Raw genomic sequence first — 57671 nt, 5'->3', positions numbered from 1 at the left:
CTCCTGACACTGTTTGCCGCTGCCTTCATGGCGGCTCATCCGGTCATGGCGTGTCCATTGATGGTCGGGACCTCCGAAACCGCGCCGACTGAAATGAGCAGCAATCACCCCTGTAATGACATGGCGATGGAAGCCATGGCCGACACCGGGCATACAGATCAGGCATCATCGTCTGATTGCCCCGCGGGATACGACTGTGCACCCATGCTTATCCAGGCGCACAGTGACGCCAATCCAGTTGCACCTGTTGCGAATGTAGACGCAGAATTTGCTGCGGTTCTCGCTAACCCACCAAAGGCATTCCTGCCAGAGCGCGAAACGCTAAAGACCGGGCCTCCACCTCGGCTGGATATCGTCCAGCACACGCCAATATCGCTAAAGCAGCGCTTCCTGAATTGAGAGCGATGACCTGCGGCCGCCACAGCAGCCCGTCGTCATCGCTTCTCACAATTCAGAAGAGCCCGTTTTATCATGCCCCACATTTCAAGAATGCTGCTGGTCGCAGCGTTTGCCGCTGTGCCCCTGGCGGCGGTTGCCAACGCTCAGAGCTTTGCCGAGCTTGAAGCCCGTCTCGAGGCCCATCCAAGCCTCTCCGCTCTCGGTTACGATGCCGAGGCCGACCGGGAGCGTGCTGTCGCCTCAACCGCACTCCCGGACCCCGTCGTATCCCTCGGGATCAACAACTTTCCGATTTTCGATCCCTCGTTCGACAGTTACTTGCCGACCAATAAAGCCGTTGGTATCCGGCAACAATTTCCGAGCTTCGCGGGCCGTGAAGCCCGCGCCGGTGAAGCCCGGGCGATGTCAGCACAGACCGAGGCGGTTCGCGATGCCCGTTATGCGGCCTTGCGCGCCGAACTCATCGCTCTTCTCGCTGACAAGACTAGACTGACCAGGCAGAGATCCCTCGCCGAAGCGCGAAACGCCAAATACGACGAGCTTGTCGACATTGTCGAGGCCGAGATCGATGCGGGCCGCCCGGCCGTCTATCGCCTTGCCGAAATTGAAAGCGAACGGGCAGAAGTTTCCCGGACGCTTGTTGATCTTGACCGGCAGGAAGCCGAGACCGATGCGCGCCTGATCGAACTCGTCGGACTGGTCCCTTCGACCGGCCTCCCTCCCCTGACTGAAAGAGACTGGTCCGGCGCAGCGCTTGAGTTCCACACCGTACGCATTGCCGACGCGGCCGTCCGCGTTACCGATTACGGTATCGACGAGGCCCGCGCGGCCTGGAAGCCAGAATGGGGGGCCCAGCTCACCTATCAACAGCGCGATGAAGGCGCGATGTTCGCGGGGGATGACTGGGTCTCCGGTATGGTGACTTTTACGGTTCCGCTCTGGGCCGAAAGGAAGCAGGTACCGAACTTGCGCGCCGCAAAGGCTGAGCGGGCCGGCGCCGAGCAACGCTACCAGGCTGCCGCGCGGAATGCGGCGGCCCAGTATGCGTCCCGGGACGCCATTATACGCGCGGCCGATGCCAGTATCGACGTGCTGCAGGTCAAGATTGCTGCCGTCGAAGACGAAGTCGAGGCCCAGCTGATTGCTTATGAATCCGGTGTTGGCGGTTATGCGCCGATCATCGACGGCGAGATCGCCATTCTCAAACTCCGGGCGGAAATCGAAGCTGAAACGGCCCGCAAGGCCGCTGCGATCGCACGCCTGAATGCCCTCCTGGTGACACAATGAAAAAGACATTCCTGATAATGGGCACCGCATCTGCCGCCCTCTTGCTCGCCGCATGCGGCGCACCGGGCGGATCACCGGGCGGCCAGGGTGAAAAACCGAACGCCTCGAGCGAGACGCAACGATACACCTGCCCCATGCACCCGCACTATATTTCGACCGATCCGGACGGCACCTGCCCGATCTGTGGCATGGACCTGGTGCCTGCCGACAAGACCCAGGAACCGACGAGCTCAACAGGGGAAATCCTGTACTACAAGCATCCCATGGGTAAGCCGGACACCTCGCCTGTTCCGAAAAAGGATTCCATGGGCATGGATTACATCCCGGTTTATGCCGATGACACCGGATCGGGCGTGGCCGTCTCGCCGGAAATGATCCAGACCATGGGGATCCGGACATCACCTGCCGAGACCAGGGATTTCAGCCGTGTACTGAGAGCCTTCGGCACGGTCGAGACCAATGAACGGCTCGAAAATGTTACCGTCTCGCGGCTAGAAGGCTGGATTGAGAATCTGGCGGTCAATGCCGAGGGCGACACCGTCCGCCCCGGCAGTCTCCTCTACCGGATCTACAGTCCGGACCTGATCGCCGCGCAGAAAGATTATCTGAACTCGTTCAGGATCGGTAACGAAGCGCGCATCGCGTCGGTTCGCCAGCGCCTGCGCTCCCTTGGCATGCAGAATGCGGCCATCGACCGGCTGACCGAAACCCGCCAGGTCATTGAACGTGTTCCGGTTTACGCAGAAGCCGGCGGCACGGTTGCCGAGCTCCAGGTCCGCAATGGCGACTATGTCAAACCCGGCACGCCTATATTACGCCTGCAATCCTATGCCGATGTCTGGGTCATTGCCTCGGTGCCGGAGAGCGATTTGCCTCTGGTGGAAACAGGCATGCAGGCCGAACTCGATTTTCCGAGCGCGCCCGATGCCCCCGGCAAAGGCGAGGTCGACTATATCTATCCGACAATCGACCCGAAAACCCGTACAGCCGACGTCCGGATCGAAGTGGACAATGCGTCGGGCTATCTTCGCCCGGGCGCCTATGCGGACATAAGGCTGAATATCGGCGGCCGACCGCGTCTTTCGGTTCCAAGTGAAGCCATTTTGCTCGGTAGCGAGGGCGCCCGTGTCGTCATCGCCGAAGGCAATGGCCGCTTCTCCGGACGCGCCGTGCAAACCGGGATTTCGGCCAATGGCCGGACCGAAATCCTGTCGGGTCTGGAAAGCGGCGACATGGTCGTCGCCAGCGGGCAGTTCCTGCTCGATAGCGAAGCCAACCTGAAAGAAGGCCTTGCCAAGCTGGAAGCTCCGGATGCGAGCGCGGCCAGTCCGGAAACACCGCTCTCCGATATTCCGGTGGATAGTAAAGCCCTCGCCGAAATCGATCACTTCACTGACATGGCGCTCTACTTCCACGAGGCCCTGACAGACGGGTATGACATCGATCCGCTATTCGTGGACCCGGCGCTCGCCCTGGTGCCAGTGCTGCGGGACCGTTACGCGAACACGAAACTGGCACCGGTCATGGATGCTACGCAAACCGCTCTCGCCGTCGCGCAGGACGCCACGGACCGCGAAGACCTTGCCACACAACTCTCAGACCTGGTCGAGGCCTTGAAACCCTGGCTGCTGGAAGGCGCACCTCAGCATTACAGCGAGGCTGGTCTGGTGCTCTACCGGGACACCGCAACGGGCCGGTACTGGCTGCAGGAAGAAGCGAAACCAGCCAATCCGTACAGCGCAGATGGAGCCGAACGGATTGACTGGCCCAACCCGATGGCCGGCATGTCGATGACGACCAATGACAGCGAGACTGGCGCTGACCAGGCCCCTGGGCATTCGGGGGACAGTCATGACTAAACGAAACGACAGAGACCTCGCGGGGCAAGACCCCTCCAAATCATGGGTGGCAATGCTGATCTCCTGGTCGGTTTCCAACCAGCTCATCGTCCTCATGCTCGCCGCTGCACTGGCTGTGACCGGGTGGATGGCGATCCAGCGCACGCCGCTCGATGCAGTGCCGGACCTGACAGATACCCAGGTCATCATTCGCACCGATTTTCCTGGCCAGAGCCCGCAGATTGTCGAGGACCTCGTCACCTATCCACTATCGACGAACCTTCTCGGTCTGCCGAAGACCAAGGACGTGCGCGGCTCCTCAATGTTCGGCACCAGTTTTGTGTATGTCATATTTGACGATGATGTTGACCTCTACTGGGCCCGCTCGCGCGTTCTCGAAGCCTTGTCCCGGCTGGGGTCCGAACTCCCGGAAGGCGCCGTACCCCAGATCGGACCGGATGCGACCGGCGTTGGCTGGGTCTATCAGTATGCCTTGGTCGACAAGACCGGCAAGACCGATCTCGCCGAGCTGCGTTCACTCCAGGACTGGTTCCTGAAACTTGAACTCGCCGGAGTGGAAGGGGTCTCTGAAGTCGCTTCGGTCGGCGGTTTTGTCCGGGAATACCAGGTGCTACTCGATCCCAATCGCCTGAGAAGTTACGACCTGTCGATCACCCGTATCCGTGACGCGGTCCGCGCAGCCTCAAGCGAAGTCGGTGGCCGCGTGCTCGAACAGGGCGAAACGGAATATGTCATCCGCTCATCAGGCTATGTCGATGAGAAGCTTGATCTCGAACAGGTCGTGGTCAAGGCAGAGGATGGCACCCCCGTCCAGCTGAGCCATGTCGCCCGGATTGTCGAAGGCCCGGCCCTCCGGCGCAGCATTGTCGAACTCAATGGCGAAGGCGAAACGGTGTCCGGCATCGTGGTGATGCGCGATGGCGAGAATGCGCTGTCGGTGATCGAACGTGTGAAGGAGAAACTTGATAGTCTCCAGCGCGGCCTGCCGGAAGGCGTCGAGATTGTCACTGTGTATGACCGCGCGCCACTCATCGAGGGTTCGGTCGATTATCTGAAAGACAAGCTGATCGAGGAAGGCATCGCGGTTGCGCTCGTCATCCTGATCTTCCTCCTCCATGTAAGGTCGTCTCTGGTTGCCATCATCACCTTGCCGCTCGGAGTGCTCGGCGCGTTCCTGATCATGTCCTGGCAAGGTGTCACAGCGAACATCATGTCACTTGGCGGGATCGCCATCGCGATCGGCGCCATGGTCGACGCCTCGATTGTGCTTGTCGAGAATGCCAGCCGGAAACTGGCGGATCTGGGACCGAAACCCGATCCGAGCGTGCGCCGCCAGGCGCTGGTCGAGTCGGCTCAGGAAGTCGGCCCCGGCATATTCTTTTCACTCCTCATCATCACGGTCTCCTTCCTGCCCGTCTTTGCCCTGACCGGTCAGAGCTTCAGGCTCTTCAGTCCTCTTGCCTATACCAAGACCTATGCGATGGCCTTCGCGGCCATTCTGTCGGTGACACTTGTCCCGGTTCTGATGCTGTACCTGATGCGGGGTCGGTTCCGGCGCGAGGAAGCCAATCCCCTGAACGCCTTCTTCGTCTGGGCCTACAAACCGCTGCTCCATCTAGCCCTGAGGTTCAAATGGATCACGGTCGCCCTTGCGCTCGCGCTGACGGCCACCGTCATCGTGCCGGTCCAGAGGATCGGCTCGGAATTCATGCCGGCCCTTTATGAAGGCGAGCTCCTCTACATGCCGACCACCCTGCCCGGCGTGTCATCCACCAAGATGCGGGAGATTCTTGGCCAGACAAACCGCGTCATCAAGACCGTGCCAGAAGTCGATCGTGTCTTCGGCAAGGCCGGGCGCGCCGATACCGCAACCGATCCAGCGCCACTCACCATGATCGAGACCTGGATCAAGCTGAAACCGAAGGAGGATTGGCGGCCAGGTGTGACGGTCGAGGACATCACCGATGAGCTCGATGCCAAGCTGCAAATGCCCGGCCTCGTGAATTCATGGGGCTATCCGATCAAGATTCGCATGGACATGGTTTCAACAGGTGTGCGCACGCCCATTGGCATCAAGGTTACGGGCGATGATCTGACAGAGATTGAGACCATTGCCCGGGACATAGAAGCGGCCATTTCGGACGTACCCGGAACGCGCTCGGCCTTCGCCGACAGGGTCATGGGCGGAAAATATCTCGAGATCACGCCGGATAGGGGCGAACTCGCCCGGCGGAATATCGACATGGCAGCCTTCCAGTCCGTGATCCAAACCGCCCTGGGCGGCATGACACTCTCCCAGTCTGTCGAGGGCCGGGAACGCTATGACATCATCCTGCGCTATGATCGGCCATTTCGTGAGAGTGCCACAGACCTGGAAGAGATACTCGTGCCCGCCCCGTCCGGCGCCCATATCCCTCTCAGCGAACTGGCGGACATTTCCTATGCGGAAGGCCCGCCAATGATCCGATCGGAAAATGCCAGGCTGACTGGCTGGGTTTTCGTCGATATCGCGGACCGGGACATGGGCAGCTATGTTGCAGACGCCGGACAGGTGATTGCCAACGCCGTCGACCTGCCTGCGGGATATGCGGTGGAGTTCTCCGGACAGTATGAACAGATGCAGGAAGCGAATGCGCGGCTGAAGATCGCCATTCCAGCTGCGATTGCACTGATCTTCCTGCTGCTGATGCTACATTTCGGTCGGCTCGACCGGACCCTGATCATCATGGCCAGCCTGCCATTCGGCCTGGTCGGCGGAATGTGGGCCGTCTGGTTGGCAGGCTACAATCTGTCAGTAGCCGTCGCGGTCGGTTTCATCGCCCTGGGCGGCATCGCGGTCGAGACAGCCGTCGTGATGCTGCTCTATATCGACGCGGAAGTCCGCAAGGCGAACCCGTCTGACAGGAGCCAGCTTTTCGCAGCTGTCAGCAAGGGCGCGGCCATGCGCGTCAGGCCGAAGTTGATGACGGTCACGACCATTTTTGCAGGTCTTGCCCCGATCTTCCTGACCGACGGCCTCGGATCGGACGTCATGCGCCGGATTGCCCTGCCCATGCTTGGCGGCATGGCCTCAACCCTCATCCTCTCCCTGATCGTGATCCCGGCCATCTACTACATCCGGGTCGGGCTGCAGATTCCATCAGATTTCCCCCGGGCCGAACCGGATAACCGGGCTGGCTCATTCACCCCCGAAGGAGAAAAACCATGACGAGACACCTGTTGAAAATTCCGCTTTTGTTTCCACTGCTTCTGAGTAGCGCCATGCTGCCGGCGGCCGCGCAGGATCGCTCATCAGGCAGAATGATGATCGACGGCGGCATGATGGGTGGCGGCCTGTTCGGCACGGTGTTCATGCTGCTTGCTGTGCTCCTCCTCCTGCTCGGGATCGCTGCCCTCATCAAATATCTGAGGTCGAAATAATAGTCCCGTGTCCATCCACCCTATTCCCCCGTCCCGGCGCGCATCGGGGGCCTCTGTTGAAAGCCGCGCCTGACAATCAAAAAGGAAGAAAACGATGAAAACCCTCGTCAGAAAGACAGCAGTCACAGGCGCAATCCTCGGACTGGCCCTGATTGGTCCGGCGCTCGCCCAGGAGGCCGGCATGAAAATGGACAGCATGAAAGACATGGACATGTCCGGCATGAGCTGCTGCGGCGACATGGCGCCCGGCTTTGGCGTCATTAACGGCGTCGATCTGGATGCCCGAACCGTCAATATTTCACACGATCCGATCAAGAAGATCGGCTGGGGTGAAATGACAATGGACTTCGAGGTCGGCGGAATGGTTGCGCTCGACAAATTCGAGAATGGCGACAACGTCCATTTCATGCTCAAGCAGGACGACAGCGACAATTATGATATCGCCATGATGATGCCGATCGGCGGCGATCCGGATGCTTTCAAGCAATCCATGATGTCGATGATGAAAGGCGACGGCATGATGGACTGCAACATGGGCGGACACGGATCCATGTCCGGCATGTCAGGCAAGGATCATGACGACACCGATCACTAGCCGGTCCTCTGTTTCAAGCCAAAAAGATCGTAAATCAGGTTCCGGCCGCGTTCCGCGGCCGGAATGCCTGCGTCTCCCGATAAGTTCACCAGGAAATCCCAATGACTCAAAGAATTCTGATTGCTGCCTTCTTGTTAGGTTCCGTTTCCCTGACAGCCTGCAGTGACCCCGAAAGCCGAACGCCGCCAGCATCCGGCCCTGCGGACCAGACCAGGCCTGAACCGTTCGAACAGGCAGATGAAGCTATGCCCGGCGATACTGGACGGGCCACGGGCAGGATCACATCCCTTGATCGCGACGACGGCCGGGTCACCATCGACCATGGCCCTTTCGAAGGCATCGCCATGGGCGCGATGACCATGAGTTTCGCTTTAATGGGCGATCTTGAGCTGACTGACCTCTCTGAAGGCGATGACGTGATCTTCCAGGTCAAACGGGGCCGGGACGGTTCTCATCGCATCATGGAAATTTGCAGCATTCCCGCGAATGGCCGCGACTGCCCGGACCAAGAAACAGTCTATCCGCACAACCCTCCAGATCAGTAAGGCGGCATACTCCGGCACTGTCCCCGATCGAGCTAAAGGGAAGACGATAAAGACCCGTTTCGCCATAGCGTCAAACTGGCATGCGCGGACCAAAAAGAATAACCGCAGCCCCGATCAGACAGGTTACAACCCCTATCAGATCCCAGCGGTCGGGACGAACCCCCTCAATGGTCCATAGCCAGATGAGCGAGGAAGTTATGTAAACCCCACCATAGGCGGCATAGGCGCGCCCGGCTGCAGACGCTTCCACCAGTGTCAGCAGCCAAGCGAATACAACAAGGGATATCATCCCCGGAACCAGCCAGAAAGCGGACTTTCCAAGCCGCAGCCAGGCCCAGAATGCAAAACAACCGGCGATTTCGGCGGCTGCCGCGCCAGCATAGATCAACAACGTCGCGCGAATATCCATGGCTGGGACGTTACCTGATCTGGCTGGACTGGCGAGGCCCCGTTGCGGTTAAAATTGGTTTCAGCCTGCGCAGCATGAAAGCTTCGCCACGTCCTTGTCGAACGTCTGTGCCGCCAATTTTAACCCTTCAACAGTTGTCAGGTATGGAAAAATTGTCTCGCCAAGCGCCTTGCTCGTCATGCCGAACTTCAACGCCATAGCCAGCGTCTGAATCGCATCAGACCCTTCGGGCGCCGCGATCTGTCCGCCCAGGAGGCGGTCGGTCTTCGCATCCGCGACCAGCTTGATGACGCCGCGGGTATCGCGGGCGGCGGCGGCGCGTGCCACGTGGTCCAGCGTCAGCACGCTGGTCTTGACGTCATGACCGGCTGCCTTCGCCTGCACCTCGGAAAGGCCGACGCCGGCGACCTGCGGATCGGTGAACACGACCCAGGGCATGGCCGCATTGTCATAGCGCAAATCCAGAAGCCCGAGCGCATTGTTGGCCGCCACCTTGGCCCCATAAGCGGCCATGTAGACGAACTGGTCGCGATCGGTGACATCACCCGCTGCCCAGACGCCAGGCCGCGTTGTGGCCATGTCGGCTCCGACCTTGATCGATCCACGCGCATCGGTCTCGATGCCGAACTCGCGCAAGCCGAGGTCTTCGGAATTGGCCACCCGGCCTGTGGTGGCCACAAGCCGCTGCGCGGAGAGGGTCACAGGCTTTCCACTCCGTTCGATTGTCAGCGTGACGCCGCCGTCACTCCGTCTCACCGATCGGTAGGACAGGCCGGTCTCGACCGCGACACCCTCAGCCTTCAACGCGTCGGTCAACGCCTTGGCCACTTCCGGTTCCACGCCGGGCAGAAGGCGCGAACGCGTGACCAGTGTAACCTTGACGCCCAGCCGCGACGCCATCTGCGCCAGTTCACAGCCAATATAGCCGCCGCCCAGGACCAGGATGCTTTCGGGCTGATCGGGCAGGCTGAGAAGGTCCCAGGAATCGAGCGCCTCCACGGTCTCGATCCCGTCAATTTCCGGCAAGAAAGGGCGCGAGCCGGTGGCGATCAGAACCTTCGGTGCAGCGATGATCCGCCCGCCGACCTCAATCCCGCCTTCGATCAGGCGTGCGGCACCTTCCTCGATATAGGTGACATTCTCATAGGAAGGCAGCAGGTCGATGTATTTTTTCTGGCGCATCTCGTCGACCAGATCGGCCGTGCCCTTGACGACCGCCGACCAGTCCACGCTCTGCGCACAGGGCTCAATGCCCGGAAACCGTGCCGCCGCTGTACCAGCATGCACCGCTTCACCGGCCCGTATCATCGCCTTGGACGGCACGCAGCCGACATTGACGCAGGTGCCGCCGATGGTGCCATGCCCAACCATGGCCACGCGCCTGCCGGCCTCGGCCGCGCTAATCGAAGCCGAAAACCCGGCCGAGCCAGCACCTATGACGATGAGGTCATAGCTGTCGTCGCCGTTTTTATTGACGGAGCAGCAATCGCCTGTCTTTACGGTTTGATTCATTATTTCTTCCTTGGCTTGTGACCAGGCATGGCGACGCGGCCTCGATCAAGTATTCAAAATCACACCATCGACCCGATGTCGGAGGCGTGGCCGGGATCAGGTTGAGGCCGCTGTCGCCGCATTCGCCTGCGGCGAAGACCGCGGGATCGCTCGTACGCATCGATGTGTTCACCTGGATGCCCCGCCGAGTGCACTCGGCGCAGGCAGCTTCAAGGTTCAGCCTGTCCATTTGTGGTACCCGGCCGGGGCTGAGGCACATGCTCATTGATGCAAAACAAGAAGGTGTCGCAATGACGGTACCGGCCAGACCCGTTATCAGCAGTTTTCGGTCAGTCCATTTTGACATCAAAGTGAAAGCCTTGTGTGAAAATCTGACGATGTATGCGAACATCGACTGGCAGGTGCCTCATCAGGATATTCCAGATGCTGCGTGTTCAACCGTCCGTAACGCTAGCCGGGTATCCTACATCGGTTGAAGCCGCAGCGATCAGCTCAGGCGTTGTCGCCGCCGTATCGTAAACCACTTCTGCGGTCCTGGCCGCATAATCGATATCGACAGATTTAACGCCCTCGACACGCATCATCGCTTTCCTGACAGCAATCGGACATGTCGCGCAGGTCATGTTTCCGATCGTAAAACGGGCTGTCGCCTGTTCGACCTCCACCGAGGCATCCGGAGCATTCTGCGCGCCGGCGACTGCGAGCCCCCCCGCGAGTGCCAGACCTGCCAGTCCGGCGATCATCCATGTGCGTTTCATACTTGTCTCCCTGGCTAGTAAAATAACGGTGCCCATACATCGATGGTCAAGGCCGCCAGCACGACAAGCGCGCCGCTCCACAGGGCGACCTGCTTGACGACTGACGACTGCAAACGGGCGCAATAGCTACCATCCTCGCAGACACTGGTTTTTCGAAAATAGACATCCCAGAACCCAGCCGCGAGAAATCCGATCGCGACCAGAAGAAAAAGGGGCTTGTAGGGTTCCAGCGCCGTCAACTGGCCAATCCACGCTCCGGAAACACCGAGACTGATCAGCACAAGCGGCACGATGCAGCAGGATGATGCAAGGAATGCCCCCAGCATGCCACCGGCAACAAGCCACCTTGAGCGACGCTCATTTGCTGGGCTGTTTTCCGTACCTGCCATGACCAGCTGTTCCCATTGCTTTATTGATCATGATCACGTTACGCTCTGTAGTTGGTACAGACACAAGTGGGTATTTCATCATGGCCATCACATCGCCGCGAGCAGCACTCAAACGGGCTGAACTGGCCGGGCGGCTCGGCTGCAATCTTGAAACGATCCGCTATTATGAAAAGATCGAATTGCTGCCCGAACCAGCCCGCACGGCAAGTGGCCACCGGCTGTATTCGAATGAAGATCAGGTACGACTGCGTTTCATATTGCGAGCCCGCAGCCTCGGCTTCTCCGTGGAAGATGTACGCTCGCTACTTGGCATCAATGATGGCAGGCCGAGCTGCGCGGAGGTCAGGGCGCTGGCAGAAGCACATCGGGGCGATATCCGTAAACGCATCGCCGATCTGAAGCAGATGGATCGACGGCTCGGCGAGATCATGGCTGGTTGCACCGGCGCTGAAACACCCGATTGCGCACTCACCGACAAACTGTTCGAAGATAGCTGACAAAAGGGGCTCCTGCATCTGCCGGAGATGCAAATGATGGACATCCACGACACCATCACCGCTCCGCATCGCCTCAATGACGGTACCGATGTCAATGTCCGGCGGACTGCCTAGCCACAACATGTGGATCGGCCCGCCGATTTCGCGGAACGACAGGCAGAGAATGTTACCGCGATACCGATCGTCACGAACGGATCGAACAGTATTCAGTCATAGATGAGGATGAGCGCGTCGCCCGCAACCACGGCTACAGATGCGAGTGCGTCGGACAGATTGTGAAGGAGGAGCGCCCGGATATTCACGCTCCCATTCTGCACCGAATAGATCAGGAGGGCTGTAAGCTCTGCAATGACCAGCGCAACACCGCCAAGAATAACGATCGTCCAGCCACCAACGGCGGGCGGATCAGTGATCCGTATGACAGTCTTATTGACCAGATGGCAATGGAGACCCGACGATCATCGCTCGCGGGATCAAGATCGTCATGATCATGTGCGTGGCTCAGGATCGGCCTCCTCTTCCAGCACCTTGCGCTTGCACTCGAGATACGCGCGTCGCCGCGCGTGTACCGCGTTTTTTACGCGGCTCTTTGGTGGTATCAGGCCGCATTCCTCCTGCACCTTGGCCGCCTGCTCACTTGAAAGGGCCCCCATCACGTTGTCGAGACTCTCGCAGCCGGCCAGGGCTGCGAGAGAAACGGACATGACCGCGAAGCGAAGTTCACGATGGATGAACATGCTCGGCCTCCAACAAGGAATGGTGCGCGTCGGGCTTTGGTGCGAACCAGCGGTGAAGGGCGGGTAGCACCAGCAAAGTTAGCACGGTCGAGGAGACCAGCCCGCCCATGACCACCGTGGCCAGTGGCCGCTGCACTTCAGCACCGACACCACTTGCGAAGAGCAGCGGCGCAAGGCCGAGCGCCGTCGTAAGGGCGGTCATCAGCACAGGACGTGCCCGCAAGCCTGCCGCCTCGACGGCAAGTTCATCGCGACCACGGCCCTCCCTGGCAAAATCATCCATGAAACTGACCAGCACCATGCCATTGCCGAGCGCGATACCGAACAGGGCAATAAAGCCGACCGTCGCAGGCACCGAGATCGGCAGGCCTGCAATCCAGAGCGCCATCGCCCCGCCGGTCAGCGCCAGCGGAATGTTGAGCAGGATCAGGATGGCCGATTTCATGCGCCCGAACGTCAATAGCAGGATCAGGAATACGATACCGAGCGTGATCGGGATCACGACCGCGAACCGCGCATTCGCTTCCTGCTGGAGTTCGAACTGTCCGCCCCATTCGACGCGATAACCAGCCGGCAGGTCGAGCTGGCTGGCGACCGATTGCTGCGCATCAGCGACATAGCTGCCAATATCGCGTCCTCTCACATTGAGCTGAACGGTGATGAATCGCTCACCATTCTCGCGCGTGATCTGACGTGGACCGACAATCTCCCTGATGTTTGCCACGCTTTCGAGTGGAACCCGTGCGCCGCTGGACGATTCCAGAATAATCCGTCCGATGGCCGCGGGCGTGTTGCGGTCCTCTTCGGCATAGCGCACGATGACGGGAAACTGGCGCACTCCCTCAAAAACGGCACCAGCCTCTGCCCCGCCGACGCCGGAACGCAAGGCATCGAGCGCCTCCTCCACGCTCAGTCCATACCGGCCGAGCGCAGGACGGTTGAGCGAGACCACAAGCTGCGGCGCGCCGGTGATCTGATCGGCCTGGACGTCGGTCGCCCCAGGAATTTCCTGAAGAATGGACTGCAAGTCCTGCGAGCCTTCGAGCAGGACCTCCGTATCCGGACCGAAGATCTTGACCGCCAGCTGCGCCTTTGTGCCGGTCAGGAGCTCATCAACCGACATGGCGATTGGCTGGCCGACATTAACCCTGACGCCTGGAAAGCCGCCGAGATTCTCGGAGATCGACGCCCGGAGTTCATCCGGGCTGATGCCATTGCGCCATTCGCTTCGGGGTTTGAGCGCCACGAAGGCCTCGATACTGTTCACCGGGTCGGCATGCGCGCCGACTTCCCCACGGCCGATCCGGCTGACAATGGAACTGATCTCGGGGAAGGCTTCAAGCAGTCTTGTCTCGATGCGGGTCGACGTTTCCTTTGCTTCGGTTAGCGAGATGGACGGCGCCATCGTCACACGCAACAGGACATCGCCTTCCTCCAGCGCAGGCGTGAACTCCGAGCCAAGGCGTGTCGCTGAGAGGCCCCCAACCAGAAGCAGGACGCCTGCTAGCCCGACCGCCGCGAGACGTCGCCGGACGAAGAAGGCCGCAAGCGGCTTGATCAGCGAAACAAGCCGGCTGTCGCTCTCCTGGCTATTGCTCTTGGGCGGACGCATGAGGCCGAGCGCCATCGCCGGAGCGATGAGCGCGGCATAGATCAGCGACCCTGTCATGGCGAGCGCGGCAGAAGCGGCGAGCGGCCGAAACGTCTTGCCTTCAGTGCCCTGTAGCGAAAAGAGCGGCAGGAAGACAATGATCACCACGAGGACGGCAGCAATCAGCGGCGCGATCACTTCGGCGCTCGCTCGCGCGACCGTCGTGCGGCTATCTTCACCCTCGCGTCGTTCGCGCAAGCCGCGATCCACGTTCTCGGCGATGACGATGGCGCCGTCGACCATCATCCCGATGGCGATCGCCACCCCGCCCAGCGTCATCAGATTGGCCCCGATGCCGAGGAATTTCATCGCGATGAAGGCAAAGCCGACCGAGAAGGGTATGGCCATGACAACCACGAGGCTTGGACGCCAGCCGCCGAGGAACAGGAAGACGATGACGGCGACCAGGAGCGCGCCCTGCCAGAGCGCGGTCGTCACGGTCGCAGCCGCCTTTTTCACCAGCGTGCCCTGATCATAATACGGAACGGCTTTGACGCCATCCGGAAGCGACTGGTTGATCTCGTCGAAGCGCGCTTGCGCGTTCTCGATCACCTCAGACGTGTTTGTGCCATAAAGTTTCAGGACGAGACCGGCGACGGTCTCCCCTTCGCCATTGGCAGTTGCGAGCCCCTGCCGGACGCCGCCGCCGATGGCGACTTCACCGAGGTCGTTGACGCGGACGGTTCGTCCATCCACGGTCTTGACCGGCGTTTCACGCAGATCATCGAGAGATCGAGCGAGCCCGACCCCGCGCACCGTGTACTGTTCGGCGCCAATTTCGATGAATTGCGCGCCGGCCGTCCGATTGGCGCTCTCCAGGGCGGCAATCACCTCGCCGACGCTGAGGTCATAGGATGTCAGCTGATCGGGATCGAGGCGGACCTGGTACTGCTTCTCGAAACCCCCTAGTGACAGAACCTCCGTCACCCCTTCAACCGACTGGAGCGGATACTTGATCATCCAGTCGGCAATCTCGCGCAGCTCAACCAGCGACCGCTCGCCGGTCTCATCGACGAGCCGATAGTACATGATGATACCAAGGCCGGTCGAAATCGGCCCCATCTTGGGTGTGCCGAAACCGTCGGGAATGGCGTCGGCGGCCTCGCCGAGGCGCTCACCGACGACCTGGCGGGCAAAATAGACGTCCGTGCCGTCCTCGAAATAGATATTGATGACAGACAGGCCAAAATTGGATGTCGAGCGGATCTCGTCGACCTTGGGGAGGCCGGACATGGCCGTCTCGATCGGATAGGTGACATAGCGTTCGACCTCTTCGGGCGACAGGCCTTCAGTTTCGGTGAAGACTTGGACCAGAGAAGGTGAGGGATCGGGAAAAGCGTCGACAGGCAGGCTGCGAAAGGCAAACAGCCCCCCGATCGACAGGGCGAGTGCGGCAATGGCGGCAAGCAGCCGGCCACCCGCAAGGCGGTGCATCAAATTGATCATTTTGCGGGTCTCCTAGTGTGCGTGGCCGTCGCCGAAAGCGTCTTTTTCAAGCTGCGCTTTCAGGGTGAAGGCGCCCTCGGCAACGAATGCTTCGTCGGCCTCGAGCCCGGAAATGATCTCGGTATAGCTGCCTGCACTCTCTCCTGTCCGGACCTCGCGCGGTTCGAACCCGTCATCCGTCGGGACGAAGACCGACATCCTGTCTTCAACACTGACAATCGCATCGGAGGGAACGCGCACGACGGGGCGCCCCTCTCCCGTGTCGATCCGCGCCGTTACGAACTGACCGGGCTTCAGCCTGTGTTCGGCATTGTCGACAATGACCCGCGCGGTCGCGGTGCGGGATGCCTCATTGATGACAGGCAGGACATTTGAAATTGTCCCTTCGGCCAGGACGCGGCCATCTTCCTGCTGGAAGGTCACGGTCTGGCCTTCGCTGACCTTGCCGAGATCTTCCTTGTAGACGGCGATGTCGGCCCAGACGACGCTATCATCGATGATGACAAAGATGGGCGCGCCGCCAGCCGATACGGTTTCTCCAAGAGAAACGCTCCGCTGAATCACCTCTCCGGCAAGGGGAGCCGTCACATAGGCTTGTGCAAGCGACCCGTCCGCAGCCTCATTAAGCTTGTCCAGTGTGCCATGACCAATGCCGATCGCATGAAGCCTGTTTTCAGCAGCTTCCCGGCCGGCATTGGCTGCGGCGAATGCCGCACGCGCCGACTGCAGATCGGCCTCGGCGGTGATTTTCTGCTCCCAGAGGTTTTCCTCACGCTCAAGCTCGGCTTGCGCGAGGCGCTCGGCGCTCAGGGCATTCAGATAATCGGCCTTTAGGCCGGCGAGTTCACGACTGGTCAGCCGGGCAAGCGTGGCGCCGGCTTTCACGATATCGCCTTCGCCTGCATAAAGTTGGGCAACGGTGCCCTCGACCTGTGGCGAGACCCTTGCGACACGGTCCGCATCGAAACGGATCTCGGCCGGCAGTTCCAGCTGGCCCGAAACCGCTCCGGTCTGGGCTCGCCCGGTCCGGATACCGGCAGCTTCCGCCTCTTCGGCGGTCAGCTCGACATGATCGCCGCCATCGGCATCATCATGGCTTTCATGCTCCTCATCACTACCGTCTTCGTGGTCGTCATGGCCATCTTCGGCTTGTGGGGGCGTCCGGTTTGCACCAGACGAATCGGAGGCGTCATTGCCGCAAGCACTAAGATACAAAAGCGCTGGCGAAAGCAGCGCCGCATAGAATAAATTCAGTTTCATTGGATCTCTCCTTCGAACGGCGCGGCGCCAATCAGCGCACGCAACCGCAGCGTGTATGTCTGGAGCGCCAGCCGGGCATCGATTACGGCGGCGCGGGTTTCAATCAGACTGCGCCGCGCGTCGAGCGTGGCGGTCAGGTCGAACTTGCCAACCCGGTAGCCCTCTGCCGCAGCTGTATAGGCTTCTTCTGCGAGCGGCAGCGCTTCGCCCTCGAGACGCTGCAAGCGAGACTTCGCAGCCCGCACCTGCGCGGCGAGGCTCGCTTGCTCGGCCCGCAACCTTGCCTCAACAGTCTGTGCTGATAGCTCGGCACTCTGGGTACGTAATCCCGCCGCCCGCGTTGCGTCCTGATTGCGGTCAAAGACCGGCAAAGGAACACTGACACCCGCCAGAAACGCGCTATCGCCCGTGTCCTCAAATCTTCGGACACCAGCCGATACGGTTATATCAGGCCATGCGCCGGCGCGGGCCCGGTCCGTCGCCGCGCTACGAGCCGTCGCTCCGGCCTTAGCCGCCGCAAGTGACGGATGAACGCCAGAATCTGGTTGAGCCGACCCACCCGCCGGATCTGTTACGATTTCCGCAGTGCCAGACAAGACAAAGTCGATCTCTGGACTACCCCAAACGGACGCAAGCGCTAGCCCTTTGGCTTCGACCTGGCCCCGCGCACCATCCGCAACCGCCTGAAGCGCTGCTGCTTCAGCCCGCGCGCGCAGCAACTCAGGCGGAGCCGACGCTCCAGCGTCCACGCGACGCTGGACGACGCCAGAGAACTCGGATGCGAGATCGGCTGAGGCCTGAGCGACCTCGGCCATGTCGTAAGCGGCACGAAGTTCCAGATAGAGTTCCCCTGCGAGTTTCTGAGCTTCCAGGCTTCGTACAGAACATTCGGCACTCGCCAATGCGGCTTCAGCTCTGGCGGCCCGCTCGGAAAGTCTTCGTTTATCGCCAAGCTGTAAGGTCTGCGCCACTACCAGGGTCGTCTCGTAGGCATTGAAGCCTTCAAGCGATCCGCTGCCGGCAAAGTTCTCGGTTTCGACAGACAGAGATGGATTAAGCCAACGGCTCGCCTGATCGGCGTCGGCCGATGAAGCTTTCGCCTCGAGAGCCGCCGTCAGAACTTCAGGCGAAGCATTGGCGGCGCGAGCAATAGCCGCGTCGAGCGTCAGTGGTCGGGATTGATCATAGTCAGTCGCGCCGACATAGACAGAACTACACCCTTGCGCATAGGCCGTACCGGCCATGACCGGCAGGGCGAGCGCGGTGATCGCGCTGCATATAAGAATTTTCATTTTTGCTGGTTTCCTCGTCCAGATTCAACGACAGCGAGGCCGTAGCCACGCAAAATATTCCTGTGTCGTTGGTCTAGGCGCGAGGAGGACGGTAAAGACCGTCTGGGCGGAGGTTCTCGAGAAAAGAACCGCCAGGCAACAAATGTTTTGTCTGCACGACAGACTTCGGAGCGCCGCTTAGATCGCCGCCGCCTATCAGATGGAAATGACAGCTTCCGCACTGATGCGCGGTATGGTCATGACCTTCATGCGATGGCTCCTTATCAGGGGCATCTTGGGCCAGCTCACTCGTAGAACATTCCTCTGCGGCCTGATCGCCCGGATGCATGATATCCGCCGCAGCCGTCATCGGCGCAATAACAAAAGCTATCGCCATCACCATGACGAGCAACCTTCGTAAACACGTTATGACTTGGAACGGAAACATGATTGCTGGGCTAGCTACTTTCTTTTATGATCGGGTAAACAGGCTCACTCTCTTTTTAGCACCTCCAGTCACTGGAGGGTCAAGCGCCTTTTGACGGAAGCCCTGCAAGCACCTCGGCGCCATCATGCTGTTCGTGCAAGCAATTCTCGTGCTGGCCAAGGGCAGCGAGTACAGAGCAGGTCCCGATCTTGCCGCCTTCGCAGGCGCGGATCATGCGCTTGAGCTCGGCCTCGAGCGCCTCCAATTGGGTCAGCCTGCGGCGAACCTCGTCAAGCTGGCGACGTGCAATCTGGTCAACCAGGACGCACTCCCTGCCTGGCTCTACCTGCAGCGAAATCAGTTCCCTTACCGCTGAGACGGGAAACCCCAGATCCCTTGCATGACGTATAAAACGGAGACGCTCTACAGAGGCCCCTGCGTACAACCGCTGTCCGCTTGCGCTGCGTTGCGGCTCGTCGAGCAGGCCAATGGATTCATAATAGCGGATTGTCGTGACTTTTACGGCCGTCGCCCCTGACAGTTTTCCGATCGTCATCAAGGCCATGATAGCGCCCCTTGCCCCTCTAGTTACTGTAGACTGCAGGAAATAACCCTGACGGCTGAAAACACAAGCGCAGGAGGCAACATGAGTGGTGATACGACAATCCAGATACTCGGCATTGCCACAGGTGGCGCAGTTGCTGTGATTCCTATTTGGTCTGCAGCCTTCCCCGCGCAGAGAATTTGGCTCCCGCAGCGTTATTCGCGTTTCGTGGCACCAATCATCTGGAAGGGTACGATCACGAATTTCGGAGCGGCGCTGTCGATTGGGGCTTCAGGTAGGGCAACCGCTCCCGTACCCTGCTGGGCGATATTCGGCCTCGGGTTTGCCCCTCTCATCATCGCGAATATGGTGGTTTGGCGCGCAGATTTCCGGTTCGGTTTCGACGAGACACCAGGAGCCAAGGGCACACTTGCCACCACAGGGCCCTACCGCTACTCCAGCTATCCTCAATACGCTCGCAATACAAAGCTTTCTAACGGAGACGCTTCGATAAAATTCTTACGGTGCATCTCCCCTCACCGACAACGCATGGTAAAATCATAGGATGGGTAGCGAAGACTTGAAAATCGAGACGTCAGACGAGCGCCGAACTCTTCAAATCGTACTATGGCTAAACATACTCATAGCCATTGGCTTTTTTGTCACAGGCTGGTTCGGCGACTCCAATGCCCTCCTGGCGAACGGGCTGGATAATTCCTCGGACGCGATTGTGTATGGCTTGAGCCTGCTTGCACTTACACGTTCGCAGATCTGGAAACGCAACGCCGCTCGACTGTCAGGTGGAATGCTTCTTGTATTTGCCGTCGGCGTCGCCGGCGACGCAATCCGTCGATACTTTGAAGGATCTGAACCCCTCGGTCTCATCATGCTGGCAATGGCCGCGATTGCAGGTGTTGTAAATCTGATCTGTCTCTGGCTTTTGAAAAAAATAGAAAAGAAGGATGTAAACCTGCGAGCCGCTACAACATTTAGTTTCAATGACTTCATCTCGAATGGGGGGATCATTCTCGCGGGCGTAATCGTACTGTGGACTGGGTCCAACTGGCCAGATCTGCTTGTCGGATTGGGAGTCGCGGCGATTGCGGTATATGGTGGAATCGATATTCTGCGCGATGCGCATGCTGATAAGCATCAGTCAGGATGATGCCCCAAACCCGGAATGAAACAAGTGCGTAAAATTCTCAAAATGGTGCGCGCGCAGCGTCACTGGGCCTCGCATGATGGGTTCCCAAGCGTTACCGTAACAAATATTTACTCGATCAACTTTCTATTCCGGCATTGAATTTGCTTTCCCTGTTGAGTTGAATCTCTCTTGGGAAACGAGGACAAATGTCCCGGCTGGCAGATCATATAAGTGCTTATGACTACACATGGTTGTTGTCAGACAGCAGATGGGCCTGGGAGTTCCTGCGCCGAAACCGCCGGTTTCTTGAGGACTCGTCGCTTCCTTCCGCGAGTGAGCTTAGTTTCGCTCCCGCCTGCCATCAGATCACCCTCGTGCGCCCTAGAGCCCCTCAGGCGCTTGCTGAGCGATGGGGGCTCGCCTTCTTCCCGGATCCAGAGGATAGCGGCCTTGAAGCCGACGCGTTCTGGTCGGGAGGTCTCTATCCGAGGCGGGTTCACATGCAAGTTTCTCCGAGTGGTCCTAATGAATCCTGTGAATTCTATGATCGCACTGTTGGCATCTGCAGGATAACGCACTTCACCGACCTCGCCGGCCGCGAACAATTTCTTCTCAAGGGAAATGGCTGCGTCATTCAGGTGTTCTGCACGGGCATGTCACTTCTCGCCCGCGAACCTGTCAAGCTTAGCTTCATCATCGACAGTCTCGACGAATTCCAGGCCAAGCTGAAAACGCTCCAGCGCGCCCAGCGTGTCTATGACCCGCAAGCAGAGGCGGATATCCCGGAATGGACTCGCCATTCCTTGGCCCTTCGCAATGCACTGGTCGCACTCGATTGTCATGATGCCCAACTCTCATATTTTGAGACGGCGCGGTTTATATATGGCGAAGAACGGGCCCGCGAAGCTTGGCACAGCCCAAGCCGAGCGATGAAAGACGAGATGAGACGTGCCCTTGCCCGCGGCCGTGACCTGCGGGACGGCGGTTATGCAACGCTTCTCGGACCCGTCGAAAACGCGCTTCTTTTAGCCTGAAGTAGAATTTTGGCACCTCTTTTGCAGCACCCGCTTGTGAAGGAGGCACCTGATGAGTCCCGCCGACACACCCTCGGTCCGTATTGATCTGGATGACTACGCCTATACTTGCCGACTCTCCAGAAGTCGCTGGGCTTGGGAATTTCTTCGGCGAAATAGCGAATTCAGGCAAGCCGCCCTGCGGGCTGGCGACTCACAGATATCTGAAAAGCCAGCCTGTCACGGCATCCGGCTGCTCCGGCCGCTATGCGACCAGATCGACGCTGAGAAATTCGGCTTGGTTTTTTTTCCCGACATAGACGCGAATGGCTACGAGGCCGACGTCTTCTGGATCCCTGCCCTCTATGCTCGCGCCCTGACCATGCAGGTCGTACCGCGTCATCCGAGCGAGCGCGACGATATTTTCGATCAGACGATCAATGTGTGTGAAGTCACCCACCTCACAGATCGCGTCGGCCGGGAATACCTGATGATCCGTGGGCACGGCCACAGCATCCAAGTCGCTTGTTCTGGTCTGTCACTACTCAGCGTCGAACCCGTCCGCATGAAACTGATCATCGATAATGTGTCGAGCATGGACGAAACACTTAAAGTCATCGGCAAGGCTCAGCGTATTCTTGGCAAGGACGATCCGAGTTTCAACGACACCTGGACACGCTCATCGCTTGCGTTTCGCAATGCGCTCATTGCGCTCGATGCGCATGAGACCGGTCTAACTTATTTTGAAACCGCTGCCATCATCTATGGCGAGGATCGCGCCACCGAAGCCTGGCAGAGCCCCAGCCGGGCCATGAAAGACGAAATGCGCCGCGCCCTCGTGCGAGGACGTGAACTCCGGGATGGCGGATACAGGGACCTCCTGACTGCACAGACCTGAGCAGATCCAATTTGGCATCAGACCTTGATCCGGCGATCACCCCTCGCTGACGCGAGGGGGCTGTTTCGCGGGCGGCACGCCGCCAGCGGCCCGGCTCGTCTCCGGACCTCTGGTCTGCCCTTCCGGGCAGCCCAGCGGCATGCGGGTGTCTCGCCGGTGATCGCGCCAGCCTGCGCTTCCCACTGACAAGCAGAGGGGTCGGAGGCTGGTCGGCCTGCATGAGCATTATGAGGCCGCTGGCTCAGGGGGCGTTCGGGTCGTTCAGCCATTTCCCGAATACGGTCACATCCTGGGCTTCATAACCGAGCGCCCCGTAGAAGGCTTCGGCATCGGCATTGCCGATGCGGACCATCAACTGGACTTTTCCGACATTCCGGCTTGCGAGCCACAGCTCGGCTTCGGCCATCATTTCGCGGCCATGACCATGACCCTGTCGCTCCGGTTCGACGGCGAGATAGTAGATCCATCCCCGGTGCCCGTCATGCCCGACCATAACTGACGCGATCAGATCATCCTCCCTGTAACCCACCATCAGCGTCGCTTCGCGGCTACGCACACACAGATCGATATCGGCCGACGGATCGTTCCACGGCCGCGTCAGGGCGCAGCGTTCCCATAGCGCAATCACAGCGTCGCGGTCCTGCTCGCGATAGGTGCGGATGTGTAGGCTCATATAGTCTGTCTTGCGGGATTCGGCTCGGTTGGCGCGTCCCGCGGCCTGCAACCGTCCGCCCGGCGTCCAGGACAGTCCCCCAATCAGACGAAGGTGGGCGGACGACCGGTCTGCCCGGACCCGCCGCTTGCGCAAGGCGACGGGGATGAAGGCGTCTGGAAGTGGTCTCAGCGTCCTACCTTTCCGCCTTGCGCAACCGGCTAATGGGTCCGGCCTGCCGGCCTTCTCGCCGCCCACCCCCGCCTGATGCGGGAGGGACATTTGGGCGGGGAGACGAGACTGACGCCATGACCACACCGCAACCTTCAGCCCCCCTTGCGGCAGACGCTGCACCCACATCTCCAGACCGGCCCCGTATCTATGTGGCCTGCCTTGCCGCCTACAATAATGGCTGCCTGCACGGGCGCTGGATCGACGCGACGACACCTGATGAGGTGATGGCCGAGGTTCGCGCCATGTTGGTGACGTCGCCGCTGCCGGACGCCGAAGAGTGGGCGATCCATGACTATGAAGGCTTCGAAGGCGCGCAGCTTTCCGAATATGCGAGCTTCGGGACAGTCTGTAATCTGGCCGATTTTATTGCCGAACATGGCAGGCTCGGCGCGCTGGTCCATCGCCATTTTGGCGACGACCTTGAGCAGGCCGTGGCGGCTTTCGACGATTACGCAGGCTGCTTTTCGAGCCGGGCAGACTTCGCCGAAGAACTCCACCGCGACACCGGGACGGAAATCCCCGCAGCCCTCGAATACTATATCGACTGGTCAGCGCTCGCCCGCGACATGGAGCTGAATGGCGACATCATGGTGTTCGAGACAGGGTTCGAAGACGTTCACGTTTTCTGGACGCGTTGAACGCCATGACCTTCACCCAGCACTTCAACACCTACGCCTGCGAAGGCGATACGATCAGCTGCGAAGCCGAGGGCTTCACGGTCACGGCCCGGATTGTTGCCGACGATTGCCCCGACGCGCCGGACCAGCGGCAGGACGGATTCTGGCCCTCGCTCTACAAGGACGCGCCCGGTTTTATTGGGCCGGGAAACGGATTCCGCCAGCGCTTCGCCGAGGCGCAGGCCAAGGCCGAAGCCGTGATGGAAGCATGGCGCAAGGGCGAGTGGTTCTATTGCGGGATCGTGCTTTCGGTCGAGCGCGACGGAATCGAACTGGATCACCACGCCGCCAGCCTCTGGGGCGTCGAGTGTAATTATCCCGGCACGGACAATTGCTACCTCACCACTGTTGCGAACGAGCTGTTATCCGAGGCGCTGGACGCAGGCCGCGCCGCTGCGGCCCGGCTTGCTGCGACCGTGACGGGCTGGGCTTCGACATGAGCGTTGCCCGCACCGTCACTGAATTGCTTGGCCCAAGGCCGCGCATGACGCTCGTCATTGCCGAGGCCCAGGTCGCCGAAATCTGGGTCGAGGGCCGCGCGCCCCTGATCACGATCCGCGACTATGACTGGGGCGAGACCGACCCAGAAGCCTGCCGCGACAGCGAGGGCTTTCCCTTCACCAAGATCAACTGGAGAGGCCCTGCATGGGCGCTGGGTCTCTCGCTTCACCCGCCAGAAAAGGAGACCCCCATGGCACAGCCCGACCTTAGACACATCCCGCTCGACGAGCTTCGGATTTCAAAACTCAATATGCGTCATGGACGAAAGAAACCGGACGTGTCCGACATCCTGCCATCAATCCGCGAGAGCGGTTTGCGGCAGACTTTGCTGGTCCGCCGCGAGGGCAAGTATTATGGCGTCATCGCCGGACGCCGCCGCTTCTTCGCGTTGAAAGAAATCGCCAAGGAGACAGGCGAGACGCCGCTGGTCCCCTGCGCGATCATGACCGAGAAGGATGCGGCGTCCGCGATTGCCGCCTCCGTCATCGAGAATGTCGGACGCCTGCCAGCGACAGAAATGGAGCAATATGAAGCGTTCAAACGGCTGCATGAGGAAGGCAAGGCAGTGGAGGATATCGCCGCCTTCTTCGGCGTGACCGAGCTTATGGTGCGGCGTGTGCTCGCGCTTGCTTCGCTCGCCGAGCCGATCCGCAAGCTCTACGCCGAGGACGAGCTGGACCGTGAAACGATCCGCGCGCTGACGCTCGCCACGCCCGACCAGCAGGCCGAATGGCTTCGCCTCTTCGAGAGCGAAACCGAACGCGCCCCGATGGGCCGGTCGTGCAAGGCATGGATAACGGGCGGGACCACGATCACCACCGACAAGGCCTTGTTCGATCTTGATGCCTATGAAGGACAGGTCACTGCCGACCTCTTTGGCGAGCATGGCGTCTTTGCGGATGCGGATCAGTTCTGGCAGGCACAATCCGCCACGATTGCCGAGCGGGTCGAGGCCTACAAGGAAGACGGCTGGAGCGATGTCATCTGCCTTGAGCGCGGGGCGTATTTCCACCGCTGGGAATATGTCCAGTGCGCCAAGGAAGATGGCGGGAAGGTCTTCATCGAAATCCGCCATGACGGGACGGTCCAGCTCCACGAGGGACAGCTGACCTCCGCCGAGGCCCGTAAGCGGCAACAGGGTTCGAAAGGTGACAGCGACGCCGTTCCGGCAGCCGTTCGGCCAGAAATGTCCGGCCCGCTTGCGGAATACATCCTGCTTCATCGCCACGCTGCTGCTCAGGCGAGTTTGGCCACATCACCCGCGATTGCTCTCCGCTTGATGGTCGCGCATGCGATGGCGGGGAGCGCGCTCTGGGACGTGCGTCCTCACGAGCTTCGCGTCCGGAAAGATGAGACGCAAGCGAGCGTCGAAGGCTCGGCATCTGTGGCTGCACTCGCCGAAAAGAAGGTTCAGACTGACGCCCTGTTCAAGGCGCTGAACGTCAATCCGGCCCTTCGCCGGAACGGCGACGACTACCGCGTGTGCGAGCTTTTCACTGCGCTGCTCGCCATGTCGGATGAAGAAGTCCTGACGGTTCTGGCAAGTGTCATGGCCCGGGCGCTCGAGGCCGGGAATGGCATTGTCGAAGCCGTCCTGCATGTCTGCGGCACCGACCTTTCGGCGGCGTGGAAGCCCGACGATGTGTTCTTCGATCTCACGAAGGACAAGCGCGCCATCAATGCGATGATCGGAGATATTGCGACCCTGTCGCTCGCGGAATCGTGCCGCGCCGAGACGGGCAAGGCGCAGAAACAGGAGCTTGCGAACCGGATCAGCGGGGAGGGTTGCGAGGCCAATCCTGACTGGCGACCGGGCTGGATGCAGGTGCCACCGACCCGCCTTGTCGACGGGGCCGGATCACCGCCCGCCGATGCGTGGACACGGATTGCGAGCCTGTTCGAAGCGGGGGCGGAAAACGCGTCCGATGAGACGCCTGAGCATCAGGACGCTGCCTGAATAATCGTCTCCTGTTCAGCCAGCTTGAGGAGCCGCCCGGTGCCTGTCACCGGGCGGCTTTCCGCTTTCTGAGGCTGGGGATTGTGGCTCCGATACCTGGGCGACCCATGAAAATGCCTTCAAAAAAAATCGCGCGTCTTGAGGTCTCGATGGACAATCGAGACGCGTGTGATGAGGGGTCTGATTTCTTCCCGAAAAGCGTGTCACTGACCCCTTGTTTCCGTCTTTGCCTTGAAGACCTGGACGCGGACTGAGCGGCCATGAAACCGCCTGCGGCGAAGAAATTTCCCCGCCGCTTTGCGGCTCCTCGCGCAGCAAATTTCATCGCCCCAGGCGGTGCTCCGCATGCGCTTCGCCCCTATCGGGTTCTAGCCGCTCAGCCCCCGTCCGGGCGGTCCGGCGTCGACGGGGACAAGGGGTCCCCGGGAGACACGCCAAGGAAAGAAAAGGAGACCCCTATGGCAAACGCACTCGGATATGTCAGCGAGACCAAGTCCGGCTTTGAAGGCACCCTCGCAATGATGAACCTCTCTGCCGCAATCCGCATCGAGAAGAATGCAGAAAAGACCGAAGAAGGACATCCGGACTACCGCATCTATGCCGGTGAAACCTCGACCGAAATCGGCGGCGGCTGGATGCGCAAGTCGAAGGCATCGGGACGCGACTATGTCTCGCTGACGCTGGCAGACCCGCAGATCGGACCGCGCCGGATTTTCGCAAACCTCGCCCCGGTCAAGGGCAAGAAAGGCCGGCACGTCATTCTCTGGAACGCGCGCGACTAGGGTAGATCACAGCCTTGCCAAGCCGCTCCGGAGACACCTCCGGAGCGGTCTTCTTTCATGCCGAAAGGGTCTGCAACGAAGGTGCTGATACGCCTATCAGCGCTGCATTCTAACGTGAGGGTTCTTTGGGGATTCAAGGGTGTCGCGAGCGTGTGGTGCAAGTTAGACACTCTTAATCTGAGGATGAGTTGGCAGTCTGTCAGGGCTTCGAGTTGCGTAGAGGAAAGGAGAAGCAACGCTATGACAGAGACAAATAGAAGTGGAGAGGAGCTTCGACCCAAATCAAACCTCCCAACCCCGACCGAATGGATGAACACGGATGAAACCGCTGACCATCTCGGCCTCAAACCGAAGACCCTGGTCAATATGCGTTCGCTGGGAACAGGCCCGGTTTATCACAAGATCGGCGCCAAGGTCTGGTATCGCGGCAAGGACATCATCGCTTACACCAATGGACGTAGGTTCATGGGGACAGGCCTTCGCGATGAGTCGTAGAATCGCGTTGTTAGGCATGGGATGCGGGCTAGGCCTCATGGTCTCCGCCAGCATTATCAACCGGTCCGACTTCATCTGGAACCGGACGGAAAGCATGCCCAAGGGCCTTTACTTTGTTGACCGGTCGGCGCGAATTTCGACAGGCGATCTGGTAGCGTTTGCGCCCTCGGATGAGGTTCGACATTGGCTGAACGATGAGGGAATTGTTGGCTCCGACTGGCCCTTGTTGAAGCATGTTGCGGGCCGATCCGGTGACGAGATTTGCAGATGCGATACGCAGGTCTCCATCAACGGGATCACATCTGTTGATGCGCTCAAAGTAACCGAGTCCGGCAGCGCCCTTCCCGTCTGGCAGGGCTGTCAGACCCTCAAAGCCGGCGACGTTTTCCTGCTCAACTCTCATCCCCTGTCAGTCGATGGACGATACTTCGGCGTTCAGGACGGCGCGCGCATCATTGGCGTCGCCAGGTCCATATGGACTTATGGCAACCGGTCGGCTGAGGATCAGGCGACCGTCAAAGCGATAGATAGCGGGACGGGAATGGCTTCTGTGTCCCGGAGGGCAAGATTAAGGGAGTGTCACCCAGCGACACATAACCCATTGTCTGCACATCCTTTTTCATGTGACCCGGCGCCGGAAGCCGGGTGCACGGATTTGCAATCCGCTGCACGCTTGGAGCCGTGAGCGACGATTTCGACTTCGTTCCCCGCCTTGGGAAGATCAGGTCGAAGGGTAAGGCAAAGACCCAGCTGAAGCGGCTGAAACGCGTCGTCGCGAAAGGGCGGCTCTCGACGCGCGGCCGCAGTTCTCTGCCGCCTGGCGCTGTGCGTCATGCTGGGCGTGGAAAAGTACAGGCCGCCCTTGCCCGGCACTGGTCCAACCAGCGGGCCCGGCGCGTTGTCGTCAAGGTCCATATTGCGCGGGCGGGTCCAACGGGCGCGGCGAGTTTTGCAAAGCATGTCGCCTACATCCGCCGCAAAGGTGCCGGGCGCGAGGGAGAACGTGGAAAACTCTATGACCGGAGTGTCGATGAAGCCGATGTAATGGCGTTCAATGATCGGGCCGACGAGGACAAGCGGCAGTTCAGGCTGATCGTCTCTCCGGAAGATGCCGAGCAGATGAAGGATCTGACGCAGTTCACGCGGGAGTTCATGAGCCAGGTCGAGAAGGATCTCGGCCGCCGGCTCGATTGGGTGGCCGCCAATCATCACGACACGGGCCAGCCGCACGTTCATATCGTGATCCGCGGCGGCAATGCGCGGGGTGGAGAGCTGCTGATTGATCGCAAGTACATCACGCAGGGATTTCGGGCGCGGGCGCAGGAGCTGGTGACGCTCGAGCTAGGACAGCGGCGGCTGCGGGAAATGGCAGCTGCGAGGTCGAACGAAGCCGAACGTGAGGCGCTCACGGCGATCGATCATGACATTGCGCGTTCGTTGAGTGATGGACGTTACGCGCCGCAGAGTGAACTTGGCGGATTGTCGAGGTTCGATGGCGCGGTCGTTAATCGCCGTCTTCGGTTTCTTCGGACACTCGAACTTGCGGCACGGCAGGAGGACGGTCACTGGGCGATGCAGGAAGGTTGGCAGGAGACGCTTCGGGCTCTTGGCAGGCGTGGGGACATCATTCGGTCACTTTCCAACATTCAGGGCCGGAAGATCGATACGGCGCGTCTGCATGCCCTGCCCCGTGATCTGGATACCGCTGGCGAAATCCTCGGACGGCTTGCCGCTACTCTACCGGGTGATGAACTACGGAATGGTACGACGGCACTGATCGAAGGCCTCGATGGTCGGGTCTGGTCAGTCGAGATGACCGAACAGGAAGCGGTTCAGTTGCCGAAGCCGGGCGGGATTGTTTCGGTGGGGCGGAAAGCAATTGAGCCGAAGCCTGCGGACAGGACGATTGCGGCGATCGCTGAGCGAAACGGCTGCGCGTACTCGGAGGAGCTGCACGCAGCTACCGATCCATCAAGTTCGTCAGCGTTCCGGCTCGCTCACAAGCGGCGGTTGGAGGCGTTGAGAAGGCTCGGTGTTGTCGAACGGAATGCGGATGAAAGCTGGACCGTCCCGAGAAACTTCGAAGAGCGTGCGTTGCAGGCCGATGCGAGAAAGCAAGGTCTAGCTGTCGATGTTCCGTCCTGGTTGCCGATTGAAGCGCTTGTTGAACGACATGCAGAGACGTGGCTGGATCGGATGGATACCGAGGTGTTGGAAGGCGCAGCAGGTCCATTCGCGGACGAACTTCGAACGTCGCTCAGTATTCGAAAGGATTGGTTGCGGAGCAATGGATACTCACTTGATTATAACGGACAGCTGACACGGGAAGACGCAGAGCGTCTCAGGAGACACGAACTTACAAAAGCGGCGATAGCAGAACGCGCCCGCGTTGAGCTACCCTTTGCGTATCCGGACAACTGGGATCAATTTTCAGGGACTTATTCGCGGCATGTCGATCTGGCTCAAGGCCGATTTGCTGTGATTGAAGGAAAAGACGGCTTTGTGCTTGTTCCGGCATCCGGCCAGAAATTGAATTGGGTCGGCAGATGGGTCGAGCTCAACCGTTCGCGTGCTTCAATTCAATGGTCCTTAGGCAGGTCTAGGATACGTGAATCATGATGGCGCAAAAAGAAAACCTAGACTTGAGTGAAGACTCTCCCTCTTGGTATAAAGCTAACGACCCTAAATTGATAAACTCCATAGGCGTTTGCAGCGCTAGGCGCTTGAATTTAAGCTCGCACTATGCGCCGTGAGTATAAGCGGGCGATTTGCCCAGCACCCGCCTTGAGTCTTCTGTAAAGGAGGTGCATTGAATTTCTCAGACGTGAACGCCTTCAAGGATATGCTCGCTCTGCTTGCACCGGGCTTCATTATCCTTATGGTTCAGGAGGCTCACAAAGTCGGGCCAAGAGACAGTCTGCAGCAAAGGCTCTTTAGCTACGCCGTCGCCTCTACTGCATACTTCGCAGCCATCGCCCCAATTGTTCGCCACGCGGGCGAGGTCCTAAGCGTGCCTGTTCTTTGGGCGCAGGTTTCTGAATACGCTGTACTACCAGCTATCCTAGGCGTCATCCTGGCGGTGTGTCGGTCGAGACGGTGGCTGGACAGAATTTCGCGTTTGCTGAAATTGCCGCCGATTCATCATATTCCGACTGCCTGGGACTGGGCGTTTCCCCTGCAACGTAGCGGAGTGTTTATTATAGCGACTCTGGAGAATGGGGACCGCTTTGCAGGGCCATGGTCTCCGGCCGCTTTTGCGTCTTCGACAAGCGGGGAACGCGACTTGTACATCCCAGAGGTATGGGACGCAAAGGAACAAGGCCCGTGGGAGCGGTTTGAACCAAAACGCGCCATCTTGCTCTGCGGAAAGGACATTAAGACCATCGAGTTTTTCAATGCAGGAGAAAGCAATGACGAAGAAACCACGTCCGGCACCACACCTTGAAAAGAAGGGTTACACAGCACCGCCGCCACAACCCCATAAGGTCAATGGCGGCTATCAAGGCCCAGGTCAGACCACCAATGAAACCAAGCCGCCATCAGGAGGTGGCGGAGGCAGTCAGTCATCTGGCAGCAAAAAATAAGACCATTGGCTTTCGATTCTGGACCAGACTAGATGTTTCGCTTCGTACACACAGCTGACGTTCATCTCGACTCGCCTCTGAAGTCGTTGGCTCTGCGCGACCCCGACCTGGCGGAGATGGTTGGCGTGGCGACTCGGACAGCTTTCCGCCGGGTCGTCGACTTGTGCCTTACCGAGCAGGTCGATGCATTTATCGTCGCGGGAGATCTGTATGACGGCTCACTGCGAAGCATGAAGACGGCGCGCTACTTCGGTGAGGAAATGCGCCGGCTCACGGAGGCCGGAATTCCTGCGTTTATAATTCGGGGCAATCACGACGCGGAATCCATCATCACACGCGAATTGACCCTCCCAGAGGGCGTGCATGTTTTCAAGAAAACAGATGAGCCGGTCGCTCTGAAAGACGGCGCGGTCGCGGTTCACGGCGTGAGCTTTGAGGAGCCGCACGCGCCGAATTCGCTGCTTTCCCGGTATCAGCCGGGGACACCCGGCGTCATTGATATCGGGGCGATGCACACCAGCCTGGATGGATCGCCGAACCATGACGTGTATGCGCCGTGCTCCACCACGGATCTCGCGGCCCACGGGTATGCTTACTGGGCGCTTGGTCACATCCACAAGCGCAGCGTGACCACGCATGACGACTGCACCATCGTTATGCCCGGTATTCCTCAAGGCAGGCACATGAACGAGGACGGCGTAAAATCGATAAGCCTGACGACGATTACGGAAACCGGAGACTGTACAGTCGAAGAAAAATACGTCGCGCCTGTTCGTTTCGAGCGGCAGTCGCTTGATGTGTCTCAAATTGGAGATTGGCCGGAGCTTATTGGGCTTACAAAGGACGCCTTCAACTCATTGCGCGACGGTCCGATTGCCGACCAAGACGTCATTGTGCGGTTGACCTGTATCGGGGCCGGAGAGTTCGCGCGCAAAATGCGTCACGACCGTGAAAGGCTGGAAGAAGAGCTACGGTCCGCCGCGTCTCGGGTCGGGCGCGTTCATTTAGAACAGGTCGTTTTTGACTCCGCCGTTTCGCAAGTGGTGAAGGACAACCGGGTTTCTGAACTCTCAGCCATTGTTCGAGGCGGTCAAATCGACCTCGCTCAGATCGCGTTGCGGATTGGAGACGATGTACAGCAATTGATTCAGAAACTGCCAGGCGAACTTCGCGCGCGGTTCGATCCTGCAGAAAATGACGGTCTGATCCAAAACCTTTCCGAAGAGGGTGTTTCAGATCTGCTGGCGCAAATAGAGGGAGAAAGCTGAGACATGCGCTTTAGGGCTCTCCATCTGACGCGGTTTGGCTGCTTTACAAACGAGTCGATCGACTTCGGCGGCGTCAGTGACGCGCCTGATTTTCACATCGTCTATGGCGACAATGAAGCCGGGAAGTCTACTCTTCGCGACGCCATCACAAGTTTTCTATACGGCATTCCCGCCCGCACAGAGTACGACTTTATCCATGACTACAAAGCGCTTCAAATTGGAGCCGAGCTCGACACGAGCGCCGGTCCGCTTTCAGCCGTTCGGGTCAAGGCGAACAGAGACTCGCTACGCTCGCCCGAAAGCGCCGTTTTGTCAGAAGATAGTCTAAAGCGGGAGATGCTGGGCCTCGTCGAGACGGACTTCATCAACCTGTTCTCGCTCGACTTGCAGTCCCTCTTGAACGGCGGGGCGGATATTCTGCAGGCGAAAGGCGATCTTGGGGCTCTGCTGTTCGCAGGCGCCTCGGGACTTTCCTCCGTCACTTCGACATTGGAGCGCGCCCGCGAGCAGGCAAAAGGGTTCTTCAAGCCGAGAGCGACGTCTACTGAGCTGGCCCAATCGCTGAAGCGGCTCAAGGACATTGATGGGGAACTGAAAACCCTCGACGTCCATGCGCCGGAATATCGGCGCATGAAGCAGAACGTCGGAGAAGCGAAAAGCGCCTACGAAGCGGCCGCCGACGAACAAAAACAACGCCGCGCTGCATATGAGAGAGACAATGCGGTTCTACAAGCGATTGAACCATGGCGCGATCTTCAGGAGCGTAAAGACCGCTTGGAGGCGTTGGGTCCTCTTCCGCCAGCCGATGATGCAGCGCTTGAGCGCGCACGCCAGTTAGAAGCCGAGCTGAAGGCGTTGACCGATGCCAAAGAGTCACTGGAGGCGCGCCTAAAACGTTCAAAGGATGAGCTTGATGATTTGAAGCCGCCGCCTCATCAGGAGAAACTGACAAGCGGGCTTGAAGCTTTGATCGCCGACGATCTTGAGACACGCGCTCGCGCAGCGGCGCTCGATTTGCCGAGCCGGCGTGATGACTTGAAATCGCTTGATCGGGACGTCGCCGGCTATCTTACACGGCTTGGTGAGCAAAAAGATGCGAAGCCCGAAGCACTGGTCGTTTCGAAAGCCGACGCCGCCAACATCAGGGCGCTTGCTGAGAGGGGTGAAAAACTCTCTGAAGAGCATGAACGGGCCCTCGCCGAGCATGAGAAGGCGGCATCTGATCTCACCGTTGCCAACGATGAACTCTCTGCGCTGACCGAACCCGTGGATACCGCCTCTTTGGATGACGCGATCACTTCTTATCGGTCCGACCTCGACGCAGCCAGACTTGAGGAATTGGAAACAGACATTGAGGCCTCTAAGAGAAATCTCGATCGCGCGCTGGTGGGTCTGGCGCCCTGGAGCGGTACGCCTGAAGACTTAGACGGACTGACGCCTCCGTCCGCTTCCGATCTCGATGATGTCCAAGGCCGGCATGATAAACTGACGGCTGATCTTGAACGATTTGAGTCTGAGCGCCGCAATCTCAACCGGAGTATCGAAAGCGACACTGCGCAACTTGATGAAATAGAGACCGATCCGGAAATCGTTTCAGACGATGCGGCTGCCAAGCTGTTGAAGGTGCGGGACGGTCTTTGGTCCGATCATCGCCGCGCCATTGAGCAGGGTGTCGTCAATGAGATTCAAGTCAGCGCGATCGCTTTTGAAGCCGCCATGGGCAAAAACGATGTCGCCGTAGCAAAGCGCATGGCGCACGCTTCGCAGATCGGACAAATCAAAGAACGCCGGCTCAAGCAAAAGGGCGCGATCGCTGAACGCGAGGCCGTCGATAAAGCGATTGAAGAAGTGACTGATCAACTGACGGCCTTGGACGACGAGCTTGCGCGACTCGCCGAAACTACGGGTCTGCCAGAGTCGATCAGCGCCTCGGCTTTTATGGCGTGGCGCGCAGCGTGGGAAGACGCACAACAGGCATTGACGACTTATCAGGACCGTTGCGCCGCGTTCGAGAAAAAGCAAAAACGCTTCAAGACCGCCGCTTCCGCACTCAGAAAAGAACTGAACTCCGTTGGTGTGGAGCATTCAGGCGCCGACGAAACGGTTCTGGCTGCAGCCCTTAGAACACTGGATAATCTGCGCAAGAGCGCCGAAGCGTACAGGATTGCGAAGGCCGAACATGACACATTGGCGAAACAGCAAGTTCGACGCGCCGAAACGGTTGAAAAGGCAAAGACATCTTCTGATGAATGGGAAAAGGAGTGGGACCGCACACTCAACGCATTCTCGTTTGCGCAAGGTCTTCCGGCCGCGATCAAGGCGAGGCTGGACGATCTCGCCAGTCTTTCCACCATTCTGGATGAAAGAAATAAATTAGCGCGCCGTGTTGCGCTGATGGAAACGAGTAAAACAAATTTCGCGGACGCCCTCGTCCAGCTTTCCTCAGATACCGGGATTGGAGATAGGAACGCGCCTGCGTTTGATTTGCTCGATACACTGAAATCTGAAGCAAAAGCCCTGGACGTAAGGACTGCACAGAGGCTGAAGCTTTCCAAGCAGGTCGATGAGAACAAGGAAGAATTGGAGGAGACGGTTCGCAAACTCGCCGCGCTTGACAAAGAGGCAGTTGCGCTTTGCGAGCGGTCGAAAGCGGCAGACATCCCGCACTGTATCGAGACACTTAATTCGGCGACCGCAGCGAGAACGCTTGCTGACGAGATTGGCGAGCGCCGCCGGCGATTGTCCAATCTCCTCGCCACCGATTCCGAAACCGAATGGTCGCAGATGCTAGCGCCGCTGCTGGACTCGATGGACGCGCTGGCCACGGCAGAAGCGGAGCTAAGAGGCGATCAGACACAAATTGAGATTGAAGAGACCCGCGTGCGGGAGCTTTATTCGGAGTGGAAAGCCGCCGAGCGGGCGCAGGACGGTGTCAACGATAATGAGTCGGCTGCGCGACTTCAGCAGGACAGGGCGACGCTTCTTGCTGAGATCGAACAAGGCGCGCGTCACTATATCAGCTTGAAAGCAGGCGCTTTGATCGTGGACGAAGCGGTTCGGCTTTTCAGGGATCAGCACAGGGGCGCCATGTTGAAGGCCGCCAGTGAGGCGTTTTCAAAGATAACCCGTGGGCGGTATCCGAGACTGGTCACAGTGACCGCGGACGACCGGGAGACACTGGTCGCTGAACGCGATGACAAGACAACGCTTTCAGCAGACAAGCTATCCACGGGCACGCGGGCGCAGCTGTACCTGGCCCTTCGAATCGCTGGCCACGCCGAATATGCGAAGTCTCAGACGCCGCTGCCGTTCATTGCAGACGACATCCTCGAAGCGTTCGATAATCACCGTGCGAAGGAAACGCTGACGCTCTTGTCCAGCATGGCGGAGTCCGGTCAGGTCATATACCTCACGCATCATGAGCATCTGGTCGATATGGCCCGCACTGTCGCGTCTGATCGCTGCAAGATCCACAGATTGAACTCGAAGGCCACCGGTGAAGCGTTGGCGGCCGAGTAACGCCCAGCACTCTATCGCGGCCTTACCAGGAGTCGTCGCATAGTCTCGACGTGACTGCGTCCAGCTTGCCGAGTGTCCAGCCTCGGTCTGCCGCGACGCACATGAGCTCGTACAGGAACAGCGTGTTCTTGTTCAGCTTGGCGACACCGCCGCAGAGTGCGCGCGCCTCTGTCTTTGCAGACTCCAATTCCCCATCAGCAACGTCGGAGAAAATCGATCCCTGGATATCGTTGTGCCAAACGGCCATTTTCGACCCAACAAAATCAGTATCCGGGAAATCAGATAGTCCGTCTTCGCCCGCCCATTTGAACAGGGCGTTGTTTAAGGCCTTATGGTCTTCGCGAGCGCCTTCCTTGCAGTTGCTGTCCCCATCGAATATCAGGAAAGTAGGGATTTCCATTGCCTCTGCTAACAGGCAGCACCGCAGTAGGTCCGACTTCCCATTGACCGGCACGATCGAAACGCCGCGTCGGCGAAACTCCTTTTCGAGCCCGGTTGCATAAATCCACGCTGTGAGGACGACCTGATCTTCGATGCCTTCAACGAGGACAAGCTTGTCTGTGAAAAGCATCTCACTCAGCGCTGGTTGTAACGTTGTGTCGAGACGCGCCCGCAGACCCTTGGGAGGCTGCGGGGCCTTTCCTACTATCTCCGCTTCGCGATCCGCCAGTTGCTGGTAGACGGCGGCGCAGCTGTAGGCTTGGTCAGCCGCGTTTCGTCGGATCGCCCGGACGTTTTCGAAACCACGACCAGAGACGAAGTATGGGCTATGCGTCGCCGCCAAGACCTGTGCGTTGCCATCCGAGAGCTGCTGTAGGACATGGGCGAGGTGTTTCGCCTGAGGCGGATGCTGATAAAGTTCAGGCTCTTCAATCCCCAGGACGAGCGTTGAAATGTTCTTGTCTCCGAGCGTCGCCAGCTCCTGCAAGAGGCTGATAAGATAAGAGCGCTGCAGGCCATGACCGATGCGCGCCAAGCTGCCTTCGAAGCCTTGCTCGCCCGTTTTCAGGCGCGCGGCCGGCTCTTCGATTTTGAACTTTGCAGGATCCTGATACCAGGCGATTGAGACCGTGGCGCGCGGATTGCCCCAGTCTTGCAGGCGTTCTTGCAGGGACGAGGACAGCTCGCTCAGAGCGCCATTCTCCGCTTCGATCAGTTTTTGGTACTGGGCCAAAGTCGAATTTCGTAAATCCTCAATCTGATCGCCGAATTCGACTTTGGACCGAACCGCTCGATCAAGCAGCTTGGAGAAGGCGGTATTCTTGCTCTCCAATTCCTCGGTCGCCGCGTCCTTCACGGCGGGCACGTAGACCCATTGAATGTGTTTCTCCAGAAGATTAGCGCCTTTCGAAAATCCGTAGAATTGCGATTCGCTCTCCAGTTCTTCGCAGAGGTCGGGATGGCTTTGTTCAAAACTGTTAAGCGCTTCCTGCCCGGCCGCCGCGCTCGACCATTTCGGCAGTTCGGTGAATGAGCCTTAGAGGTCTTCATAAACCGCTTTCTTGTCTTTCGCGCTTTGGGCTTCGAAGAACGGCCTGAACTTTCCGATCCCCATACGCGATCCGTACTGCCGAATGCCGGCGCCACTTTCCGAGAATTCAGCACGCGCTGTAACGATCAGCTTATTGCCGCGCACATAGTGCTTAAAATCTTCCCGGGCTTCGTCGGAAAGATCGCCAAACGTGACCTTGATTTCGATCGGTTCGGACGTGTCCTTTTGAAAGAAGTCTTCATCTGCCAGATTCCTGACGTCGGTCGCGTTTCCATCCTGATAGCCGAAAAAGACGTTCAGCGCGGCCAAAACTGTGGACTTACCAACGCCATTGGCCCCGACCAAGCAGGTATAGTCGTCAAAATGGATCGTGCAGTCTTTGAACGCGCGAAAGTTTTTAATGCCGACGCTTTCAATTCTCATCTGGCCGAGTCCTTCGCCAACATCTTTGACCGCATTACGCTCTTCTCGCCAGATTCAGATTGTATTGGAATGAGGTCAAACGAAGTAATTTCATTTGGCTTTTTATACTCGCAGTATTTCTTTGTAAGAGAATTCACTTCACGCTTCGCTTTGACAGATTAATCTCGCTCAGAAATGCTCAACGAGGTGTTTTTGAACCTCGGCTATGCGGATGCCGAGAGGCGATCTCACCGCTTTCGAACATTAGAGTGCAGATTGTTTGAACGGTCAAAGACCCATTTATCGTGCAATTTTAGGGGCAATTTGTAATCTCATTGTGTCTGCTTCTGACGAATCGGCCATCCCCGCTGACGACAACTTCTGCGATGAGAGTGTCACAACTGACCACTTAGAACTCCCCAGAAGTCCCCTCGCAATTCCAAGCCGGAATGGCATTATTGCGCCTCGCAGTGGCGGAGGAAACAAACCATTACCCCCACAAAATTTCTTCTCGGTCAGTTTATTCTGACGCTTTTGCTGATCACCTGTTCGGTGTGGGTGGCGACGCAATGGGTGGCAGGCGTTTTGGATCATCAGCCACGTTTGGGTGGTCCATGGTTCGAGCTTGCGGGTCAGCCTGTCTACAAGCCGTGGCGGCTATTCCAGTGGTGGTATGCCTATGATGCTTATGCTCCGGACGTGTTTGCGCGTGCAGGTTTGATTGCCTCGCTCGGTGGGATAGCCGGCATCGTGATGGCGATCATCGCGTCGCTGTGGCGGGCAAGACGTGAGAAGAATGCGACGACTTATGGCTCGGCGCGCTGGTCATCGGTTCGGGATGTTCGGCGATCTGGTCTGCTTGGTTCGTCAGGTGTGGTGCTCGGACGGTTCAAAGGCCGGTATGTTCGACATGCAGGCGCCGAGCATGTCATGGCCTTTGCGCCGACCCGGTCCGGCAAGGGTGTCGGGTTGGTTATCCCTACCCTTCTTTCCTGGACAGGCAATGCGATCATTCATGACATCAAGGGAGAGAACTGGGCACTGACGTCGAAGTGGCGATCGGACTTCTCTCAATGCGTTCGCTTCGATCCGACGGATTTGTCGAGTTCGCGGTTCAACCCATTGCTTGAAGTGCGGCTTGGTGTGCATGAGGTCCGCGACGCGCAGAATGTGGCGGACATACTCGTCGATCCGGATGGCTCCCTCGAGCGGCGAAGCCATTGGGACAAGACAGCTCACTCTCTGCTGGTCGGTGCCATCCTGCATGTTCTTTACGCCGAAGATGACAAATCACTCGCGGGCGTCGCGACGCTGCTCTCTGATCCGGCCCGGCCGATCGATGACACGCTGGAGCGCATGCTTGAAGCGAACCATCTGGGGAGCCGTGACCGGCCATTGACGCATCCAGTTGTGGCGGAAGCGGCGCGTGAGCTCCTGAACAAGTCGGAGAATGAAAAGTCGTCGGTCGTGTCGACGGCGATTTCATTCTTGGGGCTCTACCGCGATCCGGTCGTCCAGCGCGCAACTTCCGGCTCGGACTGGAAGATCGAGGACCTGTTTCGCGGCGAAAGTCCTGCGTCCTTGTATCTGGTGGTTCCGCCGTCTGACCTGTCACGGACGAAGCCGTTGATGCGGTTGATCCTCAATCAGATTGCACGGCGGCTTTGCGAAGAGCTTCCAGATGGACAAAACTGCCGGCAGACGCTGCTGATGCTCGATGAATTTCCTGCGCTCGGGCGGCTCGACTTCTTCGAGAGTTCGCTCGCCTTCATGGCAGGCTACGGCATTCGAGCTTTTCTGATCGCTCAGTCTCTGAACCAGGTCGAGAAGGCCTATGGGCAGAACAATTCAATTCTCGACAATTGCCATGTCCGGATTGCATTCGCGACGAATGACGAGCGCACGGCCAAGCGTATTTCCGACATGCTCGGCACTACAACGGAGCAGCGAAACCAGAAGAATTATACCGGGCACCGGCTCGCGCCCTGGCTCAGCCATGTCATGGTCTCCCAGCAGGAAACCCAACGGCCGCTGCTCACACCCGGCGAGGTGATGCAGATGCCGGCGGATGACGCACTGATCTTTCTGGCCAGCCATCCGCCGATCCGGGCGAAGAAGCTCCGCTACTATGAAGATCGCAACTTCACAGAGCGGGTGGGCGCATTGCCGATTGCCGCTGCCGGCGGGGATACATCGCGATCTGGCGGTTATCACCAATCTGGACCATCGCCCTCGGACGGTAATTCCGGCGGGCTGGCGCGAGCGGTGGGACCGGACATCGGCAATGAGGATGAGATCTCGCAGGATATTGCGAGTGAGGAAGAGCGCGCGCCGCAACAGCGGGGCGGCATACAGGACCAGATCGCGCGCTACTACCTTCAAGTTCAGGAAAATGGCGGACGGGAGCTTTAGGAGATGGCGCGCAATCCAAGGCTTCATATCCGCGTTTCCGAGACGAACCATCGCAAGGTGAAGCAGTTCTCTGCCGAACATGGTGTCCATGTCGGCAGCCTGATCGACGAGGCACTGACGCTACTGTTCACGCCGCCTGAAGACCGGCCCGATGCGGCGATCATCCAGCGGCTGGAACGGATCGAAGACCAGATCGAGAAGTTAGAGACAGGCACCGCCTTTCAAACGGACCTTCTAATCGAGTTCATATTCGAATGGTTGCGGCAGCGGCCTGGCAAGAGCCCGTTCGAGACGCCGGCGGATGCGGCGCGCGCAAGAATTGAGTTGGAAGCGCTGACGAAGCGCGTCGTCGAGCGCTCCAACCCGCACATCTGGAATTAGGATGCATGCCTCCTCGAAGCACTGAACTGCATGGTCTAGGCGCTCACTTGCCTCAGAATACGAAAGACAATCTTTCCGAACGTCGAAAACTGTTCCGAGTCGGTACCTTCTCTTAGCTTCAGCGGGATCATGTCGCGGAATTCAGTTTCGTCTTGCGGCAAGTGCGCCAGAAGCGTCTCAAGCATGACTTTTCGAAGCAAACCGCGTTCAGGCGGAACTTCGGGCATGCTTGGCTTAATCGTGTCCTCGCGCAGCCGGATCAAAACGTCTCGGGCTTCACTTCGTGACATTCGCCGATCCTGAGCCGGCGCCTCTTCGAGCACCGTATCGTCTGGGTCGAGATACTCCGAATCTTCTTCTTGCTCCGCACCATCCTGATAGGAGATGTCTTCTTCCACAGATGGAGGTGACCGGCGCTCGGGCGACATCGGTCTTTGTCTTTGAGCAATCCTGCGGGCTTTTTCGTCCTCGATCGCATCAATTATCCGGGAGAGCTCCCGGCCCGGCTCCTGGAACCAATCGGTCGACCAGATGCGCTCAATTCTCCAGCCTAGGCCCTCTAATATATCCTGGCGGAGCCTATCCCGGTCACGGGCCGATTTACTCGAATGATAGCTCGCTCCGTCACATTCAATGCCGATCAAATAAGTCTGTGGTGCCTCAGGGTCTTTCACAGCCAGATCCAGGAAAAATCCATCCACTCCTAGCTGTGCGACGACCTCATAACCCTTTAGACGCAGCGCCTCAGCAACCGCTATCTCAAAATCACTGTCAGGTTCCCGGCCACTTCCCACGGGCACGACCCTGCCAGGCAGGATGCCGGTTTCCGAATATTCGAGGAAGCCGCTCAATGCCTTGACGCCAAGCTTTGAGCTTTCACCCACAAGCACCTCGGATGCCTTCATCGAAGAGAAGACAATCATGCGTTCTCGTGCCCTGCTGAAAAGGACGTTTAGTCTGCGATGGCCGTGTTCGAGATTGATCGGGCCGAAGCGCTGATAGACCTTCCCGGTCTCAGGACTCGGCCCGTAGGTCATGGACAACAACACCACATCGCGCTCATCCCCCTGCACATTCTCCAAGTTCTTTACGTCGAACGGCTCTCCCCTGCTGGAATCCTCTTCAGCTCTGACAATGGAAACGTCGTTTCGGGTCTGCTCGTCGATGTACTGTCTGATCCGGTCTCGCTGGGCTGAATTCATCGCAACGACGATCAATGACTGCTCGGGGCGGGCTCGCATGTGTTGTATCGCGGCCTTCGCCACTGTGCGCGCTTCTTCATCATTTACGCCGCGGTCGAACCTGCCCGTGGGTACGTAATTGAAGTCTATTCCCAAACGATCACCTGTATTGTTTGGCGTGGGATAGACGATCAGTTTGTTGTCGTAGAACCACGAGTTTGAGAACGCGATGAGGCTCTCGTGCCGCGACCGATAATGCCATCGAAGCATGCGGCTATCGAACTTTGACGCAGCAAGAGAGAGGATACTCTCTTCCTTCTCGCCTACAACTTCCTCGTCGTAGTCTTCGGTTCCGTCGCCCTCCAGACCGATCTTGTTGAAGAAATTCGTGGGCGGCAATTGCTTGTCATCCCCAACGACAACCAACTGCTTTCCTCTCGCCACCGCAGACAAGGCATCCTCGGGGCGCATCTGCGAGGCTTCATCCATTATGACAACGTCAAACTGAAGGCCGCCGGGTTTCAGGTATTGAGCAACTGAAAGCGGGCCCATCATGAAACACGGCTTCAGTGCCTGAATTGCATTTCCGGACCTGTCCATCAAATTGCGAATGGACATCCGAGGCCGCTGTAGACCCCACTGATGCGACAACAGAGCCATTTCGGTGAGATCGCCAACCCGCGCCGACGATCTACCCGGAGGTGGTCGCCTGCTATGTGCCTTGGCTGCGATTTCTGACCGCCTCGCCTCCATAATGCTCTCGTCAAGCGCACGAAAGATCTTCCGCTCCTGGTCCCTCTCGCTTCCGTTCTTTTCATGCAGCGGCGGAGAGGCCTTGAATACCGCTTGAGCCGAGCTGCGATAGGCGCAGTATCGCCAAACACCTGCGAGATCTTCAAAGAGCGGATAGCCTTCTTCAGCAGCTCGTATGAGCGGTGCTGTTGCGGCATCCAGAGCTGCCTTCCGATACCGAGCATAGCGAATCCAGGTTGGCAGATTATCGAGACGATTTAGCTGGCGGTGCACCCTCGCCATCTCATCTTCTATTGAAAGCCAGTCTGCGTCGGTGTTCCGCCCGAGTGTTGTGTCAACAGAGTGCCGCGCACGAACTAATCCGTTTGCAGCCTCGCCGGTCTTTTGAATTATCTCAATCGCAGCTTCAGGCGTACCGCCTTCTTCAGCCGTCAATAGCGGTCGAAATTCATCAGGAGCGAAGGCGTAAACCAATCCAGTCCAGAAGTCAGATTGATAGCTTTCCATAACGGAGCTACCGCCGAGATCCGTTGCCCATTGAAGCTCCGCCTTAGGCGAATTCAGCTCTATGCTGGCAACACGCTCTATCGAACGGAAGTCTTGCGAAAGAAGCCAGTCTGCGAGCCTGTCTGCTTCTGCATCTCCCGAAAGCGCCTTTCTTGCACGTCGTCTCCAGCTGACGATTTCGTCGAGAACGGCAAACTCAGTATCTATGCCATCGAAGAGCTGGTCGAATAGACGCTTTCCCGCCTTGTCCGTTGCCAAGGCCTCCCTCCGTTGCAGCAGGCCAGCCAATTCGGCTAAGCGAAGTGCCCAGACATCCGGCTTCTCTGACGAAAAGTTTCCTCCAAGAGACACGATGGCGGATTTGGCTTCCTTCCAGGACTTCGAAAAGAAGCGCGCAATCGGGGAAATTGTAGCAAGGTTTGAACTGTGCAAAAGAAGGTCGGCGTCACCGATATGGGATGTTCGCGCACGAAGGAGATGCTCCTCGATGGCATCGAAGCCTGCGCTTAACTCCTCCGCTTCCGATCGAAGTCTTGCCAGCTGGACATCTGCATCCGGCTCATCCATTTCAGGCTTGCTGTAGTTTAGCCAGGCCATTGGCGCCGTCTTCCCGACTTCGCAGAGATCCACAATGCGGCGCAGCATCTTCCATGAAGGACTGACACGGAGCGAGAGGTGATCAGCGAGTGCGTCGAAGTCTTTCGTGGCACCCACTATTCGCGCTCTCGACGTGGTAACGATCTTGGTCGACTCCCACATATTCAGAACGCGTTCCGGACTGACCCCTTGCAGGCTCAATCCGTAGTCTGAGTCTAATTGAGCCAAGAGCCCGTCAAATTTTTTGAGTGCCGTGGCAAATGCGTTCAATTGGCCTTCAATGAGGGGCCTGTCGCTTTCTAGAAGGCTGAGGTTGCCCGCTCCATACCAAGGGCTGGCGCTGATCGGCTCGTCGGAGGAGACTTCTTTCGCCGTCTTGGCCAGATCCGTCAGCAAATCCTCTCGCGCTTCGATATCAATCGGGGTGTCCCTCAGCGTGCTGAGTCCCTTCGACACGAGTTCGGGCAAACGCAATCGGTCCACAGTTCTGGCGGTTTCACCGATTGTCAAAGTGTGTCGCCCGGCACCAAGCAGCAGATCAGCAACAGAGCTTCCAGCCGATGTGTTTGCGCTTACTGCTGTAACATAGTCGTTCAAGCTTTGTCGGACGTTCGCCGCCTTCTCCTTGAGCTTCGACAGATCACTCCTCACTCGCGGTTGGTGCGATTCAAAACGCGTCCGGAGCGCTTCCAGAAGCGCTTTCTTTTGCGTCTTGTGACTGTGGAGTTCGAGACAGTACGGGTCAAAACCAAGTCCCGATAGTCGTCGCTCCACGACCTGCAAGGCTGCCAGTTTCTCGGCAACAAACAAAACGGACTTGCCCTCGCTGACGAGCGCGGCAATCAAGTTTGTAATCGTTTGTGACTTTCCGGTCCCTGGAGGACCCTGAACCACCAGGTTCTTTCCTTCAAGAACCAGACGGATCGCTTCGAGCTGTGAGCTATCGGCGCGGTCAATGAGCGGGACTTCCATCTCCTGTGAAATGGTTTGTTCGGAGACTTCGTAACTTATCGCTCCTGTCGGAATTGCATCTTCCAACATTGCACCAAGCAAGGATCTAACGAGTTCGTTCTTCGCGAAAATCCCTCGACCGGGCCAATTTGAAGGATCGAGGTCATTATAAAGTAGCAGTCGCCCCAATTGCGAAATGAGGCTCAAGAATATCTGGCGCCGAACCACCCAATCACGGTTTTCCCCGATCGCTTCCTTGACGGCATCAAAATATTCCTCGAGTGCGGTTCCATCCTCATACTCGGGAAGAGAGATTCCGAAGTCGGCTTCAAGTTTCTGACGGAGTGCGAGATTGATCTGAACATCGTCGCCATTTGCTTGCAGCTTGTATGCTCTTGGCCCTCGCCGGACTTCAGGGCGAACAAGTTCCACTGGCAACAATATCAGCGGCGCAAGCTGCGTCTTACTTTCCGCGGTCTCTCGCCACTCAAGGAAGCCAAATCCCAAGAATAGCATGTTCGAGCCGGTTTCATTGATCGCGGATCTTGCGTCCTGCGCGAGCTTCCTGACGGCTGACTCCAGGGAGTCGTACCATTCCAGTGTCTGAAGTTTCTGGTCTCGATGGACTGACCTTCTACTCCCTTCCCCCGGATCAGAAGGAAGGTCGAATTCTGGAATAATGCCTTTGTGCTTCGCCCAATCCCTTTTCGGAATATCACGCCGCTTCGCTGCGCTGACATCTGATGCATCTTCGGTCAGCTCTTCACTCGTCAGCATGAACTCTTCGGGAGGCTTCGTAGCCGCTTCCCAATTATCGAGTTCTGCCTGAGTTGGCTCGGGAAGCGGGAGGAAGGAAAAGTTTCTTCCGTCAATCAGGGACGAAAACACCTGATCAGGGAGTTCGTCGATCAGTCGAAGCGTTCGTTTGGTGAATTTGAAGTTCAACAGCGGATTGCGAAGCGACAAATCGAGGAGCTTCAATCGCAACTTTTCGATCGTCGACGCAATCGTGGCGAGCTGGTCCGCGTTGGAATCTGATTGGGTTCTGCGGGCCTGGCTCGCCTCCATTTCGAATCCTCTGATAGCGGCAATGCAAAAAGTGCATTAGCACATCAGGAGCGCAATTATTCAACCACCCGATTTCAATCTAAAATGATCAGAACCTCTCGCTCTTTATCGCCGTTTCGAACTCTGCAGCATCTTCTTCTGACCTAAACATATAACGGGCGGTATGCTCGCCCTTCTCCAAATGGCTGTGTGAGCGCCATTCGGGGCCGATATGCGTGTTGAGCCAGGCGGCGATGATGTCGAGGCGCTTGCCCAGACCGAAGGGCGGGATTGGCAGTTCGACATGGTGCGGGAAGTCCCGCGCATCCTTTTCGGCCATGAGAACGGATTTGTAACGACCCATAGGCTTCTGCTTATTGTTTGCGTTTTGTTCTTTTTCGCTTTCCGGTTTGCTCTCAATCTCTGCAGCGCGATTTTCGGTGAGTTGCCCCTCTGCGTCCTCGTAGGTCCCGTAGGCGCCTTTCGTGTCCTCCAGCCCCAACTGGGCGGCGCCGTTTGATGCCTTGATGCTTGTCCCATCACCGATGAGGACCACGCCCTGCCATGTCTGCCCTGCCCCAGTCCAGCGAAACCGAGACCCGCCGCATGGCGATGCTCCGCACGGCTTTTGACGGTCCGGTGGGGGCGGCGCTGGCGGCGCCCGACACGATCGAGATACTCGCCAATCCCGACGGGTCGGTCTGGGTCGAGAAGGCAGGCTTTGGTTTGCGGCGGGCGGCGGAGACGCTTGGCCGCGCCGAACGCGAGCGGATCATCCGGCTGGTCGCCTCCTCTGTCGGGGAGGCCTGCGACCGGGCCTCACCCATTGTGTCGGCCGAACTGCCAGGCTCCGGCGAACGGTTCGAAGGCATCCTGCCGCCGGTGTCTGAAGCGCCCTGCTTTGCGATCCGCAAACCGGCCGGTCAGCCCATCGCGCTCGATACCTATGTCGAAACGGGTGCGCTTACGCCGGCGCTCTGTGTGGGGCTACGGCAGGCGCTGGAAGACCGACTCAATATCGTTGTTGCCGGCGGGACATCGTCGGGCAAGACGACCTTTGCCAATGCCTTGTTGTCCGAACCTGCTCTTTCAGAGGACCGGATCGTCATCCTGGAAGACACGCGCGAGCTTCGCTGTTCGGCCGAGGATGTGACGCAGCTCAGGACGCACCGGTCAGGCATCACGCTCCGCGATCTTGTCCGCTCGACCATGCGGCTCCGGCCGGACCGGATCATTGTCGGCGAGGTCCGCGGCGGCGAGGCGCTCGACCTCCTCAAGGCCTGGAATACCGGCCATCCGGGCGGCATCACGACGCTGCATGCAAACTCCGCCTCAGGCGCGCTCACCCGGCTCGAACAGCTGGTCGAGGAAGCGACGACCGCCCTTCCCCATGCCCTGATCGGCGAAGCGGTCGACGTGATCGTGTTCATGTCCCGCGCGAGCGGCTCGCGCCGCGTCGAGCAGGCGCTCCGCATTACCGGCTTTGACGGCACCGAATACCGGACTGAGCCGCTCGCCGCCCCCTTTCTCAACATCGTCAACTAAGGAGACCGACAGATGTTCTACGATCAGATCAAGGCCCTCAACCGATCGCTTCAGACCGGCGTGCTGCTGGCGTCGGTGAGTGTGTTGTCACTTCCAGCCCATGCCGCCGGCACCGGGATGCCGTGGGAAGGCCCGCTCGACCAGATTCTGCAATCGATCGAAGGACCGGTCGCCCGGATTGTGGCGGTCATCATCATCACGCTAACTGGCCTGACGCTCGCCTTCGGGGAGACATCCGGCGGGTTCCGCAAGCTGATCCAGATCGTGTTCGGCCTGTCCATCGCCTTTGCGGCCACGTCTTTCTTCCTGACCTTCTTCAGCTTCGGCGGCGGCGCGGTGCTCTGATGCTCGACGGCTACGAGATCCCCCTCCACCGCTCGCTCGCCGAACCCATCCTGATGGCAGGCGCGCCGCGCTCGGCCGCCATTGCCATCGGGACGATCGCGGCGGCTTTGGCGCTCGGTCTCAGGCTCTGGATACCGGGGCTTGTGGTCTGGGTGGCGGGACACTCGCTAGCCGTCCTCATGGCCCGGTCTGACCCCGACTTTCTCGCGGTCGCGATCCGGTCTGCCCGTCACAAGGAACATCTTTCATGCTGAACCTCTCCGAATACGCGGCAAAACCGGCACAACTCTCAGACTACCTCCCCTGGGCGTGCCTCGTCGCGCCGGGCGTCGTCCTCAACAAGGACGGCGCCTTCCAGACAAGCTTCCGCTATCGGGGTCCCGACCTTGAAAGCTCCACGGAAGCCGAACTCGTTGCAGTCACCGCACGGGTCAATAATGTGCTCCGCCGGTTCGGGTCCGGCTGGGCTTTGTTCTTCGAGGCGGTACGTGCGGAAGCTATTGCTCTGGAAGAGAGCTCTTTTGACTGCGCTGCCGCCTGGCTGATTGAGCAGGAGCTGCGCGCCGCCGCCGAGGAGACCGGCGCCCGGTTCGAGAGCGCCTATTATCTGACGCTGCTCTGGCTCCCGCCGGCCGATGCGACGGGACGGGCCGAGAAGGCGCTGATCGAGAGGCCTGGGAAGCGGGATGGCGAGGACTGGCGCAAGCGGCTGGAACATTTCCAGACGCGCGCGGCGCAGACGCTCGATCTCCTTTCAACCGCCCTGGATGAGATCCATCCGCTCTCGGATGCAGAGACGCTCACCTATCTACATGCCTGCATCTCGTCGAAACGGCATGCGGTGTCGGTGCCAGAACTGCCGGTTTTTCTGGACGCGGTGCTCGCGGATGAATGCTTTGCAGGCGGTCTGGAGCCGTGCATCGGCGAGGCACACCTTGCAACGCTGACTTTGCTTGGCTTTCCGGCCTCGACCCTGCCCGGCATGCTGGATGAGCTTAACCGGCTCGGCTTTTCCTATCGCTGGGCAACGCGCTATATCGCGATGGACAAGGCCGAGGCCGAAAAGCTCCTCGCGAAGAAGCGGCGGCACTGGTTTGCGAAGCGCAAATCCGTCGGCGCAGTCCTGCGGGAGACGCTGTTCAACGAGCAGGCCGCCCTGCTCGACAATGATGCCGACAACAAGGCCGCCGATGCCGATGCGGCGCTGCAGGAGCTCGGCTCGGACCTTGTCTCTTATGGCTATGTCACCACGACGCTGACGCTCATGGGCACTTCGCGCGAAGAGGTCGAGGAACGCACCCGCGCGGTCGAGCGGGTAATCAACGGGCGCGGGTTCACAACCATCCGCGAGACGCTGAACGCCGTCGAAGCCTGGCTTGGCTCCCTGCCGGGGCATGTCTATGCCAATGTCCGCCAGCCGATCCTGCACACACTGAACCTCGCTCACCTCGTGCCGATCTCTTCAGTCTGGGCAGGCGAGGCGTGGAATGACCATCTGTCGGACCGCGCGCTCATAGAAGCGCAAACGGAGGGCACGACGCCGTTCCGGCTGAACCTGCATGTCGGCGATGTCGGCCATGCGCTGATCATCGGGCCGACGGGATCCGGCAAGTCGGTGCTCCTGTCGCTGCTCGCGGCGCAATGGAAACGCTATGAGGGCGCGCAGGTCTTCTTCTTCGACAAGGGACGGTCGGCGCGGGCGGTGACATTGGCTTTGGGTGGCACCTGGCTGCCGCTGGCCGGCGATGAGCGTCCGGCCTTGCAGCCGCTTCGGGACATCAATACAGACCGCGGCGCGAGCTTTGCGGCCGACTGGTTGCTCGGCCTGATCGAAGCTGAGGGCGTGACCGTTACGCCAGACCTGAAGTCTGTCTTGTGGGACGCGGTGCGGTCGCTGGCTTCGGCGCCTGTTGCCGAACGCACGCTAACGGGGCTCAGCCTGATCCTGCAATCCGATACGCTGAAGGCGGCGCTGCACCCCTACACGCTGGAAGGCGCCTACGGGCATCTGCTCGATAGCGATTCAGAAGCCTGCGACCTCTCGTCGGTTGCCTGTTTCGAGATGGACGAGCTGATGCAGACCCCGTCTGCGGTCGCGCCGGTCATCACCTATCTCTTTCATCGGCTAGAGGACCGGTTCGATGGCCGCCCGACCCTGCTCATTCTCGATGAGGCCTGGCTCTTCCTGGATCATCCGGTCTTTGCCGCACGCCTCCGCGATTGGCTGAAGACGCTGCGCAAGAAGAATGTGGCGGTCGTGTTTGCGACCCAGTCGCTTGCCGACATTGAGGGGGCGTCGATTGCACCGGCCCTGATCGAATCCTGCCCGACACGGATCTTCCTGCCGAATGAGCGGGCGCTCGAGCCGACTGCCCAGGCGATCTATCGGCGGTTCGGACTCAATGACCGCCAGATCGACATTCTCGCCAAGGCCATCCCGAAGCGGGACTATTACTATACCTCGCCGCTTGGCTGCCGGCTCTTCGAGCTTGGCCTTGGTGAAGTCGCCCTCGCCTTCTGCGGGGCGGCATCACCTGCCGACCAGAAGCTCATGGATGGGCTACTCGAAGCCGACGCAGAAACGGGCTTCGCCCGCGGCTGGCTGCAGCTGAAACAGCTCGGCTGGGCAGCAGACCTGCTGGCCGGGCAGCCCGATGCAACCCTCCCACAAATCGCCGCTGAATAGGAGCCCCCAAATGAAAGCCCTTCTGTCTTCCGTCGCGCTTGTTGCCATTCCGCTGTCTGGCCTGATGGCCCCGCCCGCCTCGGCGCAGCTTGCTGTCTACGACCCGGCCAACCACGCCCAGAACATCCTGCAGGCCGTGCGAGCGCTTCAGGAAATCGATAACCAGGTTCGCCAGCTCACCCATGAGATCGACATGATCGAGAAAATGGCGCGGGATTTGGAAACCCTGCCTGTCGAAGTTGCCCGCGCCATCATTGCCGACCGCATCCGCCGCATCGGAGAACTCATGCGCGACGCCGAAGGGATTGGCTACGGCGTCGAGGAGGTCGAGGAGGAGTATGAGAACCTCTATCCTGAAACCTATGGCGACACACCGCCTCAGTCCGATGTACTTGTAGAGGATGCGCGCGCCCGCTGGCGCCAGTCGCGCAATGCCCACAAGCACACGCTCCTCATGGTCGCTGAGACCGTGCGCAACAATGCCGAGGATTCCGAGGCACTGACCGGCTTGGTGGATGAGAGCCAGACAGCCATCGGCAATCTCCAGGCCCTGCAGGCTGGCAACCAGATCGGTGCACTCTCGGCCGAACAGCTGATCCAGATGGAAGCGCTGATGGCCGCCCATTACCGGGCCATAGCCTTCGACCGGGCACGTGAGCTTGAAGAGGCCGAACGCGGCCGGGCCCGTCTTAAATCCTTCCTCGGAGACTGACCCGTCATGGAAGAGATGGGCGTCATCGACCGGTTCCTCGAAACCTTCATTGCCTATATCGATTCAGGCTTCGGCCTGCTTGCCGGCGATGTCGCTTACCTGACAACCACACTGATAGTCATAGACATCACGCTCGCCGGTCTCTTCTGGGCGCTGTCGCAGAATGCCGACGTCATGTCGGGCCTCCTCAAGAAGGTGCTCTATGTCGGCTTCTTCGCCTTCATCATCGGCAACTTCACCCTGCTCGCCAACATCGTGTTCGAGAGCTTCGCGAGCCTCGGTGTGAAGGCGGGCTCCAGCACGCTGACGGCAGGCGACCTTATGCGACCGGGCTATATTGCCGGGGTCGGGTTCGAGGCGGCAGAACCCTTGCTGGCCGAAATCGGCGACATGCTTGGTCCAATCAGCTTCTTTCACAATTTTATCCTGATCGCTGTCATGTTCCTGGCCTGGGCGATCATCCTCGTCGCCTTCTTCGTGCTCGCGGTTCAGCTCTTCGTGGCGATCCTGGAATTCAAGCTGACGACGCTGGCCGGGTTCGTACTGATCCCGTTCGCGCTCTGGAACAAGACCAGCTTCCTCGCTGAACGCGTGCTCGGCAATGTCGTCACCTCGGGCATCAAGCTGATGGTGCTCGCTATCGTCGTCGGGATCGGCTCAACGCTCTTTGCTTCGATCACCGATGCTTTCACCGGGCCGGGCGATACGACTCTGGCGCAAGTGATGGGCACCGTGCTTGCCGCCATCGTCTTTCTCTGGATGGGTGTGTTCGCGCCGGGAATTGCGTCAGGCCTTGTCACCGGGGCGCCGCAGCTTGGCGCCGGCTCGGTCGTCGGCACAACAGCCGCTGTGGGTGCGGGCGCGATCCTCGCAGGCACAGGCACAGTCGCTGCTGGACGCGCCGCAATTGGCGGGGCGTCGGCAGCGGTCAAGGCCGGGGCCTCAATGTCGGGCGCGGCTCGCACCTCGTATGACCTTGGACGGCTTGGTTCCGGCGCCACCGGCTGGCGCGGGCATCTCGCTGGAGCCACAGGTATGGCGCAGGCTGGCTCGGACGCCATGCGGCGCATGGCCGGACGGCCCTTGCAAGGCGCCCGAAATGCTTACAGGCGCGGCAGTGAAGCCGCCTTTGCGGCAACCGGCGGGAGCACAGCATCTACGGGCGTCAGCGATGCCGGAACCAGCGGTTCAAGCCCGGCCTGGGCCCGGCGCCTGCGCACAGAACAACGCCTGCAGCATGCCGGCGCGATCACTGTGCACGCTCTGAAAGATGGCGACCGCGGCATGGCTGGTGAGAACCCGAAACTTCAAAGAGACGAGGACTGATCCCATGTTCAGGCGAACTTCCACCCATTACGGGCAAAGCCCGCATCCCGAAACGCCTTACCAGAAAGCCGGCCAGATCTGGGATGACCGGATCGGATCTGCCCGCGTACAGGCCAGGAACTGGCGGCTGATGGCACTCGGGTTGCTGGTCCTTCTGACGGCCTCTTCAGCCGCCCTTGTTTGGCGCAGCCTGCAATCCACAGTGACGCCATATGTGGTCGAAGTGGACGACACAGGCTCTGTGAAAGCCGTCGGCCCTGCCCTCGCCAATTACGACCCGACCGATGCGCAAGTCGCCCATCACCTCGCCAACTTCATCTCCGATGTCCGCAGTCTTTCCATCGATCCGGTCATTGTCCGGCAGAACTGGTTGGCGGCCTATGACTATGTGACCGACAAGGCCGCCATCACGCTCAGCGATTATGCCCGCGACAATGACCCCTTCGCCGAGATCGGACGTCGCTCGCGCAGTGTCGATGTCGTAAGTGTCGTCCGCGTCTCGGACGAGTCCTTCCAGGCGCGCTGGCTTGAGAAGACCTACGAGAATGGCGCGCTGACCGGCGTCAAACGGTTCACCGGCCTCTTCACCCTGATCCACTCCCCGCCGCGCGATGCGCCGACGCTCCGCGCCAACCCGCTCGGCCTCTACATCCACAGCCTCAATTGGGGCGAAGACCTTGTCACAGGAGACAACCCATGATCCGCACTCCCACACTGGTATCCACACTGGCCCTTGCCACCGCCTGCGCCAGCGTTCCGGAGGCCGCGCCGATCGAGCCGGAACTGTTTGTCGCCGCCGCGCAGGTCGAGGACGCAGAGCCCCGTCCTGTCGAGATCGTCGAAACACCAACACCTTTGCCGCTTCCCGGCCAGATGAAACCGGTCGACGGGGTCAAGCGCACGGTAACCCGTGTCTATACCTCGCCCTCCGAGACGATCCGCAAGGGCACATCAGAAGCCCGGATCGAACCGTCCGTGGACGGCTATGTAAATGCCATTCAGGTCTATCCCTATACAGAAGGGGCGCTGTACAGATTGTATGCCGCGCCGGGACAGGTCTCCGACATTGCGCTGCAGCCCGGCGAGACGCTGGTCTCTGTCTCGGCTGGCGATACGGTGCGCTGGATTGTGGGAGATACATCCTCCGGTTCAGGCGGAACAGCACGCGCACATGTTCTGGTCAAACCGATCGGCGCCGGCCTCTCGACCAATCTCATGATTGCGACAGACCGGCGGACCTATCATCTGGAACTGGAGAGCGGTGACGGCACCTATATGGCGGCGTTGTCTTGGCGCTATCCGGCCGACGAGCTCTCGCAACTCATCTCTCGCAACAGCGTAGCGCTCGCGCGGGAAGAGACATCAATCATGCCGGGTGTTGCACTCGACCGGCTGGACTTTGATTACCTGATCGATGGTGACCGTCCAGACTGGCGACCCGTCCGCGTGTTCGATGATGAGCGGCAGGTTTTCATCCAGATGCCGGAAGGGTTGTCGACTATGGAGGCCCCGCCCCTCTTTGTCCTTGGCGTTTCTGGCGAGGCCGAACTCGTCAATTATCGCCTCAAGGGCAATTACTACATTGTCGATCATCTCTTCCGGGCCGCTGAGCTTCGCCTTGGTGAGAAATCCCAGACCGTGGTGCGGATCCGCAAACGCGAACCGAGGTCTGGTCTCGCGAGCCTGTTCGGGAGCAAGGGATGAGCGAGCCAGCCCCTTTCCCGCAGCAGGCCGATGCCCTGAAACTGCGCGCGCGGCCGCGACCCGTCACACGGATCAACCGGAAAGTCCTGATGGTCGGCGCCGGGCTCGGTGTGCTGGGGCTCTTTGCTGCCGCCTCCATTGCGCTCGATCCGCCCAAGGCCGCCGATCCCGCGGATCGCCAGGAACTTTACAACACGGCCACGAAGCGCGCGCCGGATGGACTGGCAGAACTTCCCTCGTCGTATGCGACCTGGACGCCGTCGCCCGGAACGCCAAAGCTTGGCGCACCCATGGCCGGCGACCTCGGCGGGACAGTGGTTTCGGAGGAACGCGAATGGGGGCTCGATCCGGAGTGGGATGTCGCAGCCTCGGATGATTTCAGGCCCTCGCCTGAAGATGAAGCCCTTCGGGCCGAACGTCTTGTCGCGGCTAAGCTTGCCGACGCAGCGGGCAAATCCTCCGTATTCTTTGACATTGGCGCTGGGCCGAGCATCGGGCCGGCATCCCTGCCGTCTGCCGGAGTTCCGGCCTCGTTCGGCTCTGAGCTGCTGGCGCTCGCTAGCCAAAGCGCCGGTGCCTTGCCGACAGGTCCAGGTAAGGATGACAACTTGCAAGCCCGCAAGATCGCCTTCGCGGACGAGGCACGCGATGGGGCGATTTACAACCCGCATGATCTCGAGACACCGGTCTCGCCCTACCAGGTCATGGCGGGCACGCTTATCCCGGCTTCGCTTGTGACAGGCCTCAACTCGGATCTGCCAGGTTCGGTCATCGGGCAGGTCACCCAGCCGGTCTATGACACCGTCACCGGAGCTTATCTTCTCATTCCGCAGGGTACCCGGCTGATCGGGCGCTACCAGTCCGAAATCTCATTCGGCCAGCAGCGCGCACTATTGATCTGGGACCGAATGATCTTCCCGGATGGCAGTTCTGTGCAGATATCTGAACCTGCCGCAGACAAGCAGGGTTTTGCGGGCCTTTCTGACCGCACAGACCATCACTGGGACCGGGTATTTGTCGCCGCTGGTCTTGCGACCGTTCTCGGCATCGGCGCGGAACTAGGATCAGACGAGGATGATATCGAACGTGCCATACGGCGCGGGTTCGGCGACAGCGTGTCTGAGGCCGGGGAGCGCGTCGTTGATCGCAACCTCGGCATCCAGCCGACCCTTCGTATCCGGCCCGGCTGGCCGGTGCGGGTCATCGTGACGCGTGATCTCGTGCTGCGGCCTTATTCTCAGGGAGGCCGCTGATGAGCCTTCGCATTGCCCAACTGCCGGATCGCACGCCGGTCAAACTGACCCTCTCTGTTGAACCCGATCTCGCGTCCGCGCTTGCCGACTATGCGGCGATCTATGCCGAGACCTATGGCGCCGAAGAGAAACCCGAAACCCTGGTTCCTGTCATGCTGGAAACCTTCCTCGCATCGGATGCCGGGTTCAAGCGGGCCCGCAAGGCCCTTCATGCCAGAGCCAGCAAAGGAGAATAGCAATGGCGACAATTGGCACCTTCAGCCAGAAGGATGGCAAATGGACCGGGACGATCCGGACCATGACAATCAATGTGAAAGCCCAGATGGTCCCGGTGACCGAGAAAGCCGAAGGCGGCCCGGACTACCGGATCTTCGCCGGAGGCGCAGAACTCGGCGCCGCCTGGCGCGAGGAAAGCAAGGATGGCGAAACTCCATACCTTGCCGTCAAGCTGGATGATCCGGGGTTCGAGAAGCCACTGAGAGCTGCCTTTTTCGAGAAGGAAGAAGATGGCAGCGGCGTGCTGGTCTGGAACCGTCAGAAGCTGAACTAGATCAGCTTCTGCCTATCGGACCGTGAACCGCAAATACCCCAAACTCGTGTCTCGCGGTCGCCTTCCAAAGGCGATCGCGAAGCCAACTGAACCTCCCGAGGACGAATTTTCTGGGGAAATAGCCCCATCTTGGGCGATTGATCTCGCCGAAGCGCTTGCGCGATATCATGCGAGGTTGGCATATCGGAAAGGGTCATGACCCTAAAAGCCGCCATCTACGCCCGCTACTCGTCGGACCTTCAGTCTATTCGTTCAATCGAAGACCAGATTGCTCTTTGCCGACAACACCTAGAACAGAAATCCTGGACCGAAACCGTCGTCTATTCAGACCGCGCGATCTCGGGCGGCGCAATGGTTACGCGCCCCGGTATACAGGATCTGATTAGGGGCGCCGCGAACGGTCACTTCAATGTCGTTGTATCAGAGGCGCTCGACCGCATTTCCCGCGACCAAGCCGACACAGCCACAATCTACAAGATCCTCGCCTTTCACGGCGTGTCGATCGTCACGCTTTCCGAAGGAGAAGTCGACTCGATGCATGTCGGCTTCAAGGGCGTGATGAATGAGATGTTCCTGCGCGATCTGGCGAAGAAGACGCGCCGCGGTCAGACTGGTGTTGTGAATTCAGGTAGATCGGCCGGAGGACATTGCTACGGTTACGACATCCTACCGGGTGAACAGAATGGCATCCTGACCATCAACGACGAAGAAGCTGAGACCATCAGACGGATCATGCGTCTGTTCGTTGAAGGAAAATCTCCGCGAAGCATCGCGGCCATGTTGAATCAGGAAGGTGTCGCAGCACCGCGCGGTTCAGATTGGCGCGCCTCAACGATCAATGGACAGGTGCATGCCGGCAACGGCATCCTGAACAACGAACTCTATATCGGTCGCCGCATCTGGAACCGCAGGCATAAGGTCACGGATCCCTTCTCCGGCAAGAAGCGTATGCGGGCAAACCCCGAAAGCGAATGGGTCATCAATGAGGTGCCGGACCTTCGGATTGTTGATAATGAACTCTGGCAGGCTGTGAAGCTTCGCCAACAAAGGCACTCCCGCAAACGTGGTGGAGCGAAGCGGCCAACACGGCTCCTGTCGGGGCTTCTGGAATGTACTGTGTGCGGCGGTCCAATGTCGATTGTCTCTCAGAACAGGTACGGTTGCTCGACAAGGCGCGAGAAGGGTACCTGCTCGAACAATCGAACCATTGCGGCCAAAGAACTGGAAGAACGCGTCCTTGCAGGACTGAACAACGCTCTGCTTCATCCGGACGCGCAGAAGGCGGCCGCACGCGAGTTTCACGCAGAACTCGTTCGTCAACAAAAGGCGACTGGGAGCGAGCGGTTTCAGCTTGAGAAGGCTATCGCTGAAGCCGGCAGGCGTATCGACCGGATTGTCGATGCGATTGCTGAAGGAGTCGCGACCACTGCCCTCAAGCAAAAGCTGGTCGCCCTGGAAGCAGAAAAAGTCGAAAACGAGGGCAAACTTGCGGCAATGGGCAGCGAGCCCGTTGTGAGCGTTCATCCGAACGCGGGCGAGCTCTATGCCGAGCTTATCGGCTCACTTGTGGAAGTGGTTTCGGACCCGTCTCCGGATGCTGACGAGGTCCGATCCGTCTTGAGGAAGACCATCCAACGGATTTGCCTTGAGCCGCGCAAAAATGAGAGCGGCTATAACCTTGTTATAAAAGGTGATTTGGCCGCCCTGATTTCTCAGGACGGCCAAACTACTCTTATGATGGGTGCGGGAGTAGGATTTGAACCTACGACCTTCAGGTTATGAGCCTGACGAGCTACCGGACTGCTCCATCCCGCGTCAGCATGTAGATACATTTAAGAGGCTAACCCCTGAAATGCAAATCCGGCCGCGAGGGCCGGACATATCCGCCAGGAAGATCCGGGCGGCAGGCCGCAAAGCGACCAAAATCGTCGTAAATGGAAAGATATGTCTGCAAGTTTGTATGACTGGGTTCTGCGGACCCGGCAGCGACCTACTCTCCCACGCCTTAAGACGTAGTACCATTGGCGCAAGGGGGCTTAACGACCGAGTTCGAGATGGGATCGGGTGGGGACCCCCTGCCATAACCACCGGGTCGGC

The 57671-nt window shown here is 59.2% G+C and carries 52 protein-coding genes, 1 tRNA gene, 1 rRNA gene and 1 pseudogene (1 of these 55 running past the window's edge); 36 read left to right on the top strand and 19 right to left on the bottom strand.

The window, feature by feature from the left end; all coding sequences use genetic code 11:
• The 7 genes from V7660_RS09985 to V7660_RS09955 all read left to right on the top strand — a co-directional run.
• Nucleotides 1–399 carry the 3' portion of a hypothetical protein gene (locus V7660_RS09985; protein ID WP_034827468.1) on the top strand. 21 nt of this gene lie to the left of the window's left edge, so the window shows 399 of its 420 coding nt (coding positions 22–420); its start codon lies beyond the left edge, outside the window; its stop codon occupies nt 397–399.
• Between the two features lie 72 nt (nt 400–471).
• The gene (locus tag V7660_RS09980; RefSeq protein ID WP_335602907.1) at nt 472–1686 is read left to right on the top strand and encodes a TolC family protein; all 1215 of its coding nucleotides are present in this window, start codon (nt 472–474) and stop codon (nt 1684–1686) included.
• Nucleotides 1683–3545 (top strand): efflux RND transporter periplasmic adaptor subunit, encoded by a 1863-nt coding sequence (locus V7660_RS09975; RefSeq protein WP_335602906.1) that lies wholly within the window; start codon nt 1683–1685, stop codon nt 3543–3545. Before V7660_RS09980 ends, V7660_RS09975 begins: the two co-directional genes overlap by 4 nt.
• Nucleotides 3538–6753 (top strand): efflux RND transporter permease subunit, encoded by a 3216-nt coding sequence (locus tag V7660_RS09970; RefSeq protein ID WP_335602905.1) that lies wholly within the window; start codon nt 3538–3540, stop codon nt 6751–6753. Before V7660_RS09975 ends, V7660_RS09970 begins: the two co-directional genes overlap by 8 nt.
• Nucleotides 6750–6965, top strand: coding sequence for a hypothetical protein (locus tag V7660_RS09965; RefSeq protein ID WP_013301490.1), 216 nt, complete (start codon nt 6750–6752; stop codon nt 6963–6965). Before V7660_RS09970 ends, V7660_RS09965 begins: the two co-directional genes overlap by 4 nt.
• A gap of 94 nt (nt 6966–7059) precedes the next feature.
• Nucleotides 7060–7560: a copper-binding protein gene (locus V7660_RS09960; RefSeq protein WP_084419942.1), complete on the top strand. Its 501-nt coding sequence runs from the start codon at nt 7060–7062 to the stop codon at nt 7558–7560.
• A gap of 101 nt (nt 7561–7661) precedes the next feature.
• Nucleotides 7662–8105 (top strand): copper-binding protein, encoded by a 444-nt coding sequence (locus tag V7660_RS09955; protein WP_335602904.1) that lies wholly within the window; start codon nt 7662–7664, stop codon nt 8103–8105.
• 70 nt (nt 8106–8175) lie between these two features.
• On the opposite strand, the gene V7660_RS09950 is transcribed toward V7660_RS09955, so the two are convergent.
• The 5 genes from V7660_RS09950 to V7660_RS09930 form a co-directional block, all read right to left on the bottom strand.
• The gene (locus V7660_RS09950; protein ID WP_084419943.1) at nt 8176–8514 is read right to left on the bottom strand and encodes a YnfA family protein; all 339 of its coding nucleotides are present in this window, start codon (nt 8512–8514) and stop codon (nt 8176–8178) included.
• Between the two features lie 60 nt (nt 8515–8574).
• Nucleotides 8575–10026 (bottom strand): mercury(II) reductase, encoded by a 1452-nt coding sequence (merA, locus tag V7660_RS09945; RefSeq protein ID WP_291072980.1) that lies wholly within the window; start codon nt 10024–10026, stop codon nt 8575–8577.
• On the bottom strand, nt 9983–10285 hold the full coding sequence (locus V7660_RS09940) for an FAD-dependent oxidoreductase (RefSeq protein WP_335603312.1): 303 nt from the start codon (nt 10283–10285) through the stop codon (nt 9983–9985). Before V7660_RS09940 ends, merA begins: the two co-directional genes overlap by 44 nt.
• A gap of 175 nt (nt 10286–10460) precedes the next feature.
• Complete coding sequence (locus tag V7660_RS09935) at nt 10461–10784, bottom strand: heavy-metal-associated domain-containing protein (RefSeq protein WP_034798642.1); 324 nt, start codon at nt 10782–10784, stop codon at nt 10461–10463.
• Between the two features lie 14 nt (nt 10785–10798).
• Complete coding sequence (locus V7660_RS09930) at nt 10799–11173, bottom strand: mercuric transporter MerT family protein (protein ID WP_034813607.1); 375 nt, start codon at nt 11171–11173, stop codon at nt 10799–10801.
• 80 nt (nt 11174–11253) lie between these two features.
• Between V7660_RS09930 and V7660_RS09925 the strand changes: the two genes are divergently transcribed.
• Nucleotides 11254–11670: a MerR family transcriptional regulator gene (locus V7660_RS09925; protein WP_034798637.1), complete on the top strand. Its 417-nt coding sequence runs from the start codon at nt 11254–11256 to the stop codon at nt 11668–11670.
• A gap of 9 nt (nt 11671–11679) precedes the next feature.
• Here V7660_RS09925 and V7660_RS17275 read toward each other — a convergent pair.
• The 7 genes and pseudogenes from V7660_RS17275 to V7660_RS09895 form a co-directional block, all read right to left on the bottom strand.
• Nucleotides 11680–12086, bottom strand: a pseudogene (locus V7660_RS17275) (cation transporter); the annotation flags it as partial.
• A gap of 72 nt (nt 12087–12158) precedes the next feature.
• On the bottom strand, nt 12159–12407 hold the full coding sequence (locus tag V7660_RS09915; protein ID WP_034813609.1) for a hypothetical protein: 249 nt from the start codon (nt 12405–12407) through the stop codon (nt 12159–12161).
• A complete protein-coding gene (locus tag V7660_RS09910; protein ID WP_119405127.1) occupies nt 12391–15504 on the bottom strand; it encodes an efflux RND transporter permease subunit in 3114 nt (1037 codons plus the stop codon). The genes V7660_RS09915 and V7660_RS09910 overlap by 17 nt, the downstream gene beginning before the upstream one ends.
• 12 nt (nt 15505–15516) lie before the next feature.
• Nucleotides 15517–16764 (bottom strand): efflux RND transporter periplasmic adaptor subunit, encoded by a 1248-nt coding sequence (locus tag V7660_RS09905; protein ID WP_084399038.1) that lies wholly within the window; start codon nt 16762–16764, stop codon nt 15517–15519.
• Entirely contained in the window at nt 16761–18056 is a 1296-nt protein-coding gene (locus V7660_RS09900) for a TolC family protein (protein WP_034798621.1), read from the bottom strand. The genes V7660_RS09905 and V7660_RS09900 overlap by 4 nt, the downstream gene beginning before the upstream one ends.
• A gap of 73 nt (nt 18057–18129) precedes the next feature.
• Nucleotides 18130–18438 carry a DUF2946 family protein gene (locus V7660_RS17270; RefSeq protein ID WP_034813617.1) on the bottom strand — a complete coding sequence of 103 codons (309 nt, stop codon included), beginning with the start codon at nt 18436–18438 and terminating at the stop codon, nt 18130–18132.
• Nucleotides 18439–18562: 124 nt separating this feature from the next.
• The gene (locus tag V7660_RS09895) at nt 18563–19027 is read right to left on the bottom strand and encodes a MerR family transcriptional regulator (protein WP_119405131.1); all 465 of its coding nucleotides are present in this window, start codon (nt 19025–19027) and stop codon (nt 18563–18565) included.
• A gap of 81 nt (nt 19028–19108) precedes the next feature.
• On the opposite strand from V7660_RS09895, the gene V7660_RS09890 reads away from it, so the two are divergent.
• The 4 genes from V7660_RS09890 to V7660_RS09875 all read left to right on the top strand — a co-directional run bounded on the left by V7660_RS09890 (nt 19109) and on the right by V7660_RS09875 (nt 22061).
• Complete coding sequence (locus V7660_RS09890) at nt 19109–19570, top strand: hypothetical protein (protein ID WP_119405132.1); 462 nt, start codon at nt 19109–19111, stop codon at nt 19568–19570.
• A 1-nt stretch (nt 19571) separates the two neighbouring features.
• Nucleotides 19572–20171: a cation transporter gene (locus tag V7660_RS09885; protein ID WP_013301506.1), complete on the top strand. Its 600-nt coding sequence runs from the start codon at nt 19572–19574 to the stop codon at nt 20169–20171.
• A gap of 185 nt (nt 20172–20356) precedes the next feature.
• The gene (locus V7660_RS09880; RefSeq protein WP_084399035.1) at nt 20357–21184 is read left to right on the top strand and encodes a DNA -binding domain-containing protein; all 828 of its coding nucleotides are present in this window, start codon (nt 20357–20359) and stop codon (nt 21182–21184) included.
• A gap of 52 nt (nt 21185–21236) precedes the next feature.
• A complete protein-coding gene (locus tag V7660_RS09875) occupies nt 21237–22061 on the top strand; it encodes a DNA -binding domain-containing protein (RefSeq protein WP_084391401.1) in 825 nt (274 codons plus the stop codon).
• Between the two features lie 241 nt (nt 22062–22302).
• On the opposite strand, the gene V7660_RS09870 is transcribed toward V7660_RS09875, so the two are convergent.
• Nucleotides 22303–22734: a GNAT family acetyltransferase gene (locus tag V7660_RS09870; RefSeq protein WP_084391416.1), complete on the bottom strand. Its 432-nt coding sequence runs from the start codon at nt 22732–22734 to the stop codon at nt 22303–22305.
• A 287-nt stretch (nt 22735–23021) separates the two neighbouring features.
• Between V7660_RS09870 and V7660_RS09865 the strand changes: the two genes are divergently transcribed.
• The 10 genes from V7660_RS09865 (at nt 23022) to V7660_RS09820 (ending at nt 35730) form a co-directional block, all read left to right on the top strand.
• Nucleotides 23022–23585: an antirestriction protein ArdA gene (locus V7660_RS09865; protein ID WP_084391400.1), complete on the top strand. Its 564-nt coding sequence runs from the start codon at nt 23022–23024 to the stop codon at nt 23583–23585.
• A gap of 5 nt (nt 23586–23590) precedes the next feature.
• Nucleotides 23591–24064: a hypothetical protein gene (locus V7660_RS09860; RefSeq protein WP_084391399.1), complete on the top strand. Its 474-nt coding sequence runs from the start codon at nt 23591–23593 to the stop codon at nt 24062–24064.
• A complete protein-coding gene (locus V7660_RS09855) occupies nt 24061–26082 on the top strand; it encodes a ParB/RepB/Spo0J family partition protein (protein WP_084391398.1) in 2022 nt (673 codons plus the stop codon). Before V7660_RS09860 ends, V7660_RS09855 begins: the two co-directional genes overlap by 4 nt.
• A 458-nt stretch (nt 26083–26540) precedes the next feature.
• The gene (locus tag V7660_RS09850; protein WP_013301513.1) at nt 26541–26864 is read left to right on the top strand and encodes a DUF736 domain-containing protein; all 324 of its coding nucleotides are present in this window, start codon (nt 26541–26543) and stop codon (nt 26862–26864) included.
• 240 nt (nt 26865–27104) lie between these two features.
• Entirely contained in the window at nt 27105–27359 is a 255-nt protein-coding gene (locus tag V7660_RS09845) for a helix-turn-helix transcriptional regulator (protein WP_013301514.1), read from the top strand.
• Nucleotides 27316–28044 (top strand): S26 family signal peptidase, encoded by a 729-nt coding sequence (locus V7660_RS17265; protein ID WP_442910041.1) that lies wholly within the window; start codon nt 27316–27318, stop codon nt 28042–28044. The genes V7660_RS09845 and V7660_RS17265 overlap by 44 nt, the downstream gene beginning before the upstream one ends.
• A complete protein-coding gene (locus V7660_RS09835) occupies nt 28041–29978 on the top strand; it encodes a DUF3363 domain-containing protein (RefSeq protein WP_335602902.1) in 1938 nt (645 codons plus the stop codon). Before V7660_RS17265 ends, V7660_RS09835 begins: the two co-directional genes overlap by 4 nt.
• A gap of 190 nt (nt 29979–30168) precedes the next feature.
• A complete protein-coding gene (locus tag V7660_RS09830; RefSeq protein WP_335602901.1) occupies nt 30169–30804 on the top strand; it encodes a DUF6338 family protein in 636 nt (211 codons plus the stop codon).
• A gap of 171 nt (nt 30805–30975) precedes the next feature.
• On the top strand, nt 30976–32211 hold the full coding sequence (locus tag V7660_RS09825) for a metallophosphoesterase family protein (RefSeq protein ID WP_335602900.1): 1236 nt from the start codon (nt 30976–30978) through the stop codon (nt 32209–32211).
• A 3-nt stretch (nt 32212–32214) separates the two neighbouring features.
• A complete protein-coding gene (locus tag V7660_RS09820; protein WP_335602899.1) occupies nt 32215–35730 on the top strand; it encodes an AAA family ATPase in 3516 nt (1171 codons plus the stop codon).
• A 22-nt stretch (nt 35731–35752) separates the two neighbouring features.
• Here V7660_RS09820 and V7660_RS09815 read toward each other — a convergent pair whose 3' ends face one another.
• Both V7660_RS09815 and V7660_RS09810 read right to left on the bottom strand, forming a co-directional pair.
• Nucleotides 35753–37111, bottom strand: a complete 1359-nt coding sequence (locus tag V7660_RS09815) for an ATP-dependent nuclease (RefSeq protein WP_335603311.1) — start codon at nt 37109–37111, stop codon at nt 35753–35755.
• A gap of 96 nt (nt 37112–37207) precedes the next feature.
• A complete protein-coding gene (locus V7660_RS09810) occupies nt 37208–37645 on the bottom strand; it encodes an ATP-dependent nuclease (RefSeq protein ID WP_335602898.1) in 438 nt (145 codons plus the stop codon).
• 468 nt (nt 37646–38113) lie between these two features.
• Here V7660_RS09810 and traG point away from each other — a divergent pair, with 468 nt between their 5' ends.
• Complete coding sequence (gene traG / locus V7660_RS09805; RefSeq protein ID WP_442910045.1) at nt 38114–40036, top strand: IncP-type conjugal transfer protein TraG; 1923 nt, start codon at nt 38114–38116, stop codon at nt 40034–40036.
• A 3-nt stretch (nt 40037–40039) separates the two neighbouring features.
• Nucleotides 40040–40417 carry a hypothetical protein gene (locus V7660_RS09800; RefSeq protein ID WP_335602897.1) on the top strand — a complete coding sequence of 126 codons (378 nt, stop codon included), beginning with the start codon at nt 40040–40042 and terminating at the stop codon, nt 40415–40417.
• Between the two features lie 35 nt (nt 40418–40452).
• Here V7660_RS09800 and V7660_RS09795 read toward each other — a convergent pair whose 3' ends face one another.
• Nucleotides 40453–45387 (bottom strand): DUF4011 domain-containing protein, encoded by a 4935-nt coding sequence (locus V7660_RS09795; protein ID WP_335602896.1) that lies wholly within the window; start codon nt 45385–45387, stop codon nt 40453–40455.
• Nucleotides 45388–45562: 175 nt separating this feature from the next.
• Nucleotides 45563–46009, bottom strand: a complete 447-nt coding sequence (locus tag V7660_RS09790; protein WP_335602895.1) for a hypothetical protein — start codon at nt 46007–46009, stop codon at nt 45563–45565.
• 8 nt (nt 46010–46017) lie between these two features.
• On the opposite strand from V7660_RS09790, the gene trbB reads away from it, so the two are divergent.
• The 12 genes from trbB (at nt 46018) to V7660_RS17260 (ending at nt 57356) form a co-directional block, all read left to right on the top strand.
• Nucleotides 46018–46998, top strand: a complete 981-nt coding sequence (trbB, locus tag V7660_RS09785; RefSeq protein ID WP_335602894.1) for a P-type conjugative transfer ATPase TrbB — start codon at nt 46018–46020, stop codon at nt 46996–46998.
• Between the two features lie 12 nt (nt 46999–47010).
• Complete coding sequence (locus V7660_RS09780) at nt 47011–47343, top strand: TrbC/VirB2 family protein (protein WP_335602893.1); 333 nt, start codon at nt 47011–47013, stop codon at nt 47341–47343.
• Nucleotides 47343–47597 carry a VirB3 family type IV secretion system protein gene (locus tag V7660_RS09775; protein ID WP_013301530.1) on the top strand — a complete coding sequence of 85 codons (255 nt, stop codon included), beginning with the start codon at nt 47343–47345 and terminating at the stop codon, nt 47595–47597. Before V7660_RS09780 ends, V7660_RS09775 begins: the two co-directional genes overlap by 1 nt.
• Complete coding sequence (gene trbE / locus V7660_RS09770; RefSeq protein ID WP_335602892.1) at nt 47591–50029, top strand: conjugal transfer protein TrbE; 2439 nt, start codon at nt 47591–47593, stop codon at nt 50027–50029. Before V7660_RS09775 ends, trbE begins: the two co-directional genes overlap by 7 nt.
• 10 nt (nt 50030–50039) lie before the next feature.
• Nucleotides 50040–50741 carry a P-type conjugative transfer protein TrbJ gene (gene trbJ, locus V7660_RS09765; protein WP_084393368.1) on the top strand — a complete coding sequence of 234 codons (702 nt, stop codon included), beginning with the start codon at nt 50040–50042 and terminating at the stop codon, nt 50739–50741.
• A 6-nt stretch (nt 50742–50747) separates the two neighbouring features.
• Entirely contained in the window at nt 50748–52067 is a 1320-nt protein-coding gene (trbL, locus tag V7660_RS09760; RefSeq protein WP_290497603.1) for a P-type conjugative transfer protein TrbL, read from the top strand.
• A gap of 4 nt (nt 52068–52071) precedes the next feature.
• On the top strand, nt 52072–52767 hold the full coding sequence (trbF, locus tag V7660_RS09755) for a conjugal transfer protein TrbF (protein WP_035552024.1): 696 nt from the start codon (nt 52072–52074) through the stop codon (nt 52765–52767).
• Nucleotides 52764–53771: a P-type conjugative transfer protein TrbG gene (gene trbG / locus V7660_RS09750; protein ID WP_335602891.1), complete on the top strand. Its 1008-nt coding sequence runs from the start codon at nt 52764–52766 to the stop codon at nt 53769–53771. The genes trbF and trbG overlap by 4 nt, the downstream gene beginning before the upstream one ends.
• Nucleotides 53768–55024 carry a TrbI/VirB10 family protein gene (locus tag V7660_RS09745; RefSeq protein ID WP_290497606.1) on the top strand — a complete coding sequence of 419 codons (1257 nt, stop codon included), beginning with the start codon at nt 53768–53770 and terminating at the stop codon, nt 55022–55024. Before trbG ends, V7660_RS09745 begins: the two co-directional genes overlap by 4 nt.
• Nucleotides 55024–55260: a DUF2274 domain-containing protein gene (locus V7660_RS09740; protein WP_084393364.1), complete on the top strand. Its 237-nt coding sequence runs from the start codon at nt 55024–55026 to the stop codon at nt 55258–55260. The genes V7660_RS09745 and V7660_RS09740 overlap by 1 nt, the downstream gene beginning before the upstream one ends.
• A 2-nt stretch (nt 55261–55262) precedes the next feature.
• Nucleotides 55263–55574 (top strand): DUF736 domain-containing protein, encoded by a 312-nt coding sequence (locus V7660_RS09735; protein ID WP_013301538.1) that lies wholly within the window; start codon nt 55263–55265, stop codon nt 55572–55574.
• 195 nt (nt 55575–55769) lie between these two features.
• On the top strand, nt 55770–57356 hold the full coding sequence (locus V7660_RS17260; protein ID WP_367173547.1) for a recombinase family protein: 1587 nt from the start codon (nt 55770–55772) through the stop codon (nt 57354–57356).
• On the opposite strand, the gene V7660_RS09725 is transcribed toward V7660_RS17260, so the two are convergent.
• Together V7660_RS09725 and rrf are read right to left on the bottom strand one after the other, a co-directional pair.
• A tRNA-Met gene (locus V7660_RS09725) sits at nt 57313–57389 on the bottom strand. The two genes, V7660_RS17260 and V7660_RS09725, sit on opposite strands and share 44 nt — an antisense overlap.
• 162 nt (nt 57390–57551) lie before the next feature.
• Nucleotides 57552–57666 (bottom strand): 5S ribosomal RNA (gene rrf / locus V7660_RS09720).
• Between the last annotated feature and the right edge of the window lie 5 nt (nt 57667–57671).

Source organism: Hyphomonas sp., assembly GCF_036964145.1.
Taxonomy (GTDB): Bacteria; Pseudomonadota; Alphaproteobacteria; order Caulobacterales; family Hyphomonadaceae; genus Hyphomonas.
This window is presented reverse-complemented; position numbering and strand designations above follow the sequence as displayed.

Bases quoted from the DNA above. Each gene is read 5' to 3' on its own strand.
- V7660_RS09950 (WP_084419943.1), bottom strand. From the start codon at position 8,514: ATGGATATTCGCGCGACGTTGTTGATCTATGCTGGCGCGGCAGCCGCC.
- V7660_RS09820 (WP_335602899.1), top strand. From the start codon at position 32,215: ATGCGCTTTAGGGCTCTCCATCTGACGCGGTTTGGCTGCTTTACAAAC.
- V7660_RS09885 (WP_013301506.1), top strand. From the start codon at position 19,572: ATGGGTAGCGAAGACTTGAAAATCGAGACGTCAGACGAGCGCCGAACT.
- V7660_RS09870 (WP_084391416.1), bottom strand. From the start codon at position 22,734: ATGAGCCTACACATCCGCACCTATCGCGAGCAGGACCGCGACGCTGTG.
- trbF (WP_035552024.1), top strand. From the start codon at position 52,072: ATGTTCAGGCGAACTTCCACCCATTACGGGCAAAGCCCGCATCCCGAA.
- V7660_RS09800 (WP_335602897.1), top strand. From the start codon at position 40,040: ATGGCGCGCAATCCAAGGCTTCATATCCGCGTTTCCGAGACGAACCAT.
- V7660_RS09975 (WP_335602906.1), top strand. From the start codon at position 1,683: ATGAAAAAGACATTCCTGATAATGGGCACCGCATCTGCCGCCCTCTTG.
- V7660_RS09745 (WP_290497606.1), top strand. From the start codon at position 53,768: ATGAGCGAGCCAGCCCCTTTCCCGCAGCAGGCCGATGCCCTGAAACTG.
- trbE (WP_335602892.1), top strand. From the start codon at position 47,591: ATGCTGAACCTCTCCGAATACGCGGCAAAACCGGCACAACTCTCAGAC.
- V7660_RS09860 (WP_084391399.1), top strand. From the start codon at position 23,591: ATGACCTTCACCCAGCACTTCAACACCTACGCCTGCGAAGGCGATACG.
- V7660_RS09965 (WP_013301490.1), top strand. From the start codon at position 6,750: ATGACGAGACACCTGTTGAAAATTCCGCTTTTGTTTCCACTGCTTCTG.
- V7660_RS17260 (WP_367173547.1), top strand. From the start codon at position 55,770: ATGACCCTAAAAGCCGCCATCTACGCCCGCTACTCGTCGGACCTTCAG.
- V7660_RS09880 (WP_084399035.1), top strand. From the start codon at position 20,357: ATGTCCCGGCTGGCAGATCATATAAGTGCTTATGACTACACATGGTTG.
- V7660_RS09895 (WP_119405131.1), bottom strand. From the start codon at position 19,027: ATGGCCTTGATGACGATCGGAAAACTGTCAGGGGCGACGGCCGTAAAA.
- trbG (WP_335602891.1), top strand. From the start codon at position 52,764: ATGATCCGCACTCCCACACTGGTATCCACACTGGCCCTTGCCACCGCC.
- V7660_RS09940 (WP_335603312.1), bottom strand. From the start codon at position 10,285: ATGTGCCTCAGCCCCGGCCGGGTACCACAAATGGACAGGCTGAACCTT.
- V7660_RS09970 (WP_335602905.1), top strand. From the start codon at position 3,538: ATGACTAAACGAAACGACAGAGACCTCGCGGGGCAAGACCCCTCCAAA.
- V7660_RS09875 (WP_084391401.1), top strand. From the start codon at position 21,237: ATGAGTCCCGCCGACACACCCTCGGTCCGTATTGATCTGGATGACTAC.
- trbB (WP_335602894.1), top strand. From the start codon at position 46,018: ATGTCTGCCCTGCCCCAGTCCAGCGAAACCGAGACCCGCCGCATGGCG.
- V7660_RS09905 (WP_084399038.1), bottom strand. From the start codon at position 16,764: ATGAAACTGAATTTATTCTATGCGGCGCTGCTTTCGCCAGCGCTTTTG.
- V7660_RS17270 (WP_034813617.1), bottom strand. From the start codon at position 18,438: ATGGTGATGGCGATAGCTTTTGTTATTGCGCCGATGACGGCTGCGGCG.
- V7660_RS09925 (WP_034798637.1), top strand. From the start codon at position 11,254: ATGGCCATCACATCGCCGCGAGCAGCACTCAAACGGGCTGAACTGGCC.
- V7660_RS09845 (WP_013301514.1), top strand. From the start codon at position 27,105: ATGACAGAGACAAATAGAAGTGGAGAGGAGCTTCGACCCAAATCAAAC.
- V7660_RS09980 (WP_335602907.1), top strand. From the start codon at position 472: ATGCCCCACATTTCAAGAATGCTGCTGGTCGCAGCGTTTGCCGCTGTG.
- V7660_RS09910 (WP_119405127.1), bottom strand. From the start codon at position 15,504: ATGATCAATTTGATGCACCGCCTTGCGGGTGGCCGGCTGCTTGCCGCC.
- V7660_RS09930 (WP_034813607.1), bottom strand. From the start codon at position 11,173: ATGGCAGGTACGGAAAACAGCCCAGCAAATGAGCGTCGCTCAAGGTGG.
- V7660_RS09780 (WP_335602893.1), top strand. From the start codon at position 47,011: ATGTTCTACGATCAGATCAAGGCCCTCAACCGATCGCTTCAGACCGGC.
- V7660_RS09900 (WP_034798621.1), bottom strand. From the start codon at position 18,056: ATGAAAATTCTTATATGCAGCGCGATCACCGCGCTCGCCCTGCCGGTC.
- trbL (WP_290497603.1), top strand. From the start codon at position 50,748: ATGGAAGAGATGGGCGTCATCGACCGGTTCCTCGAAACCTTCATTGCC.
- V7660_RS09890 (WP_119405132.1), top strand. From the start codon at position 19,109: ATGAGTGGTGATACGACAATCCAGATACTCGGCATTGCCACAGGTGGC.
- V7660_RS09865 (WP_084391400.1), top strand. From the start codon at position 23,022: ATGACCACACCGCAACCTTCAGCCCCCCTTGCGGCAGACGCTGCACCC.
- trbJ (WP_084393368.1), top strand. From the start codon at position 50,040: ATGAAAGCCCTTCTGTCTTCCGTCGCGCTTGTTGCCATTCCGCTGTCT.
- merA (WP_291072980.1), bottom strand. From the start codon at position 10,026: ATGAATCAAACCGTAAAGACAGGCGATTGCTGCTCCGTCAATAAAAAC.
- V7660_RS09735 (WP_013301538.1), top strand. From the start codon at position 55,263: ATGGCGACAATTGGCACCTTCAGCCAGAAGGATGGCAAATGGACCGGG.
- V7660_RS09915 (WP_034813609.1), bottom strand. From the start codon at position 12,407: ATGTTCATCCATCGTGAACTTCGCTTCGCGGTCATGTCCGTTTCTCTC.
- V7660_RS09850 (WP_013301513.1), top strand. From the start codon at position 26,541: ATGGCAAACGCACTCGGATATGTCAGCGAGACCAAGTCCGGCTTTGAA.
- V7660_RS09960 (WP_084419942.1), top strand. From the start codon at position 7,060: ATGAAAACCCTCGTCAGAAAGACAGCAGTCACAGGCGCAATCCTCGGA.
- V7660_RS09955 (WP_335602904.1), top strand. From the start codon at position 7,662: ATGACTCAAAGAATTCTGATTGCTGCCTTCTTGTTAGGTTCCGTTTCC.
- V7660_RS09825 (WP_335602900.1), top strand. From the start codon at position 30,976: ATGTTTCGCTTCGTACACACAGCTGACGTTCATCTCGACTCGCCTCTG.
- V7660_RS09855 (WP_084391398.1), top strand. From the start codon at position 24,061: ATGAGCGTTGCCCGCACCGTCACTGAATTGCTTGGCCCAAGGCCGCGC.
- V7660_RS09740 (WP_084393364.1), top strand. From the start codon at position 55,024: ATGAGCCTTCGCATTGCCCAACTGCCGGATCGCACGCCGGTCAAACTG.
- V7660_RS09775 (WP_013301530.1), top strand. From the start codon at position 47,343: ATGCTCGACGGCTACGAGATCCCCCTCCACCGCTCGCTCGCCGAACCC.
- V7660_RS17265 (WP_442910041.1), top strand. From the start codon at position 27,316: ATGGACGTAGGTTCATGGGGACAGGCCTTCGCGATGAGTCGTAGAATC.
- V7660_RS09935 (WP_034798642.1), bottom strand. From the start codon at position 10,784: ATGAAACGCACATGGATGATCGCCGGACTGGCAGGTCTGGCACTCGCG.
- V7660_RS09810 (WP_335602898.1), bottom strand. From the start codon at position 37,645: ATGAGAATTGAAAGCGTCGGCATTAAAAACTTTCGCGCGTTCAAAGAC.